The 57,671-nt window shown below is 61.5% G+C and carries 50 protein-coding genes and 7 tRNA genes (2 of these 57 running past the window's edge); 46 read left to right on the top strand and 11 right to left on the bottom strand.

Annotated elements, in window-relative coordinates; all coding sequences use genetic code 11:
* Positions 1-709: the 3' portion of an endolytic transglycosylase MltG gene (mltG, locus tag DF200_RS00730; RefSeq protein ID WP_109136383.1), read on the top strand. Its footprint begins 485 nt before the window's first position; 709 of the gene's 1,194 nt are visible here — the last part of the coding sequence; its start codon lies beyond the left edge, outside the window; its stop codon occupies positions 707-709.
* Between the two features lie 19 nt (positions 710-728).
* Here the strand turns inward: mltG and DF200_RS00725 are convergent, their stop codons facing one another.
* Positions 729-1,091, bottom strand: a complete 363-nt coding sequence (locus DF200_RS00725; protein WP_241520062.1) for a peptidase A24 — start codon at positions 1,089-1,091, stop codon at positions 729-731.
* A 177-nt stretch (positions 1,092-1,268) separates the two neighbouring features.
* Here DF200_RS00725 and aroC point away from each other — a divergent pair, with 177 nt between their 5' ends.
* The 5 genes from aroC to DF200_RS00700 all read left to right on the top strand — a co-directional run bounded on the left by aroC (position 1,269) and on the right by DF200_RS00700 (position 11,847).
* Positions 1,269-2,456, top strand: coding sequence for a chorismate synthase (gene aroC / locus DF200_RS00720; RefSeq protein ID WP_109136381.1), 1,188 nt, complete (start codon positions 1,269-1,271; stop codon positions 2,454-2,456).
* Between the two features lie 11 nt (positions 2,457-2,467).
* Complete coding sequence (locus tag DF200_RS00715) at positions 2,468-4,084, top strand: bifunctional shikimate kinase/3-dehydroquinate synthase (protein WP_109136380.1); 1,617 nt, start codon at positions 2,468-2,470, stop codon at positions 4,082-4,084.
* A gap of 12 nt (positions 4,085-4,096) precedes the next feature.
* Complete coding sequence (locus DF200_RS00710; protein ID WP_109136379.1) at positions 4,097-4,546, top strand: type II 3-dehydroquinate dehydratase; 450 nt, start codon at positions 4,097-4,099, stop codon at positions 4,544-4,546.
* Positions 4,547-4,814: 268 nt separating this feature from the next.
* The gene (locus DF200_RS00705; RefSeq protein WP_109136378.1) at positions 4,815-8,387 is read left to right on the top strand and encodes an SNF2-related protein; all 3,573 of its coding nucleotides are present in this window, start codon (positions 4,815-4,817) and stop codon (positions 8,385-8,387) included.
* Between the two features lie 52 nt (positions 8,388-8,439).
* On the top strand, positions 8,440-11,847 hold the full coding sequence (locus DF200_RS00700) for an Eco57I restriction-modification methylase domain-containing protein (RefSeq protein ID WP_158275734.1): 3,408 nt from the start codon (positions 8,440-8,442) through the stop codon (positions 11,845-11,847).
* A 4-nt stretch (positions 11,848-11,851) separates the two neighbouring features.
* Here the strand turns inward: DF200_RS00700 and DF200_RS00695 are convergent, their stop codons facing one another.
* Positions 11,852-12,289 carry a TaqI-like C-terminal specificity domain-containing protein gene (locus DF200_RS00695; protein WP_500676575.1) on the bottom strand — a complete coding sequence of 146 codons (438 nt, stop codon included), beginning with the start codon at positions 12,287-12,289 and terminating at the stop codon, positions 11,852-11,854.
* On the opposite strand from DF200_RS00695, the gene DF200_RS00690 reads away from it, so the two are divergent.
* Positions 12,277-12,906, top strand: a complete 630-nt coding sequence (locus tag DF200_RS00690) for a master DNA invertase Mpi family serine-type recombinase (protein ID WP_109136375.1) — start codon at positions 12,277-12,279, stop codon at positions 12,904-12,906. The genes DF200_RS00695 and DF200_RS00690 overlap by 13 nt on opposite strands.
* Before the next feature lie 69 nt (positions 12,907-12,975).
* Positions 12,976-14,037, top strand: a complete 1,062-nt coding sequence (locus DF200_RS00685) for a hypothetical protein (RefSeq protein WP_109136374.1) — start codon at positions 12,976-12,978, stop codon at positions 14,035-14,037.
* Here the strand turns inward: DF200_RS00685 and DF200_RS10745 are convergent.
* Positions 14,009-14,317 carry a hypothetical protein gene (locus DF200_RS10745; protein ID WP_158275733.1) on the bottom strand — a complete coding sequence of 103 codons (309 nt, stop codon included), beginning with the start codon at positions 14,315-14,317 and terminating at the stop codon, positions 14,009-14,011. The two genes, DF200_RS00685 and DF200_RS10745, sit on opposite strands and share 29 nt — an antisense overlap.
* A 64-nt stretch (positions 14,318-14,381) precedes the next feature.
* Between DF200_RS10745 and pyrG the strand changes: the two genes are divergently transcribed.
* From pyrG to DF200_RS00645, 7 genes are all read left to right on the top strand, one after another.
* Positions 14,382-16,043: a CTP synthase gene (pyrG, locus tag DF200_RS00675; RefSeq protein ID WP_109136373.1), complete on the top strand. Its 1,662-nt coding sequence runs from the start codon at positions 14,382-14,384 to the stop codon at positions 16,041-16,043.
* A 295-nt stretch (positions 16,044-16,338) separates the two neighbouring features.
* On the top strand, positions 16,339-17,856 hold the full coding sequence (sufB, locus tag DF200_RS00670; RefSeq protein ID WP_109136372.1) for a Fe-S cluster assembly protein SufB: 1,518 nt from the start codon (positions 16,339-16,341) through the stop codon (positions 17,854-17,856).
* 1 nt (position 17,857) lies between these two features.
* Positions 17,858-19,129, top strand: coding sequence for a Fe-S cluster assembly protein SufD (sufD, locus tag DF200_RS00665; RefSeq protein WP_109136371.1), 1,272 nt, complete (start codon positions 17,858-17,860; stop codon positions 19,127-19,129).
* A gap of 35 nt (positions 19,130-19,164) precedes the next feature.
* The gene (gene sufC / locus DF200_RS00660) at positions 19,165-19,944 is read left to right on the top strand and encodes a Fe-S cluster assembly ATPase SufC (RefSeq protein WP_109136370.1); all 780 of its coding nucleotides are present in this window, start codon (positions 19,165-19,167) and stop codon (positions 19,942-19,944) included.
* 14 nt (positions 19,945-19,958) lie between these two features.
* Entirely contained in the window at positions 19,959-21,233 is a 1,275-nt protein-coding gene (locus DF200_RS00655) for a cysteine desulfurase (RefSeq protein WP_109136369.1), read from the top strand.
* Between the two features lie 110 nt (positions 21,234-21,343).
* A complete protein-coding gene (gene sufU / locus DF200_RS00650) occupies positions 21,344-21,940 on the top strand; it encodes a Fe-S cluster assembly sulfur transfer protein SufU (RefSeq protein ID WP_109136368.1) in 597 nt (198 codons plus the stop codon).
* A gap of 46 nt (positions 21,941-21,986) precedes the next feature.
* Positions 21,987-22,580: a metal-sulfur cluster assembly factor gene (locus tag DF200_RS00645; protein ID WP_109136367.1), complete on the top strand. Its 594-nt coding sequence runs from the start codon at positions 21,987-21,989 to the stop codon at positions 22,578-22,580.
* A gap of 143 nt (positions 22,581-22,723) precedes the next feature.
* Here the strand turns inward: DF200_RS00645 and glgC are convergent, their stop codons facing one another.
* The 4 genes from glgC to DF200_RS00625 all read right to left on the bottom strand — a co-directional run bounded on the left by glgC (position 22,724) and on the right by DF200_RS00625 (position 25,491).
* Positions 22,724-23,968: a glucose-1-phosphate adenylyltransferase gene (glgC, locus tag DF200_RS00640; protein WP_109136366.1), complete on the bottom strand. Its 1,245-nt coding sequence runs from the start codon at positions 23,966-23,968 to the stop codon at positions 22,724-22,726.
* A gap of 183 nt (positions 23,969-24,151) precedes the next feature.
* Positions 24,152-25,015, bottom strand: a complete 864-nt coding sequence (locus DF200_RS00635; RefSeq protein WP_109136365.1) for a TrmH family RNA methyltransferase — start codon at positions 25,013-25,015, stop codon at positions 24,152-24,154.
* An 80-nt stretch (positions 25,016-25,095) separates the two neighbouring features.
* Positions 25,096-25,183, bottom strand: a tRNA-Leu gene (locus tag DF200_RS00630).
* A gap of 220 nt (positions 25,184-25,403) precedes the next feature.
* Positions 25,404-25,491, bottom strand: a tRNA-Leu gene (locus DF200_RS00625).
* Between the two features lie 96 nt (positions 25,492-25,587).
* Between DF200_RS00625 and DF200_RS00620 the strand changes: the two genes are divergently transcribed.
* The 7 genes from DF200_RS00620 to DF200_RS00590 all read left to right on the top strand — a co-directional run bounded on the left by DF200_RS00620 (position 25,588) and on the right by DF200_RS00590 (position 32,077).
* The gene (locus tag DF200_RS00620) at positions 25,588-26,397 is read left to right on the top strand and encodes a 16S rRNA (uracil(1498)-N(3))-methyltransferase (RefSeq protein ID WP_109136364.1); all 810 of its coding nucleotides are present in this window, start codon (positions 25,588-25,590) and stop codon (positions 26,395-26,397) included.
* Positions 26,398-26,514: 117 nt separating this feature from the next.
* Complete coding sequence (locus DF200_RS00615) at positions 26,515-26,853, top strand: histidine triad nucleotide-binding protein (protein ID WP_109136363.1); 339 nt, start codon at positions 26,515-26,517, stop codon at positions 26,851-26,853.
* 86 nt (positions 26,854-26,939) lie between these two features.
* A complete protein-coding gene (locus tag DF200_RS00610; RefSeq protein ID WP_109136362.1) occupies positions 26,940-28,070 on the top strand; it encodes a PhoH family protein in 1,131 nt (376 codons plus the stop codon).
* A complete protein-coding gene (gene ybeY / locus DF200_RS00605) occupies positions 28,067-28,609 on the top strand; it encodes an rRNA maturation RNase YbeY (RefSeq protein ID WP_109136361.1) in 543 nt (180 codons plus the stop codon). Before DF200_RS00610 ends, ybeY begins: the two co-directional genes overlap by 4 nt.
* Positions 28,606-29,967 carry a hemolysin family protein gene (locus tag DF200_RS00600; protein WP_109136360.1) on the top strand — a complete coding sequence of 454 codons (1,362 nt, stop codon included), beginning with the start codon at positions 28,606-28,608 and terminating at the stop codon, positions 29,965-29,967. The genes ybeY and DF200_RS00600 overlap by 4 nt, the downstream gene beginning before the upstream one ends.
* Before the next feature lie 40 nt (positions 29,968-30,007).
* The gene (era, locus tag DF200_RS00595; RefSeq protein WP_109136359.1) at positions 30,008-30,973 is read left to right on the top strand and encodes a GTPase Era; all 966 of its coding nucleotides are present in this window, start codon (positions 30,008-30,010) and stop codon (positions 30,971-30,973) included.
* Positions 30,974-31,045: 72 nt separating this feature from the next.
* On the top strand, positions 31,046-32,077 hold the full coding sequence (locus tag DF200_RS00590; protein WP_109136358.1) for a Gfo/Idh/MocA family protein: 1,032 nt from the start codon (positions 31,046-31,048) through the stop codon (positions 32,075-32,077).
* Positions 32,078-32,176: 99 nt separating this feature from the next.
* Here the strand turns inward: DF200_RS00590 and DF200_RS00585 are convergent, their stop codons facing one another.
* Positions 32,177-34,213, bottom strand: a complete 2,037-nt coding sequence (locus DF200_RS00585; protein ID WP_241520060.1) for an AMP-dependent synthetase/ligase — start codon at positions 34,211-34,213, stop codon at positions 32,177-32,179.
* Positions 34,214-34,420: 207 nt separating this feature from the next.
* Here DF200_RS00585 and DF200_RS00580 point away from each other — a divergent pair, with 207 nt between their 5' ends.
* The 6 genes from DF200_RS00580 to DF200_RS00555 all read left to right on the top strand — a co-directional run bounded on the left by DF200_RS00580 (position 34,421) and on the right by DF200_RS00555 (position 40,795).
* On the top strand, positions 34,421-35,581 hold the full coding sequence (locus DF200_RS00580; RefSeq protein WP_109136471.1) for an NAD(P) transhydrogenase subunit alpha: 1,161 nt from the start codon (positions 34,421-34,423) through the stop codon (positions 35,579-35,581).
* A 2-nt stretch (positions 35,582-35,583) separates the two neighbouring features.
* Positions 35,584-35,898, top strand: coding sequence for an NAD(P) transhydrogenase subunit alpha part 2 (locus tag DF200_RS00575; protein ID WP_109136356.1), 315 nt, complete (start codon positions 35,584-35,586; stop codon positions 35,896-35,898).
* Entirely contained in the window at positions 35,898-37,310 is a 1,413-nt protein-coding gene (locus tag DF200_RS00570; protein ID WP_109136355.1) for an NAD(P)(+) transhydrogenase (Re/Si-specific) subunit beta, read from the top strand. The genes DF200_RS00575 and DF200_RS00570 overlap by 1 nt, the downstream gene beginning before the upstream one ends.
* 335 nt (positions 37,311-37,645) lie before the next feature.
* Entirely contained in the window at positions 37,646-38,629 is a 984-nt protein-coding gene (locus DF200_RS00565; protein WP_241520059.1) for an EamA family transporter, read from the top strand.
* A 164-nt stretch (positions 38,630-38,793) separates the two neighbouring features.
* Positions 38,794-39,414, top strand: a complete 621-nt coding sequence (locus DF200_RS00560) for a 50S ribosomal protein L25/general stress protein Ctc (protein WP_109136353.1) — start codon at positions 38,794-38,796, stop codon at positions 39,412-39,414.
* A 253-nt stretch (positions 39,415-39,667) separates the two neighbouring features.
* Positions 39,668-40,795, top strand: a complete 1,128-nt coding sequence (locus DF200_RS00555; protein ID WP_109136352.1) for a branched-chain amino acid aminotransferase — start codon at positions 39,668-39,670, stop codon at positions 40,793-40,795.
* Between the two features lie 138 nt (positions 40,796-40,933).
* Here DF200_RS00555 and DF200_RS00550 read toward each other — a convergent pair whose 3' ends face one another.
* A complete protein-coding gene (locus DF200_RS00550; RefSeq protein WP_109136351.1) occupies positions 40,934-41,725 on the bottom strand; it encodes a fructosamine kinase family protein in 792 nt (263 codons plus the stop codon).
* A 178-nt stretch (positions 41,726-41,903) separates the two neighbouring features.
* Between DF200_RS00550 and DF200_RS00545 the strand changes: the two genes are divergently transcribed.
* On the top strand, positions 41,904-42,830 hold the full coding sequence (locus tag DF200_RS00545; protein WP_109136350.1) for an undecaprenyl-diphosphate phosphatase: 927 nt from the start codon (positions 41,904-41,906) through the stop codon (positions 42,828-42,830).
* Positions 42,831-42,915: 85 nt separating this feature from the next.
* On the opposite strand, the gene DF200_RS00540 is transcribed toward DF200_RS00545, so the two are convergent.
* Complete coding sequence (locus DF200_RS00540; RefSeq protein ID WP_241520058.1) at positions 42,916-43,749, bottom strand: PAC2 family protein; 834 nt, start codon at positions 43,747-43,749, stop codon at positions 42,916-42,918.
* Between the two features lie 157 nt (positions 43,750-43,906).
* Here DF200_RS00540 and DF200_RS00535 point away from each other — a divergent pair.
* The 17 genes from DF200_RS00535 to DF200_RS00455 all read left to right on the top strand — a co-directional run bounded on the left by DF200_RS00535 (position 43,907) and on the right by DF200_RS00455 (position 56,650).
* Positions 43,907-43,979, top strand: a tRNA-Gly gene (locus tag DF200_RS00535).
* 23 nt (positions 43,980-44,002) lie between these two features.
* Positions 44,003-44,073, top strand: a tRNA-Cys gene (locus tag DF200_RS00530).
* A 9-nt stretch (positions 44,074-44,082) separates the two neighbouring features.
* A tRNA-Val gene (locus tag DF200_RS00525) sits at positions 44,083-44,154 on the top strand.
* Between the two features lie 39 nt (positions 44,155-44,193).
* A tRNA-Val gene (locus DF200_RS00520) sits at positions 44,194-44,269 on the top strand.
* A 25-nt stretch (positions 44,270-44,294) separates the two neighbouring features.
* A tRNA-Gly gene (locus tag DF200_RS00515) sits at positions 44,295-44,370 on the top strand.
* Positions 44,371-44,605: 235 nt separating this feature from the next.
* Positions 44,606-46,639, top strand: coding sequence for a threonine--tRNA ligase (thrS, locus tag DF200_RS00510; RefSeq protein ID WP_109136349.1), 2,034 nt, complete (start codon positions 44,606-44,608; stop codon positions 46,637-46,639).
* Between the two features lie 114 nt (positions 46,640-46,753).
* The gene (locus tag DF200_RS00505) at positions 46,754-47,512 is read left to right on the top strand and encodes a YebC/PmpR family DNA-binding transcriptional regulator (RefSeq protein ID WP_109136348.1); all 759 of its coding nucleotides are present in this window, start codon (positions 46,754-46,756) and stop codon (positions 47,510-47,512) included.
* A gap of 9 nt (positions 47,513-47,521) precedes the next feature.
* Positions 47,522-48,100 carry a crossover junction endodeoxyribonuclease RuvC gene (gene ruvC, locus DF200_RS00500; RefSeq protein WP_109136347.1) on the top strand — a complete coding sequence of 193 codons (579 nt, stop codon included), beginning with the start codon at positions 47,522-47,524 and terminating at the stop codon, positions 48,098-48,100.
* A 61-nt stretch (positions 48,101-48,161) separates the two neighbouring features.
* Positions 48,162-48,776, top strand: coding sequence for a Holliday junction branch migration protein RuvA (ruvA, locus tag DF200_RS00495; RefSeq protein WP_109136346.1), 615 nt, complete (start codon positions 48,162-48,164; stop codon positions 48,774-48,776).
* Positions 48,777-48,778: 2 nt separating this feature from the next.
* Complete coding sequence (gene ruvB, locus DF200_RS00490; protein WP_241520057.1) at positions 48,779-49,855, top strand: Holliday junction branch migration DNA helicase RuvB; 1,077 nt, start codon at positions 48,779-48,781, stop codon at positions 49,853-49,855.
* A 77-nt stretch (positions 49,856-49,932) separates the two neighbouring features.
* The gene (locus DF200_RS00485) at positions 49,933-50,424 is read left to right on the top strand and encodes a preprotein translocase subunit YajC (protein ID WP_109136345.1); all 492 of its coding nucleotides are present in this window, start codon (positions 49,933-49,935) and stop codon (positions 50,422-50,424) included.
* Positions 50,425-50,526: 102 nt separating this feature from the next.
* Entirely contained in the window at positions 50,527-51,105 is a 579-nt protein-coding gene (locus DF200_RS00480) for an adenine phosphoribosyltransferase (protein ID WP_109136344.1), read from the top strand.
* Positions 51,106-51,161: 56 nt separating this feature from the next.
* Positions 51,162-52,361: an ADP-forming succinate--CoA ligase subunit beta gene (gene sucC / locus DF200_RS00475; RefSeq protein WP_109136343.1), complete on the top strand. Its 1,200-nt coding sequence runs from the start codon at positions 51,162-51,164 to the stop codon at positions 52,359-52,361.
* Positions 52,358-53,281 (top strand): succinate--CoA ligase subunit alpha, encoded by a 924-nt coding sequence (gene sucD, locus DF200_RS00470; protein WP_109136342.1) that lies wholly within the window; start codon positions 52,358-52,360, stop codon positions 53,279-53,281. The genes sucC and sucD overlap by 4 nt, the downstream gene beginning before the upstream one ends.
* A complete protein-coding gene (locus DF200_RS00465; protein ID WP_109136341.1) occupies positions 53,278-54,684 on the top strand; it encodes a cell division protein PerM in 1,407 nt (468 codons plus the stop codon). The genes sucD and DF200_RS00465 overlap by 4 nt, the downstream gene beginning before the upstream one ends.
* On the top strand, positions 54,684-56,324 hold the full coding sequence (gene purH, locus DF200_RS00460) for a bifunctional phosphoribosylaminoimidazolecarboxamide formyltransferase/IMP cyclohydrolase (RefSeq protein WP_109136340.1): 1,641 nt from the start codon (positions 54,684-54,686) through the stop codon (positions 56,322-56,324). Before DF200_RS00465 ends, purH begins: the two co-directional genes overlap by 1 nt.
* Before the next feature lie 8 nt (positions 56,325-56,332).
* Entirely contained in the window at positions 56,333-56,650 is a 318-nt protein-coding gene (locus DF200_RS00455; RefSeq protein ID WP_241520056.1) for a DUF3017 domain-containing protein, read from the top strand.
* A gap of 110 nt (positions 56,651-56,760) precedes the next feature.
* Here the strand turns inward: DF200_RS00455 and DF200_RS00450 are convergent, their stop codons facing one another.
* A protein-coding gene (locus DF200_RS00450) for an MIP/aquaporin family protein (RefSeq protein WP_109136339.1) crosses the window boundary here: on the bottom strand, positions 56,761-57,671 show its 3' portion. The gene runs 169 nt beyond the window's last position; the window shows 911 of its 1,080 coding nt (coding positions 170-1,080); the start codon falls outside the window, past its right edge; the stop codon is at positions 56,761-56,763.

The raw sequence follows: 57,671 nt of genomic DNA, 5'->3' as shown, positions 1-57,671 counted from the left end.
GATCCTCACCGACTCCACCAAGGCCACGGGATTCCTCGTGGTCAATCCGGGCGAACGGTCCTCGGCCGTCATCGAACAGGCCGCGAAGCTCTCCGGCATCGACAAATCCGAATTCGACAAGATCGTCAAGGCCAAGGGCAAGGGCATCCTGCCGTCAGAGGCCAAAGGCAGTTTCGAAGGCTGGCTGCAGCCGGGCAACTACAACGTCAAGGGCAAGAAGTCGGCTTCGGCCATCCTCAAGGAGATGGTCGACAAGCGCATCGAGCACCTTGATTCGCTTGAAGTGCCCACGGGATCGAAGCGCGAGGAGATCCTCATCATCTCGTCGATCATCGAAGGCGAGGTGAACCAGAGCTCCTACTATGGCAAGGTCTCGCGCGTCATCCAGAACCGACTCGCGAGGAACATGCCGCTGGGCATGGACTCCGTGGTCGCCTACGGCAACAACGTGGCTCCGCGAGCCCTGACCCGCGCGATGCTCAACGACGGGAAGAACCCCTACAATTCGCGCATCCAAAAGGGGCTGCCGCCGACTCCCATCAGCCAGGCTGGGGACACGGCCATCAACGCGGCCATGCACCCCGAAGACGGCGACTGGCTGTACTTCGTCACCGTGAACCTCGACACCGGCGAGACCAAGTTCACCGCCGATCAGGCCGAATTCCAGAAGTACGCCAAGGAGTACGAGGCCTGGGAGGCCAAGAACTAGGAGGCGTAGGAGGCGAGCGTCACAGCGCGTTGAGTGCCGCCGCCGTGAACGCGGCGGCCACGATGGCCGGGGCGAAGGGGATGGAGTCCCCGCCCCGGCCTCGCTGTATTCCCAACATGGCAAGACCGAACAGGCCCATGAACAGCCACCATACGGCCACGGCCTCGACCCCGAGGCATCCGACGGCCAATCCCATCAGCAGCGTGCATGTCACGTCGCCGAAGCCGAGCGCCCCGGGCCGGACCAGCGCCAGTGCCAGCTGCACGAGCGTGCACGCCAGCGCGAATCCCATGGACCATGCCAACGGCGCCCACGATCCCGACCATATGCACCATGCGACGATGCATGCCAGCTGCGCGGCCGACCCCGCGGCGACGACCATGCGGGGCACTCGTCGTGTCCGAATATCGGTACAAGCGATCATGATTCCGGCGATTGCGCTAGGAATAAGGAAAAGGTATGCCATTGAACGTAAGATATACCGAGGTTAACGACAAGTAACCGGATGCGCGGGGATCGAGGTCCCGCGGCATTCGGCATCGATAGAAGGAGAAGGGCGATGTTGCGCTGGCAGACGGCAGGGGAGTCACATGGCGAGGCCCTGGTGGCCATGATCGAGGGATTGCCCGCAGGCGTCGAGGTCACCTCGCAGGATATCAAGGACGCGTTGGCCCGTCGCCGGCTGGGCTATGGCCGTGGTGCGCGGATGAAGTTCGAGGAGGACAAGGTGCGTCTGCTCACCGGTGTGCGGCACGGCTCCACGCTCGGCTCGCCCATCGCCATCGAGATCGCCAACACCGAATGGCCGAAGTGGACCGAGGTCATGAGCGCCGACCCTCTCGACCATGATCTGCCGCAGACCGGCCGCAACGCGGCTCTGAGCCGACCGCGTCCCGGCCACGCGGACCTTACGGGCATGCGCAAGTATGGTTTCGACGACGCCCGCCCGGTGCTGGAACGCTCCAGCGCGCGAGAGACCGCGTCCCGTGTGGCGCTCGGCGCCGTGGCCGCCAAATTCCTTGAGCAGACGCTCGGCATCCGCACCGTCGCCCACGTGATCTCCATTGGCGGCGCAGGTGTGGACGAGGGGGCGCCACTGCCCACGCCGGACGATCTTGAGGCCTTGGACGCATCCCCCGTGCGCACGCTCGACAAGGAGGGCGAGCGTCGCATGATGGCGCGTATCGACGAGATCAAGAAGTCCGGGGACACCGTCGGCGGCGTGGTCGAGGTGCTTGCCTACGGCGTGCCCGCCGGTCTTGGCACCCATGTGGAGTCCGATCGTCGTCTCGACGCCGCCCTCGCCTCGGCGATCATGGGCATCCAGGCCATCAAGGGCGTGGAGATCGGCGACGGCTTCCTTGAGGCGCGGCGTCCCGGCTCCCAGGCCCATGACGAGATCGTGACCGACGAGAACGGCCGCATCACGCGCCTGTCCAACCATGCGGGAGGAATCGAAGGCGGCACCTCCAACGGCGAGGTCATCCGCGTGCGCGCCGCCATGAAGCCCATCCCCTCCATCCCGCGCGCCCTGCGCACGGTGGATGTGCTCACCGGCGAGGCCGCACAGGCCATCAACCAGCGTTCCGACACCACCGCCGTCCCCGCGGCATCCGTCGTGGCCGAGGCCATGATGCGTCTGACGCTCGCCAGGTTCGCGTTGGAGAAGTTCGGCGGCGACAGCGTCACCGAGACGCGCAGGAACGCCGAGAACTATCTGGCCTCGTGGCCCGAGCACATGCGCTGATGGGGGTGGGGATGCCGAACGTGATTCCCAAGGCCGTGCTCATCGGCATGCCCGGGGCCGGCAAGACGCGCATCGGGCAGGATGTAGCCACGGTGCTGAACGTGGAGTTCAGGGATTCCGATGTCGAGATCGAGTCCCGTGAACGAATGCGGATTCCACGGATCTTCGAGGAGCGTGGGGAACGGGAGTTCCGGGCCATCGAAAGCGATGTGATCCTGGGGTTCCTGCATGGGTTCGACGGCGTGTTGTCGCTCGGAGGCGGCGCGCCCATGACGGAAAGCGTCTGCGACGCGCTTGAACGGTACATCGATGAGGGCGGCGTCGTCGCCTATCTCGATGCGGATCCGAACGAGGCCATCGCCCGCGCCTCGCGTTCCGGCAACAGGCCTCTGCTCGCGGACGGCGCCGCCAGGAAATGGCGGAGGCTGTATGCCGAGCGCAGGCCGGTCTTCGAACATCTGGCGAATCTCATCGTGCATACGAAAGGAAAGACCCCCATGCAGGCAGCGAAGAACATCGCCGACACCGTCAACGAGCATGTCGTCCATGTCGACGGCGCCGACCCGTACGACGTGCGCATCGGCGCCCATGTGGTCAATCATCTCGCCGAAGTGCTCGGCAGCGGGCCGGTTAAGGTCGCGATGATCCACACCACGCCGGTGCAGCGTCATTCCGACCGTGTGCGCACGCTGCTGCGTCGCTCCGGCTACGACGTGTCCGATATCACCATCCCCGACGCCGAGGCCGGCAAGACCATCGAGGTGGCCAACGGCATCTGGAAGAGACTGGGCGAGGAGGGGTTCACCCGCTCCGACGCCGTCGTGGGCATCGGCGGCGGTGCCGCGACCGATCTTGCGGGCTTCGTGGCCGCCACGTGGATGCGCGGCATCCGCTACGTGAACTGTCCGACGTCGCTGCTCGCCATGGTGGACGCCTCCACGGGCGGCAAGACCGGAATCAACACGGAGGCCGGCAAGAACCTCGTCGGCAGTTTCTACACGCCGGCCGGCGTGCTCGCCGATCTGACCACGCTTGGTTCGCTGCCGAACGACATCTTCACCGAGGGCCTCGGCGAGGTGGCCAAATCCGGCTTCATCATGGACACCGAGATCCTGCGGGTCCTGGAGGACAACGCCGAGGCGCTGCGAACCTTCGATCCGACGGACATCACGCCGGACCTCGAAGCGGTGATCGCCGAACTCGTGGAACGCACCGTGCGCGTCAAGGCGCATCACGTCTCCGCGGACCTCAAGGAGAAGGGCCTGCGCGAGTTCCTCAACTACGGCCACACCATGGGTCACGCCATCGAGAAGCTTGAGCATTTCCGCTGGCGCCACGGCAACGCCGTCGCCGTCGGCATGGTGTATGCGGCCGAACTGTCGAACATCCTCGGATACATAGACCGAGACCTCGTCGACTACCATCGGTCGCTGCTCACGTCGCTCGGCCTGCCCACCAGCTGGAACGGCGGCGGATTCGACGACGTGCTTGCACTCATGCACAAGGACAAGAAGGCCCGCGGCAGGATGCTGCGCTTCGTCGTGCTCGACCGCCCCGGCCACGTCATCCATCTCGATAATCCGCCGGCCGACGCCGTCGAAGAAGCCTTCCGCCGCATCCAGAAGTAAGGAGACAACACCATGGCCACCAAAGTCATCGTCGTCAACGGCCCCAACCTCGGCCGCCTCGGCGTGCGCGAACCCGACGTCTACGGTCATCAGGACCTGGAGACGCTGCGACGCGACTGCACCGCATGGGGGAAGGAGCTCGGCCTCGATGTCGAGGTGCGGCAGACCGACGACGAGGCCGAGATCATCGGCTGGATGCATCGCGCCGTCGACGAAAAGACCCCTGTCGTCATGAACCCGGCCGCGTTCACCCACTACAGCTATGGGCTGTCCGACGCCGCGCACATGGTCACCGATGCCGGACTGCCGCTCATGGAGGTGCACATATCCAATCCGGCCGCACGCGACGCCTTCCGCCGCTACAGCGTGATCTCCCCGGTCGCCACCGGCACCATCACCGGCATGGGCTTCTACGGCTACAGGCTCGCTCTGGAGGCCGTTGCCCACCTGCTCGCCGAGTGACGGTGTTCTTCCCGGCCCCGTCCGCCACGCCACGAGACGGGGCCGAACTTGTCGTTACCGACGTATGACCAGTATTGGGATGGCGGGGCCAGAGCCGTCGGGACAATGCGAAGCGGTATATTCCTGAGTGGATTGAGTCAGAATCCACCATGCTTTCGCCGAGCCAGATTCCTGTAATGTATGTCAGGCTGCACATTGGGTGCGTGCCGCCCTCGATTCGCGTATCATCGTATGCACGATTGTCGGGATAATCATATAGGGGGCATGTATGTCGGACTACATCCAGTTCGTGGATAACAGAAAACAGTCCTTGGGCGACATCCTGAGGCAAATAGCAGGTAGCGGCAAGTATCAGGATCTGTCCATTGTCACCGGATATTGGGATATGGCCGGCACCACGAAACTCATAGACCTGATCCAGGACTATCGCTCCGTCAGAATACTTATTGGAGCTGAGCCCTACTCGAACCGCAGATTGAATCTCACCAACATATACAAGGACTTCCCAGATGCCGACATCGCCGCAGACCTGAAGGATTTGGAAAACCTCCCTGAAGACCGAATCGCCCTCTACCGACGCACGGCGCGCATCCTTGCCATGATGATACGCGAACGTCGGTTGGAGGTGCGTATCTGCCGCCGCCCATTCATCCATGCAAAGGAATACGTATTCGGATCCTACGATACCAGCGGAGCGATCGGCATCATCGGGTCATCGAATTTTACAGGACGGGGCCTGTCCGATATCGAAACGGGAGGGAACGCCGAACTTAACTACTTGGAAGACAATGAGCCCATTGTGCTCTACCAGCCGCGTAATGAACAACAGCAATATGGTCATCTTTCATGGTTCGACGACATGTGGAATCTGCCTGAAGTCCAGCCATGGACCGGTGATTTCCAGGAGATTCTCAGCAACTCGCCCGTAGGAAACCGTGCCTACGGGCCGTATGACGTATACATCAAGGCACTCACGTGCCTGTTTCCCGACGAGCTGGCTCCATCACTGGATATCGAACAGAGCAACGACGATGTGCTTTACACGTATCAGAAACGAAATGCCGGACTCCTGATAAGCAAACTGCATAAGAACAGAACGGCGATATTGGCGGACTCCGTCGGTCTGGGAAAAACCGTGACCGCGGGAGCGGTCATCCGCCACTACCACGACAACGGCAAACGGAATATCGTCATCCTTCCGCCGGCCAAACTCAAAGGGCAATGGCGTCAGGACCTCAAGGAATTCTTCAATCTTGATGACCACGACTACAGCCTCATATCCCAACAAGACATTCCCGCAATCCAGCAGCTCACCGAACTCTACAAGAAGTCGTATCCGGCAGATCTCATCGTTATCGACGAAGCCCACAACCTCCGCAACGAGCGGTCGGAACGATTCAAGACCGTGCTCAATCTTGTTTCCAGCAATCCCGAGGCCAAAGTATTGCTCCTTACCGCCACTCCAATCAACAACGGGTTCAAGGACCTCGTCAGTCAATTGGAGCTCGGCCTTGGTGGACGTCTCCAATCCGGAATCATGGTGACATACCAAAACTCCACCGACAACACCTCTACGCAGACCCAGGACTTCTTTGACTTCCTCAAGGAACTGGACACGCGACGAAAAACCGCCGAACGCAAAGGAACCCAATTCGACTGGGAGACCTACCGACAGCCATTGTCGCAAGGCATCAGCCATTTCATCGTCCGCTCCACAAGACAAGGCGTCCAAGAGGAATCGGCACTGCAGAGTGCGGGAAACAAGGTTGGATTCCCCAACAATGTCTTCCACACCATCGAGTACGCATTCCCGCAAACGGCTGACGAACAGGTCAGAACCGTTCTCGCCAAGCACCGGGATGTATTCGAAGGAATAGATCCCCTTGCGGTGGATGAGGACGCGCTCGCGGACGAGACCCAAAGGATTCTCCATCCGATTGACATCGTGCATCAGAATCCCGGCAAATACCTCGCGGGTGGGCCTACGGAGAATTCACTGGTCAGGGACGTCGTATCCCTGATATCCCTGATGGGATTTCCCGCGTATCGGTCGATACTATACCGGTGGGAATACCGTACCATGTCGGCGGAGCAACTCGGTCTGGTCGATATCTCCGAGGATGCCCTGACGGAGCTGCGTTCCGCGATGACCATCCATAATATCTTGCAGACTATCTGGATGAAACGTCTCGAATCCTCCCTTTCGGCGTTTGTCGAATCGGTGAAGCGATATCGGAAACGTCTGGAGAAGTTCTCTTCCTGTCTGGATCGTGGATATGTGGTGGAGACGACCGCGCTATCCATACTCGATGACGACGACGAAGAGCAATCGCGGCTTCCGTTCTGGGATGATTCCGAACAGTACACCGACAGCAATTTCGACGCCTTGGGCGTCTCCTACGAGAAAATCGATGGCGGGTCGTTCGACGTGGACGCTCTTCGCAAGGACATTCGGCGCGATTATGCGATTGCCGATGTTCTTATCGAAGGACTGACCGCTTGCATCGATGAAGGAATGGATGCCAAGATCGATGCTTTCGCCTCACAGTTCATGCAGACCTTGCGTGATGGGAGATTCGGCGGGAAGGTGCTCGTCTTCAGCGCATATGCGGACACCATTGATTACCTGCGTGAAAGGCTGCCGAGAACACTTGGGCATGGCATCCCCGATTTTCGGGAGAAGTCAGCGTTCCTTACCGCCCAGGCATCCGATTTGGAAGGGGTCGTTGGCCGGTTCTCTCCGCAATCAAAGAAGCGCATACTCGACAGTGATGAACGGGAACTCGACTATCTGTTTACCACCGATGTGCTTTCGGAAGGGCAGAATCTGCAGGATGCGGCGATTCTCATCAACTATGACCTGCATTGGAACCCCGTGCGCATGGTGCAGCGCAATGGCCGTATCAATCGTCTTGGTTCGAAATTCAAGCAGGTGCTTATCGGCAACATGGCCCCGACGGACGATCTGGAATACTATCTGGGTCTGCTTTCCCGTCTTCAGGGAAAGATAGACACCATCAAGAACTCCATCGGTACCGATCAGGGCATTCTTACTTCCGCGGATGAGAATCCCATCGAGTATATACAGGACTTGTATAGCGGGGATGACGATAAAATCCAAAGCGTAATGGACAGCGTGGATGCCGACAACGATCTGCTGTCCTGGCGGGACAAGCATGTCTACGCGCTTAGGGAGTTCATGCAGAACGGTTCTGAGAATGATGTCGCGCGTGTCGTCTCCATGCCTCGTGGCAAATGGAATTTTCTTCCTGAGTCCGTGAGCGCACCCCATACGGTATTGACCTTGTGCGAGCAGCAAGGCGGTGTCGGCAACGGATTGAATTATCGTTTCGTGCGTGTCGATACCACCGATGCCCGCCCCGCGGCGGTCCTGACCAACGAGCAGGCGTTGGAACTATTGCGAACCGCACCGGATGACAATGCGAGGAGAATCGACAACGTCGATATTGACCGTAAAGCGGTAGAGGAGCGGGTCATGATCATGGCCGGCGCCCGGAAACAGCGAAATCCCGCCGGCAGGTTCCGGCCGAAGCACGATTCTCGATATCTGGCAGTGTTGCAACAGCAGTTGGGTAGAAACTCCCTGCTGACTGACCTTGGCAAGGTCCAAGGGCTGGTCCAGGCTCGTCAGCAATATGACAAGCTTATGAAACGACTGAAAAACGAAGCGAAAAAGGTTGCCCAACTGGACGATCTCATCATTAGCGACCAGCTGCTGAATGACTGGCGTGCATTGCTTGATGACGATATTCAGGATAAGCCCTCGCCACAGGGCCGGTGGTGTTGCGTGTTCAGCAGCATGTCGGCCACGTTCCGATGATTCTGCAGGGTATACAATCCATATGATGTCCACAGGAAGGAACGGCACGGCCATGATTTCATTCACCAATCTCCAGCAGGCGCTTGACGACTACCGGGATTGCGTCGACACCTGCGCCGAAAACGATGCTGAACGAAAGTATGCCGCGGCGCAGGTGGCTCTGCAGATCATGGCCATTCTTCAAGGAGAGGCCGATGCCAGGCCGGACGTCAAATCGGCATTGAACAATTTCGCGGAAGTGGATTGGAATGGTTTCCGGCACGAGGAATGGTTCACCATCCATCCAAGATTTGAAATGCCCATGGTCTGTGAATTGGCCGATGGGGAGACTCTCGATGCCATGTTCATAGGGCTCAAGGGATCCGCCACCAAATCCCGTATCAGCGCTTGCGGTACGTTGACGGACCATTGGGAGGACGGTCTCGGTCTCGTATCCAACATCTATGAGTTCGCTCCCGTGGGACTGTATTTCTTCGCCCCCTCTAACTCCGCATCGATTATCATCGCGGTTTCGAGGTCGCAATCACACAGCTTGCGCACAATGGAGTTGTGTGGACATCTATCGAATACGCAGAAGCGGATTCTTAACGGTCTGTATGGGCTGCTGTCCGGCGCAGGCTCCGGCAGTCATGGAGCTTCCGAACTGGACAAGGGGAAGATTCATACCGCCTTGTGGGAGGCGTTCAACGTCTCCGGGGTCAACAAGCGGTTCTATGCAGGCATAGTCACGCGATTCAACGAATTGGTACAGGCCCTTGTCTCCTCCGGCCATGACGAAGGTGAGGCCAAGATGTTTGCCAGTCGTCTGATAGGCCGTATTCTATTCGTCTGGTTCCTGAATCAGAAGGGGTTCCTCAACCCTCGTGAACGATATCTGGAAATAGGTTCGTTGGAATCCGGTGAATATTACGAGCGCAAGTTGAAGCGTCTGTTCTTCGGTACGTTGAACACCCCGAAAGATAAGCGGGCCGGAGACGGCGATGCCGCCACGCCTTTCCTCAATGGAGGTTTGTTCGAGGAACGGGCCACTGATTTCCCCGAAGAGCGTCTGGTTTTCCCCGATGGATTCTTTAACGGCCTTTATGACCATTTCCATCAGTTTGATTTCACGACTGATGAATCCACGTCGGACTATGAGCAGGTGGCCATCGATCCGGAAATGCTCGGCCGTATTTTCGAATCGCTGCTTGCCGAGCAGATGGATGATACCGGCAAGACCGCACGCAAGGAGAAGGGCGCGTTCTATACGCCGCGTGAGATCGTGGCTTACATGTGCCGTGAATCGTTGAGACAGTATCTGTATCGTGCACTCGGTCACGAGGACACCGTGCGTGGGGGAGTGGACCGGTTGCTGGATACGCCGGAGAACGAATGGGAGACCGCCTCCGATTCCCGGGGCTCTCTTTGGAACGCGAACAACAGGACGATGCTTCCTCTGGCCATCAAAGCGTTGGATGATGTCCGTGTATTGGATCCTGCCTGTGGTTCCGGGGCGTTTCCCATGGGCATGTTGCAGCTGCTGATGCGTTGTCGGACCCGTCTGCTGGGGAAGCGCGCGGTCGCCGATGCCTACCAGCAGAAGCTGAATATTCTGCAAAAGAACATTTTCGGCGTCGACATCGAGCCCATGGCCGTGGAGATCGCGCGTCTCCGTGTGTGGCTGTCCATGATCGTGGAGCGTGAGAACATCGCTCAAGTGGAGCCGTTGCCCAACCTCGACTTCAAATTCGTGTGCGCCGATTCGCTGATTCCCCTGGCTGATGATGCCGTTGACGGTGCCGAGCAGTCACATGGCCGCACCATCGGCGACGTGGCTCTTACCAGTGGTTCTCTTGGACAGGGAGCCTTCGATTTGACTGATGAAAGGGACGGTTTGAACCGTCTCAAGGAGATTCGCACCCAGTACTTCACCACCACCGATCCTGATGCGAAGGGACGGCTGATGAAGGAATTCGAGCATACGACGCAACGAATCGGCGGAGACGACATGTCCACGGACCGAGCCGTACAGATAGCCAGTTTCCACCCTCATGCGTCCATCAGCTCCGAATCGGGGCATGCCCCGTTCTTCGACCCTGAACTCATGTTCGGAGTCGAAGCCTTCGACGTAGTCATCGGCAATCCGCCTTATGTGCAGTTGCAGAAGATGTCCAACAAGGCGGTGTATGCCGCGTTGGATTACCGCTCATACAACAGGACCGGCGACCTGTATGAGCTGTTCTACGAGCGTGGCGCTCGGCTCCTGTCCGAACATGGTGTACTCGACTACATCACTTCCAACAAGTGGATGCGTAATCGGTACGGCAAGGAGCTGCGCGGATATCTGACCGACAACACCGAGGTGATCTCCCTGATCGACTTGGGTGCCGGACGATTCAGTAGCGCCACTGTGGATACCAACATCATGTTGCTGGGACGTGGCAAAACCAAGGCGGTGCCATCGGCGGTCAGATATGAGGATACGTCTCTTGACGGCATCGCCGACTACGTCAAGGCTAATGCCACGACCATCCCCTTCGGATACAACGATAGGGGGAGCGAGAAGAGGGGTTCTGGACCTTGGGTCATCCTCACGGACGTGGAGCGGTCCATCAAAGGCAAGATGGAAGAGGCTGGTACCCCGCTCGGCGAGATGGATGTGCGCATTTATCGAGGAATTGTGACCGGATTGAATGACGCCTTCATCATCACCAAGGAGAAGCGCGACGAACTGATTGCAGCAGACCCGAAAAGCGCCGAAATCATCCGTCCCGTTCTTCGGGGCCGTGACATCAAACGTTACTCCTACGAGTTCGCCGATCTATACATATTGGCATTGTTCCCCTCGCTCAAGAAGAACATTGACGACTACGCAGCGGTCAAGGATTGGCTTATCAACGGCGATTGGGTATTGAAAGGACGAGCCCATAGCCCGATTGGCTCCGGCATGCTCCGGCTTGAGCAGACGGGTGCGAAACATACTTTTGAAGGTGTGACGTTCAAAGCAAGAAAAGCTACCAGCAACCAGTGGTTTGAGACCCAGGACGCGATCTCGTATTATGGCGATTTCGCGCAACCGAAAATCGTATGGGGAGAAATATCCGACCAAGCAAAGTTTGCCTTGGACAGCACAGGAATATGCATCCCAGAAGCAACTGCTTTCCTTATGACGGGACAAAAGCTGAAGATTATTCTTGGATTCCTGAACTCGTCATTATCGGAATACTATTTCTCCACTTTGGGTACGACGACGGGCATGGGAACAGTTCGCTGGAAGAAGTACACCATAGAGCAACTGCCGATTACCCAAATGTCGGATAATGATGCACACGACTTCGAGAAACTCGTTGATTCCCGGATTGGCGCAAAGCTTCCCCTAGCGGCTGACATCGACAGGGAAATCAACGAGTGCATCAGCAAACTTCTTGGATTGGACGCCGGAGAGTTTCGCTTTATAGAAGACTTCCGTTCTTCACGATGAAGATTTACAGTCGGCGAATCTCTTCTGGAGACAAATCGTAGCAGTTTGCGACTAAATCGTCGATTTCATGTTCCGAATCCTCTGACGACAAACCCTGCATACGCTTATTCTGTGCGGATTCAGCAAGCCGTCTTATGCGCTCGCGGATAGAATCATTGACATCCTTCGGCAGGGGAATCTGCTCTACGAACATGGGCTTGTACTCCATGTATCCACCGCTGCGAGTGACTCCTAGTTGATGCACATACCAGTCCGCCGCTGAGGAATTCAACACGCCGAGGATGAACCAATCATCAGTAGCGATAAAAGGCGAAGGTGCGCTGATGATTGCGTCGTCCTTCACCATTGCATATTGTGCGCGCATACACAGGTTGCCCCAAGTGATTTTCGGTTGCGCGAAATCGCCCCTTAGTCTGCGACACTGTCCATATGATTTACGGATACATCAGAGTAAGCAGCGACAAGCAGACCGTCGAGAACCAGCGGTTCGAGATTCGACGGTTCGCCAAGGTGCAGGGGCTGGCAATAGACCAGTGGATATCGGAGACCATCAGCGGGACCAAATCCGTGGACAAACGCAAGCTTGGCATACTGCTTGAAGACGTTTCCAAAGGTGACCTCATCATCTGTTCGGAACTATCCCGATTGGGGCGCAGCCTGTTCATGATCATGGATGTATTGAGTCTGTGCATGAGCAAGGGAGTACGCATCTGGACCATAAAAGACAACTACCGCTTGGGCGATGACATCCAAAGCAAGGTATTGGCGTTCGCGTTTGGGCTATCCGCGGAGATTGAGAGAAATCTCATTAGCCAGCGCACCAAGGAGGCGCTGGCGCGGAGAAGGGCCGAGGGCGTTGTGCTGGGGCGGCCGGTCGGTAGCAGTCCGGCCAAGGTCAAACTCACCGGCCACGAGGACGACATACGTGCCATGCTCTCCGAAGGCCGCACCAAAGCCTATATCGCCAGAAGATACGGTGTTCATCGTGCAACGGTCGGGCGATTCATCAATTCGAGAATGGGAGAGGTCGACAAATCGGATTCGTGCACCAATGAATGATATGCATCGGGCTTTGTCCTGTTATCTATTGCGTCGGAGAGCCCGACATGATGAAGACAAGGAAGCAGAATGAAGAGCCTTACGAAGATTATCGGCCTGATGGCCGCATGCGTCATGATTGCGCCGCTGTCCGGATGCGGTGCTCTGGACGGAGCCCAAAGCTCCGCTCGCGAAATCATGAACGCCGTTGAGAAGGGGGACGTGAACGGGGTCGTATCCCGCAGCGTCAGTGACGTGAACGAAAACACTCCGCTGTTCGACGGGAAGCCCGAGGAACCCATCGCCGACGTCAAGGTCGGGCAATCGCAGAAGAACGCGGACGGAACGCGTACCGTGCCGGTCTCCTATACCGTGGCGGGCAATCAGCAGACGACCAATCTGACCATGGAGAAGAACAGCTCGGGTAAGGGGTGGGTCGCAATCGATCCCGACCTGTTCAGGAACGTGTCCTCGTATGATGATTCGCTGACCATAGGCGGAAAAAACGGTTCCGACCACTATCTGATGGTGCCGGGGGTGTATCGGGTCGCCGCCAAGGGCGACTGGTACAAGGGATCATGGAAGCTTCCCGTCACGGCCAATCCCAATCCCGTGGAAGCGTTGTCGGTCGAGATCAACGGTGATGACATGAAAAACATCGAGGTCACCGACGCCGTCAAGACGAGCACGAAGATTCAGCGGTCCCTAGTGGACAATATCGTTGATCTGCCCATGTGCGACAAGCTGCAGGAGCTCTATCTCAACGGCGAGGATTCCGCGTTGGTCGTGGGAGACAGCATCTCCCATGCATGCGTGTACCAGGTGTCCGACGTCACGCCGACCATCACGAAATATGAGAGAAACGCCGGCGGCACCGTAGACCTTACCTATGATGTGAGCATCACGGGAACCATGCCTGAATTCAAGAACGTCGGTCAGGATGCGAAAAGCGATGACGAATGGACGTGCCAGAATGTGTCCGGCACCAATGCTCCTGTGCAGTGCGCACGGTTCGTGGAGCAGACGAAGACGGTGGAGAACCTGAAATCATCCTGCGGATTTGACTCGGCATGCTACTTTGTCTCCGGCGACCAGACCGCCACCGAATCGGCGATAGCTGACGTCATCTATGCCGGCCACGGCACCGACTGACGTGCTGCTCGATAACGGTGACATCGATTTCTTCGATGTCAGACAGTGCCGGCTGCTTGCGGGATGGTTGGAGGCGCGACTTGATCAGCCGGTCGATTCCCGGTTGGCTGATCTGTACCACTAACTCGACGATTTCGCTCGCCGCGCCATCGAATACGGTACCGGCGTGGTCATTGAATTCTGCGGCGGCGTGCAATGAAAAGTTCCTTTTCGTGCCGTTGACCGGAGGTGCGGTGGGCGCCGCCAATGCGCCGACCGATAACAGCGTGTTCCATCTCAAGGGATGAAACCAAGTAAAACACGCCCACACGCCGCGTCACGCACGGATGATAAAGTGAAATTCCATGGTTAGAAGAAAACATGGCATCGCGCAAGAGCACATCACCAAGCACATCTTCGTCACCGGCGGAGTCGTGTCCTCGCTCGGCAAGGGACTCACGGCCTCGTCCCTTGGCCGTCTTCTTCGCAGCCGTGGCATCCACGTTCTGCAGCAGAAGCTCGATCCCTACATCAACGTCGATCCGGGTACCATGAACCCGTTCCAGCACGGCGAGGTCTACGTGACCGAGGACGGCGCCGAGACGGATCTCGACATCGGCCACTACGAGCGCTTCCTCGACGTCTTCCTCTCCCAGAAGGCCAACGTCACCACCGGTCAGGTGTATCAGGAGGTGCTGCGCAAGGAGCGCGCCGGTGAATACCTCGGCCAGTGCGTGCAGGTCATCCCGCACATCACCAACGAGATCAAGTCCCGCATGCGCGCCCAGGCGTCCGACGACGTCGACGTGATCATCACCGAGATCGGCGGCACCGTCGGCGACATCGAATCCCAGCCGTTCCTTGAGGCCGCCCGCGAGGTGCGCCGCGACATCGGCTCCGACAACTGCATGTTCGTGCACGTCTCCCTCGTGCCGTACATCGCCGCCGCCCATGAGCTCAAGACCAAGCCCACGCAGCATTCCGTCATGATGCTGCGTCAGCTCGGCATCGCCCCCGACGCGCTCGTGCTGCGCTCCGACCGTCCGCTCAACCAGGGCATCAAGGACAAGATCTCCCTGATGTGCGACGTGGACGAGGAGGGCGTGGTCAACTGCGTGGACGCGCCTAGCATCTACGATGTGCCGAAGACCCTGTTCAATGAGGGCCTCGACGCCTATGTGGTGCGCGAGCTCGGTCTGCCGTTCCACGACGTCAACTGGGCCGAATGGTCCGACCTGCTCGACCGCGTGCATCATCCGAAGCATGAGGTCAACGTCGCCATCGTCGGCAAGTACATCGACCTGCCCGACGCCTACCTGTCCGTCACCGAGGCCATCAAGGCCGGCGGCTTCGCCAACTGGGCCAAGGTCAACGTCAAGTGGATCGCCGCCGACGAGTGCGAGACCGAGTCCGGCGCCGCCAAGGCGCTGGCCGACGTCGACGGCATCGTCATCCCCGGCGGTTTCGGCATCCGCGGCATCGACGGCAAGATCGGCGCGCTCAAGTACGCCCGCGAGCACAAGCTGCCCGCCCTCGGCCTGTGTCTGGGACTTCAGTCCATGGTCATCGAATACGCCCGTCACGTCCTCGGACTTGAGGACGCCAACTCCTCCGAGTTCGAGCCCGACTGCGAGAACCCGGTCATCGCCACCATGGAGGAGCAGAAGGACATCGTCGCCGGCAAGGGCGACATGGGCCACACCATGCGACTGGGCAGCTACCCGGCCGAGCTTGAGGAAGGCTCCCTCGTCGCCCAGCTGTACGGCACCACGCACGTCACCGAACGCCACCGCCACCGCTACGAGGTGAACGTGGCCTACAAGGACCGCCTACGCGAGGCCGGTCTGCGCATCTCCGGGCAGAGCCCCGACGGCGAACTCACCGAGTTCGTGGAGCTGCCGCAGGACGTGCACCCGTTCTATGTGGCCACGCAGGCCCACCCGGAGTTCAAGAGCCGTCCGACCAAGCCGCATCCGCTGTTCGCCGGACTGGTCAAGGCCGCGCTCGACCACCAGTCCGCCCGCTGAGCTGGCAGACGGCTGTTCGACGGCCGTGACCATCGTCGAAACAGCAGATAAAACATGATGAAACCCGCCGAATACGAAGTTCGGCGGGTTTCCTCGTATCGGAATGCGTTGCGTTCCGTATGGGCATGACGCCCATACGGAACGATGTAATCTTTCTCACGTTCATTGATGGATAATATTCGGAATGGCGACTAGCGTTGTTCGTGGCATTCTGTTAGCTTTGCTACGGACAACAGCACTGTACTTTCGTCAAGAGTTCGGTCCTGTGTGGCCGGACGAATGGAGGCAGCTCAAGGTGACGGATGAGAACACGCCGCAGGAGGCCCCGAACAAGGGGGCCGCGGCGGCCGACGTGGAGATGAGCCAGTATGTGGCCGACCGTTCCCGCGTCAACGAGGACAAGATCAAACAGGACGACGAGATCATATCCCAGTTCGGCGAATACAGCTACGGCTGGCATGATTCCGACGCCGCGGGCGAGGCGGCGAAGCGAGGCATCGACGAGAACGTCGTGCGCGCCATCTCCGCCGACAAGAACGAGCCCGAATGGATGCTCGACATGCGTTTGCGCGGATTCAAGGCGTTCCTTGACAAGCCCATGCCCGACTGGGGCGTGGACCTCTCCGGATTCAACGCCGACGACTTCAAGTACTATGTGAAGCCGATCGACAAGCAGGCCAAGACCTGGGACGAACTGCCCGACGACATCCGCAACACGTATGATCGTCTCGGCATCCCCGAAGCCGAAAAGAACCGTCTGGTCTCCGGCGTCGCCGCCCAGTACGAGTCCGAGGTCATCTACAACTCCATTCAGGAGGACCTGAAGAAGCAGGGCGTCATCTTCGTCGACACCGACACCGCCGTGCGCGAATACCCTGACCTGGTGCGCAAGTACTTCGGCACCGTCGTCTCCCCGGAGGACAACAAGTTCGGCGCGCTCAACACCGCCGCATGGTCCGGCGGATCGTTCGTCTACGTGCCGAAGGGCGTGCACGTGGAGATTCCGCTGCAGGCGTACTTCCGCATCAACACGCCGGCCATGGGCCAGTTCGAACGCACGCTGATCATCGCCGACGAAGGCTCCTACGTGCACTATGTGGAAGGCTGCACCGCCCCGATCTGGTCCGAGGACTCGCTGCACGCCGCCATCGTGGAGATCGTCGTCGAGAAGCACGCGCGCGTGCGCTACACCACCGTGCAGAACTGGTCGAACAACGTGTACAACCTCGTCACCCAGCGCGCCTACGTGCGCGAAGGCGGCACGATGGAATGGGTCGACGGCAACATCGGCTCCAAGGCCACCATGAAATACCCCGCCTGCATCCTCGCCGAACCGTACGCCAAGGCCAGCACCATGTCGCTCGGCTTCGCAGGCAAGGGCCAGTATCAGGACACGGGCGCCAAGATGATCCACCTCGCCCCGCACACCTCATCCACCATCGTGGCGAAGTCCATCTCCCGCGGCGGCGGCCGATCCGCATACCGCGGCCTGGTCAAGATCGTCAAGGGGGCCGAGGGATCCTCCAACTCCACCGTATGCGACGCCCTGCTCGTGGACGACTACAGCCGTTCCGACACGTATCCGCACGTGGACGTGCGCGAGGACGACGTCTCCATGGCCCATGAGGCCACGGTGTCGAAGGTATCCGAAGACCAGCTCTTCTACCTGATGAGCCGTGGACTCTCCGAAGAGGAGGCCATGGGCATGATCGTACGAGGATTCGTGGAGCCGATCAGCCGCGAGCTGCCGATGGAGTACGCGCTTGAACTGAACCGACTCGTTGAACTGCAGATGGAAGGATCGGTGGGCTGATATGACCGACGCAACGAACAGCGAAACCACGAACGAGCAGACCGCTGCGGAGGTCGCGGCCGAGCTCAACATTCCCGTCGCCGACCTCAACGATCCCTACGCCGTCCCCGCGCTCATGCCTTCAAGCGCCGACAAGGCGCCGCGCTCCTTCAGCCCGGATGATTTCGCCGAGCCCACGCGCAAGCAGGATGATTGGCGATACACGCCGATCGACCGCATCGAGGAGTTCTTCGACGTGTTCAAGCCCAGCGGCGAGACCATTGTGGAGGTCGGCGCCATCGACGGAACCGAACTCGACGCCGACAACGTGCGGCTCTACCAGACACGCATCGACGAAGCCCCGTCCGGCACCGTGTCCAAGCCGACCGACCGTGCGGCAGCCGTCGAATGGACGTCCGGCACCACCGCCACCGTCGTGGAGCTCACCGGCGAACTGCGCTCCCCGGTGCTGGTGAAGGTGAAGGGGGCGGGGCTCGGCCTCGACGCCTTCCATCTGGTCATCAAGGCCGACGACAGGGCGCACGGTGACGTGATCGTGGAGCATGAGGGCAAGGCGCGCCTTGCCGAAGGCGTCGAGATCACCACCGGCAAGGACTCCCATATCTCCACCACCTTCGTGCAGGAGTGGGATCCGGAATCCAAGCATGTGGGCAACCATCGCATCCACGTGGGCGAGGGCGCGTCCCTGCGTCATTCGGTCGTCACGCTCGGCGGCGACGTGGTTCGTCTGCGCATGGACCAGGATTTCGGCGGCCCGCAGAGCGAGCTCAACATGCTCGGCATCTACTTCGTCGACCCCGGCCAGCACATCGAGAACCGCACGATGGTGGTGCACAACCATCCCGAATGCAAGTCCCGCGTGGTCTACAAGGGCGCGCTCGACGGCAAGGGCGCGCACTCCACCTGGGTGGGCAACGCGCTCATCCAGCCCACCGCCCCGGGAACCGACTCGTACGAGCTCAACCGCAACCTCGTGCTCACCCCGGGCGCCATTGCCGACTCCGAACCGAACCTTGAGATCGAGAACGGCAACATCATCGGCGCCGGCCACGCCAGCTCCGTCGGGCGCTTCGACGATGAGGAGCTGTTCTACCTGCAGTCCCGCGGCATCCCGGAGACCGAGGCCCGCAAGCTCGTGGTCCGTGGCTTCTTCGCCGAGCTGATCGAGGAGATCGGCATCCCGTCCATCTCCGAGCACCTCATGAACGTCATCGACCGCCGACTCGCCCGCGGCGAAAGCGCGGCCATGGCCGCGGTCCTTGAGGAAAAGTAACGACGACAAGCACGACAGATTTTAGGAGAACAACAATGTCAACATTGGAAATCAAGGACCTGTACGCCTCCGTGGAGACCAAGGACGGCCGCAAGCAGATTCTCAAGGGCGTCAACCTCACCGTCAACTCCGGCGAGACCCACGCCATCATGGGCCCCAACGGCTCCGGCAAGTCCACACTCGCCTACACTCTGGCAGGCCACCCCAAGTACGAGGTCGATTCCGGCCAGGCCCTGCTCGACGGTGAGGACCTGCTCAAGATGACCCCGGACGAGCGCGCCAAGGCGGGCCTGTTCCTCGCCATGCAGTACCCGGTCGAGGTCCCCGGCGTCTCCATGACGAACTTCCTGCGCACCGCCAAGACCGAGGTCGACGGCAAGGCCCCCGCCATCCGCACGTGGGCCAAGGAGCTCGGCGAAGCCATGAAGCGTCTGCGCATGGACCCGAAGTTCGCCTCCCGTTCCGTGAACGAAGGCTTCTCCGGCGGTGAGAAGAAGCGTGCCGAAGTGCTTCAGCTCGAACTGCTCAAGCCCAAGTTCGCCATCCTCGACGAGACCGACTCCGGCCTCGACGTCGACGCGCTGCGCATCGTCTCCGAAGGCGTGAACCGCGCCAAGGACGCCAACGACTTCGGCATCCTCATGGTGACGCACTACACGCGCATCCTCAAATACATCAAGCCCGACATCGTGCACGTGTTCGCCGACGGCCACTTCGTGAAGACCGGAGGCCCCGAGCTGGCCGACGAGCTTGAGGAGAACGGCTACGACCAGTACCTGCCCGAGGGCGCCGACTCCGAATCGGCGTTGGCCTGAGACGGGAGAACACCATGGTGGATTTCAAGGCAATTCGGGAGCAGTTCCCGATTCTCGATCAGCGTGTCCACGGGCATCCGCTCGTCTATCTGGACTCGGCGGCCACGTCTCAGAAGCCACAGTGCGTCATCGATGCGGAGTCCGAGTTCTACCGCACCATCAATGCCGGAGTGCACCGCGGTGCCCATGAACTCGCCGCATTGAGCACCGAGGCCTTCGAACAGGCCCGTGCCAAGGTCGCCCGCCTCGTTGGCGCCGCCTCGGACGAAGGCGAGGAGGAGATCGTCGTCACCGGTGGCGCCACCGCGGGACTCAACCTGCTTGCCACCGCCATCGGCAACGCGTCACTAGGCCGTGGGGGAGAGGCTGCCAAGCGTTTCGCCCTCAAGCCCGGCGATGAGATCGTGGTCTCCGAGGCGGAGCACCATTCCGTGTTGCTACCGTTCCAGGAGCTTGCCGCCCGAACCGGCGCCACGTTCAAATGGCTTGGACTCACCGAAGACGGCCGCGTACGCACCGACAACCTCGACGAGGTCATCACCGAACGCACCAAGGTCGTCGCCGTCACGCATGTGGGCAACACCACCGGTGCCATCACCGACATCGCGCCCATCGTCCGTCGTGCGCATGAGGTCGGCGCCGTGTTCATCCTTGACGCCTGCCAGTCCGTTCCGCATCTCAGGGTCGACTTCCATGCCCTCGACGTGGACTTCGCCGCATGGAGCGCCCACAAGATGTACGGCCCCACCGGCGTGGGATTCCTCTACGGTCGCCGTGAACTGCTTGAGGCATTGCCCCCGGCCAACTTCGGCGGCTCCATGGTCGAGCTGGCCTGGATGGATAAGCCTGCCCAGTACATGGAGCCTCCGGCGCGCTTCGAAGCCGGCACGCAGCCCGTCGCCCAGGTCGTCGCGGCCGGGGTCGCCGCCGAGTGGCTCATGAACATCGGCATGGAGAACCTCGAAGCCCATGAGAAGTCCATCGCCGCCGAACTGCTCAAACTTGGCGATATTGACGGCATCCGCATCCTTGGGCCGCGCGAGAACGTGGACCGCATCGGCACCGTGGCCTTCGACGTCAAGGGCGTGCATCCGCACGACGTGGGCCAGTTCATCGACGCCCAGGGCATCGCCATCCGCGTCGGCCATCACTGCGCACAGCCCGTGCACCGTCATTTCGGCCTGTTTGCCTCGAACCGCGCTTCAAGCGGCATCTACAATTCCGTTGACGACGCCAAGGCGCTCATCGAAGCCGCAGGCAGGGTCCGCTCCTTCTTCCGCGCCGAATAAGACACGGGTCGGGGTCGAATCCCGCGCGACGTCGATGGTGGCCCGTCATGCCGGTACGCCTACGGCATGACGGGCCACCGACGTCATAGCACATCGCTAGGTTAGAGGGCATGGCAGATTACGGAATGAGCTCCGAAGAACTTGAGCAGATGTACCAGGAAGTCATCCTGGAGGCTTCGAAGAATCCCCATGGCAAAGTCCGGTTCGCCTCCGCTGAGGCTGCGAACACCATAGGCATCGACAGTCTCAGCACCGGGGAAAGCACGTTGCAGGCCAGCCACGAATACTGTGTGCCGGCCCAGTCGCACCAGTTCAATCCCACCTGCGGAGACGAAGTCACCGTCCGCGTCGAAATCTCCGATGGCAGCGACGGCAGGCCGCAGCACATCGAACAATTGGTATGGGACGGCCAAGGCTGCTCCATCTCGCAGGCGAGCCTGTCCATCATGGTCGATCTCGTCGACGGCAAGACCGTGGACGAGGCCATGGAGCTGTTCCACACGTTCCACAGGCTCATGGAATCGCGAGGCAACGGCCTCAACGACGAACGACTGGAGGAATCACTCGGCGACGCCGTAGTGTTCCAGGGCGTTTCACGATACCCCATGCGCATCAAGTGTGCTTTACTGGGATGGGAGGGCCTGAAGGACTCCATGGCGCAGGCGTTGGCCCATATGACCGGCGATGCAGACGGCAAGCAGGCATAGCACGACGAACCTGTATACTCATAGATTTTCGACGAAGGAGGCGTACATGGCAGACGACAATCTTGTGCCCGAACCACAGGATTCGGTCTATCAGTCCGTACAGCGAGCCCTCGGCAACGAGGAGGACGCCAAGAAGGTCATGATGAACCCGAATCTCGCAGGTTCCATCGGCAGGAACAATACCGGCACCGGCAGCGACAAGCAGTCGGCAGATGCCTGCGGCTGTGGCAACGACCATGGCTCATGCGGCTGCCCGGATTCCGACGGAGAGCCGGACATCCCCCTGAAGGCCATCGACGACATCGGCCGCGCCACCGCGCGCGACGTGCAGGAGGCCCTGCATCAGGTCATCGACCCCGAACTCGGCATAGACGTGGTGGACCTCGGCCTTGTCTACGGCATCGAGATCGATGAGCTCGGCCGCGCCATCATCACGATGACGCTTACCACGCCGGCATGTCCGCTCACCGATCTCATCGAGGACGAGACCGCCAGCGTGCTCGCCGGGCTGGTCGAGGAGTTCCGCATCGACTGGACGTGGACCCCGCCGTGGAGCATCGAGAAGATCACGCCGGAGGGACAGGCCCAGCTCGCCGCCCTCGGCTTCAACTTCGACAATCTGCCCACCTACGGCGCGTAGACCCGCCACGCGTGCGCCCGCGTAATCGTGGGCAGTGCGTGACACATCAATACCAACGAATCAGGCTCCCATCCCCGGCAGGGGAGGGAGCCTGATTCATATCGGATGCATCGACCGACGGTCTGACCATCAATCGAGGATGATCAGTCCGTGACGATGGTGCCCTTCGGCACGACGGTGATGCCTTCGGCCGTCACCGTGAAGCCACGTTCGAGGTCACGCTCGGTGTCGATGCCGACGGTCGCGTTCTCGGTGAGCACGACGTTCTTGTCGAGAATCGCCTTGTATACGCGTGCGCGGCGGTTGATGACGACGTTGTTGAACAGAATCGAATCGACGATCTGCGACCACGAGTGGATGCGCACATTCGGGGAGATGACCGAATGATGCACCTCGCCGCCGGATACGATGACGCCGGGGGAGACGATCGAGTCGGTGGCGTGTCCGAGGCGGTCACGGCCGGCATGCACGAACTTGGCGGGCGGCAGCGAGCCGGAATAGGTGTAGATCGGCCATTCGGTGTTGTACAGGTTGAATTCCGGCACATAGGCGATGAGGTCCATGTGCGCATCATAGAACTGCTTGATCGTACCGACGTCACGCCAGTAGGCGTGGTCCTTCTCCGTGGATCCGGGGATGTCGTTGGTGGTGAAGTCGTAGACGCCGGCCTCTCCTCGGGAGGCGAAGTACGGGGCGATGTCGCCGCCCATGTCGTGCTTGGTGTCCTTGGCCTTCTCATCCTTGCGCAGCGCGTCGAACAGGGCGTCCGTGTTGGCCACGTAGTTGCCCATGGAGGCGAGCATCATCGAAGGGTCGTCGGGCAGTCCGGTGGTGGTGGCCGGCTTCTCCTCGAAATGCGTGATCACGCCGGGGTGGTTTGGATCGGTGTTGATGACGCCGAACTGGTTGGACTGGCTGATCGGCTGGCGGATGCCGGCCACCGTGAACTCTGCGCCGGAGTCGATGTGCGACTGCACCATCTGCTGGAAGTCCATGCGGTACACATGGTCGGCGCCGACGATCACGACGATGTCGGGCTTGACGTCCTCGATGATGTTGATCGTCTGGTAGATCGCGTCGGCGGAACCGAGGTACCAGTGCTTGCCGAGACGCTGCTGTGCCGGCACGGGGGATACGTAGTTGCCCAGAAGCGAGGAGAATCGCCAGACCTGCGAGATGTGGCGGTCAAGCGAATGCGACTTGTACTGCGTCAATACGATGATGTGCTGGAAATCCGAATTTACCAGATTGCTCAGCGGAAAGTCGATGAGACGGAACACGCCTCCGAACGGGACCGCCGGCTTCGCCCTGTCACGGGTGAGCGGCATCAGGCGTGTGCCTTCGCCGCCAGCCAGAACGATCGAGAGTACTTTCGGGCTTCTCTTCATGGGTATCCCCTGCCTTTTTACTCGTCGGTGAGTGAAACAATAACTCTATATTGTCACAAAAACCATGATGTTGGGGGCAGGTGTCGTCCGATATTCGCTTTTTTATCAATCGTTTGCCATGGGGTAGCGTGGTGGCCATCCCGTGTTAGCATTCCGTGGCCGTCCCGTTCACGCCCGCGTTCGTCATCGTCGTCGTGTCGCCCAGAAGGTCACGGCGCTTGACGCCGCTACATTGAGACTGTCCACGCCGTTGCTCATCGGGATCTTCACGGTCAGGTCGGCCTTGGCGATGGTATGCCGGCTCAGTCCGTCGCCTTCGGTGCCGAAGATCATGGCGAGCCGGTCGATGTGCTCTGGCGTGTCGGGCGTGTTGAGCCGTTCGACCAGATCATCCAGCCCGATGGAATCGTCGCTCAGGGCGAGCGCTGCCGTGGTCAGTCCGCATGCGTGGAGTTCGTCCATGCCCTTCCACGGCCAGTAACGGCGGTCGTCTCCGCCGATGCGTGTCCACGGCACCTGGAACACGGTTCCCATGGACACGCGTGCGGCGCGACGGTACAGCGGGTCCCCGCACGACGGCGTGACGAGGACGGCGTCCACGTCCAATGCCGCGGCGGACCGCATGAGCGCGCCGATGTTGGTCGGGTCCACGATGTTCTCCATGACCGCCACACGCGAGGCGCCGCGGCAGATGTCCTCGACGGAGGGAAGCGTCCATCGTCTCATCGTCGCCAGGGCGCCGCGATGCAGACGGTATCCGGTGATCTTCTTCAGCTCCTCGGGGGTGGCGATGTAGACGGGGACGTCCTTGCCCCAGCGGTCGTCGACGAAATCGAATTCCTTGGACATGCCGTCGAGCCATGGTTCCTCGACGAGGAACGACACCGGTTCCACGTTCGCCGCCAGGGCCCGATCGATGACCTTGGGGGATTCGGCGATGAACATGCCCATGGACGGCTCCAGCCGGTTGCGCAGCTGTGGCTCCGTCAGATGGGTGAAGGATTTCAGACGTTCGTCGTCGATGGATTCGATATGTTCCAGTCGCATGTCGGCGTTCCTTGGATTGTCGGTGGCTCGGATTGTCGGTGAATACAAGAAAACCCCTTGGATTCCAAGGGGTTCGTCTGTGTCCGGAGCGGGACTTGAACCCGCACGGTTGTATAAAATAACCACTAGCACCTCAAGCTAGCGCGTCTACCATTCCGCCACCCGGACAGGTGCCGTGTTTGGCAACGAGATGGAACTATAGCATCACAGCAGGGGTATCTGTCAAATCAGAACAATATCCGGCGTGTCGTGACGACGGGGAGGTGTCGCGGACCGCGGTGCGGCCTGTGGGATATGACCCATACCCGCCTGTGCCCCGGCTCTGGTCCGTCGTATGAAAGAGTCGGTGAATACAAGAAAACCCCTTGGATTCCAAGGGGTTCGTCTGTGTCCGGAGCGGGACTTGAACCCGCACGGTTGTATAAAATAACCACTAGCACCTCAAGCTAGCGCGTCTACCATTCCGCCACCCGGACAGGTGCCGTGTTTGGCAACGAGATGGAACTATAGCATCACAGCAGGGGTGTCTGTCAAATCAGAACAATATCCGGCGTGTCGTGTACGTTTGAGCCATGACTTTTCCGCTTTTCCTCATCGACCCCAGCAAGGACGAGACCCCGGTCAACAGCGACGAACGGCTGCATGACGGATGGGTGATCACCGTACCGGAGTATGTCGCGCGTCATGCATTCAAGGCGATGCGCCTGGGGCCGGGGGAGAGGCTCTATCTTTCCGACGGGCGCGGCCTGCGTGTCCTCGCCACGGTGCGCGACCCCGCCAGCCGCCAGGTCATGGTCGAGGAGGTGGGCCGCGATCCCGCTCCGGTGACGCGTCTGCGCCTGATACAGGCCCTCGCCAAATCAGGCCGCGACGAGCAGGCCATCGAAACCGCCACCGAGGTGGGCGTGGATCTGGTCATGCCGTGGCAGGCCAACCGCTCCATCGTGCAATGGAAGGGCAATAAAGAGGCCAAGGCCGCCGGCAAATGGAGGCAGATCCTCAACGCGGCCACCGAACAGTCCCGGCGCACATGGGCTCCGGAGCTGGAGTCCAAGGCGACCAGCCGCAATATCGTGGAGATGTGCCTGCGCTCCGGCGTGCACGGCGATATGGTCATCGTGCTGCATCAGGACGCGACCGATACGTGGGACTCCATCGAAGACAGGGTCCGCGACATCTCGGAGCGTTGCCTCGACGACGGCAGGCCGCGGACGATCAGTGTGGTCGTGGGGCCTGAAGGCGGCATAAGCGAGGAGGAGGTCTCATCGTTCGTCGAGGCCGGCGCCAGCGCGGTGGTTCTCGGCGGCAACATCATGCGGGCGTCGAGTGCCGGGCCGGTGGCCCTGGCGTTGCTGTCGCGAGTTCTCGGGCGGTTCGCGTAGGACAGTCGGAATGAACGTTGGGTGAACCGTGTTCTCTAAGCGCGTGGTGATGTCGGGGATTATCCCAAGTGCGCAATAGCATGAAAACGTAATCCACATCATACAAGGAGCGGCTCCATGAGCAAGGACAACGACTGCCTGTTCTGCAGGATCATCGCCGGGGAGATCCCCAGCGAGAAGGTGTACGAGGACGACACCACCTATGCATTCAAGGACATCAATCCCAAGGCGAAGGTGCATGTGCTCGTCGTTCCGAAGAAGCATCATCCGAACGTCGCCGCCCTCGCCAAGGAGGATGCCGGGCAGCTCGCGCACATGGTCCAGGTGGCCCAGTCCATCGCCGACGAAGCGTTCCACGGCGAGTACCGTCTTGTGTTCAACACCGGCAAGGACGCGGGGCAGACGGTCTTCCACGTGCACGCCCACGTGCTCACCGGCGAGGTGCTTGACGAGTAGCGCGGACGCGGCCGGTGGACGACGTCCGGCCGCCGACAGAACCGACGTGTTTCCTGCAATCGAACGGAAAGAGAAAACAATCTAACGTGGCCACAACAACACGTACCATCACCATCCCCTCGGAACTCAATCCCGTGACGGTCCTCGGACCGGCCGATCAGGTGATACGCGAGGTGGAGAGGGCTTTCCCCGAACTGACGATCATCGTCCGCGGCAACCGGGTGGCGGTCATGTCGCGTTCACGGCAGACGGAGGCGCAGGCCAACGAGGCGGAGGAGATCATCGACACGATCATCCAGGCCGCATACACGGCGCCGATGGATGCGGACACCGTGCGCAGGCTGCTGAGCACGTCCCATTCCCGGGAGGGGTGGCAGAGCCGGATCCGGGAGCATGCCGCAGGGAGAAGGCCCGCCGGGCGTCCGGCATCCTCCCCGAGGAAGGACGTCGTCCCGGCCAAGGACGAACGCAAGCGCGTGCACATCCCCGGGGTCATAACCTTCGCGCTCGGCGTGCCGGTGCGTCCGAAGACGGCCGGCCAGATCGACTACGTCAACGCCATCGAAAAACACACGATCACGTTCGCGATCGGCCCCGCGGGCACCGGAAAGACCTATCTGGCGGTGGCCAAGGCGGTACGGGCCTTCGAGGACGGACGCGTGCGCAAGATCATCCTCACCAGACCGGCGGTGGAGGCGGGCGAGAACCTCGGATTCCTCCCCGGAACGCTGAGCGAGAAGGTGGACCCGTATCTGCGCCCCCTGTACGACGCGTTGTCCGATATGCTGGGTGCCGACCAGCTACACCGTTATCTCGGGGACGGCACCATCGAGGTGGCCCCGCTCGCCTATATGCGCGGGCGTACGCTCAACGACGCCTACGTGATTCTCGACGAGGCCCAGAACACCACCGAACAGCAGATGAAGATGTTCCTCACCCGTCTTGGCTTCAACACGCGCATGATTATCACCGGCGACATCACCCAAGTGGACCTGACCGTGCCCAGATCCGGACTCGCCACCATCGAGCGCGTGCTCGACGGCATCGACGACATCGCGTTCGTCCATCTTAGGGCGACCGACGTGGTGCGTCATGAGCTCGTTGGCCGCATCGTCGAGGCGTACGGACGCTATGATGAACTGCGCAAGGAACATGCGGACCGCCGGCACCGCGGACCGTCGGACGGACACCGTCATCAGGAGGATGAACGCGCATGAGCGTCGAAGTGACCAACGAAACCCCGTGGACCATCGAACCGAAGACCTTCTCCGACCTCGGGGTCTGGGTCCTCGACCAGATGAGGGTCAGCACGCAGTCCGACCTGACGGTGCTGTTCAACGATCCGGCGTCCATGGCCCGCCTGCATGAACGCTGGATGAACCTTGACGGCCCCACCGACGTCATGAGCTTCCCGATGGACGAGCTGCGCCCCGGCAACGGCAAGACCGTGCCGGAAGGCGTGTTGGGAGACATCGTCATCTGCCCGTACGTGGCCGCCGAACAGGCCCGCGCCGCAGGCCACTCCACCATCCAGGAGATGATGCTGCTCACCATCCACGGCATCCTGCATCTACTCGGATACGATCACACCACGCCGGCGGAGGAACGCCAGATGTTCGGCCTGCAGCGCCAGCTCCTGCTGACCTTCCTGGCATTGCGGCCCGGAATCCTCGACGATGTGCGACTGCCGGAAGGCGCGCCGGACCTGCTGGCCCGGTACGAGGCCGAACACCGTGGGGACGGCGACCGGTCATGAACGAGAGACTCATCCCGATAATCGTCGCGATGGCGGCCGTCGCACTGCTGCTGGTGTGGCTCTCACTGGTTATGGCCTCGACCGAGGGGGCCATCACCCGGGTCACCCGTTCCAGTCTCAACAATCTGATCCTTGAAGTGCAGACGGGCGACGAGAGCCAGTTCACCAAGATGAAGCAGCTCGACCGCATCCACCGCGTGCAGCGGCTCGTCTCCGACCGTTTCGCCACATCCGGGTCGTGCGCGTTCTTCCGCATCGTGTGCAACATCCTCGACGGCGTGCTCGTCGCATGCATCTCGGACGCGCTCGGAGCACCCATCTGGGTGACGCTGCTGTGCGGCATCACGTTCGCCCTCATCGTCGGCGTGGTGTCGATCCTTGTGCGACCCCGCAGCACGAGGGCTTCCATGCCCATCCAGATCATGCTCAAGCATTCCCGCTCGATATCCGTCGCCGTGGCTCTGACGCCGTTCGCGAAGGTCAAGGGCATCAGCTCCTCCCGATCGGGGAAGACCGAGCTTTCCGACGACGAGGAGCTGGATAAGATCCACCTGGAACAGCGTCGCGCGATGATCGACCGTCTGGTCGAGACCGACGACTTCGATCCCGAGATCTCCGAGATGCTGCGCAATGTGCTGATGCTGTCCGAAACGCTGACCCGCGAGATCATGGTGCCAAGAACCGACATGATCTGCATCGGCAAGGACGAGCCCCTCGGCAGCGTACTGAAGATGTTCTCCCGCTCGGGTTTCTCCCGGGTGCCCATCATCGGGGACTCCGTCGACGACCTTGTGGGCATCGCCTATCTCAAGGACGCGGTGCGCGCCGTCGCCTTCAACCCCGCCGCCGCCGACCGGCCGGTGTCCTCGATCAAGCGCGACCCGCTGCTGGTGCCGGAATCGAAGCCGGTCGACGACCTGTTCCATCAGATGCAGCGCCAGCGCCAGCATGTGGCCATCGTCGTGGACGAATACGGCGGCATCGCCGGCCTCGTCACCATCGAAGACACCATCGAACAGATAGTGGGCGAGCTGGAGGACGAGCACGACCGGACCCAGAAGGCCGAGCCCGAGGAGGTGGCGCCGGGCAAGTGGAGGTTCCCCGCTCGTTCGTCCATCGCCGATGTGGAGGAGATATTCGAGATCAGCCTCGACGAGGATGACGTCGACACCGTCTACGGGCTGCTCACCAAGGTGCTGGGCAAGGTCCCCCTGGTCGGGTCCCACGCCGTCACCCACGGACTGCGTCTCACCGCCGTGGATTCGGCGGGCCGCCGCAAGAAGGTCTCCACCATCCTCGTGGAACTCGAATCGTCCGTCGACGACGGGGGACTGCCCGACGCGTCCACCGACGACTAGGCGTCCGATTTCGCCAGCCCTCACGGTACAGTGGTGTGTTATGCAAGATGCTCAAGACGCCTACAGATCCGGGTTCATCGCCGTCGTCGGACGGCCCAACGTCGGCAAATCGACATTGATCAACGCGTTGATCGGCTCACACGTCGCCATCACGTCGTCGCGTCCGGAGACGACGCGAAAGGCCATCCGAGGCGTGCTCACCACCGACCATGCGCAGATCGTACTGGTCGACACCCCCGGCATCCATCGGCCCCGTACGCTGCTTGGACAGCGTCTGAACGACATCGTCGACGAGTCGTTGTCCGAAGTGGACGCCATCGCCTTCCTTCTTCCGGCCGATCAGGAGATCGGCCCGGGCGACAGACGCATCCTCAGCCGTCTTCGCAGCCAGTTCGCCACGAAGGGGGACGACGGCGCCTTCACGTGGAAGGTTCCCCTCATCGCAGTGGTCACCAAGATCGACGAGCTCAGCCGTTCGCAGCTCGTCGACAAGCTCATCGAAATCAACGAATTCGCCGGCTTCACCGACATCGTTCCCGTGTCCGCGCTGAAACACGACAATCTTGACGAGGTCCGCCGGATGTTCATCGACGTCATGCCGGAAGGCCCTCAGATGTATCCGGAGGACCAGATCAGCGAGGAAAGGCCCGAAGAGGCCATCGCGGAACTCATCCGGGGCGCGTTCCTCGAAGAGCTCGACGACGAGCTCCCGCATTCGCTCGCCGTCGTGGTCGACGATATCATCCGCCCGGACGATGAGCCGTCCGAGGGGAATCCGGAGGAACCCAGACCCAAGGTGCAGGTTCTGGTGTCGGTCTATGTGGAACGTGATTCGCAGAAACCGATCATCATCGGTCGCAAGGCCGAGCATCTGGTGCGGGTGAAGAAGAAGCTTCGCACGCCCGTCAACCGAATCGTGGGGGCCAAGGCCAAACTCGACATGCACGTCAAGGTGGCCCGCGAATGGCAGTCCGATCCCAAGAAGCTCGATCGTCTGGGATTCTGATCCATCCCGCCGGACGACATGCCCGGGCGATTCGATTTTCGTCGCCGCCGAACATAACAGAAAGGGACAATCATGAGCAGACGCAACGGCATCCATGACGGCACGGTGAACGTCGCGATACTGGGATGCGGCAGAATAGCGCATCATATGGCGCAGACGCTGCACGACATGGCCGGCGATGAGCGATACTCCACGCTCATCAGGCCCTATGCGGTGGCGACGAGGGATGATGACCCGCGTGCGGAACGGTTCGCGGACCGATATGGATTCGACAGGGCCTACGGCAGCTACGAGTCCATGCTCGCCGATCCGGAGATCGATCTGGTGTATGTCGCCACGCCGCATGCGATGCACGCCCGTCACGCCATCGCATGCATGATGGCAGGCAAGAACGTGCTGGTTGAGAAATCGTTCACCGCGAACGAGGAGCAGGCGCGGAAGGTGCTGGACGTCGCCTCGCAGACCCGTCTGCTGTGCACCGAGGCTATATGGACACGGTACATGCCCAGCCGCCGGATCATCCTCGACACGTTGCGATCCGGTGTGGTCGGCACGCCAAGGCAGGTCTACGCCAACCTCTCATATCCCGTGTCCGACAAGGCGCGCATGACCGACCCCGCCATGGCGGGCGGCGCATTGCTCGATGTCGGCGTATATCCGATCAATTTCGTCGCCATGGCGTTCCCCGAGGCGACACCCCGGAGTGTGACCAGCAGCTGTGTATTCACCGACAGAGGCGTGGACGAACAGTTCTCCGCCACCTTCTGGCTGGACAACGGCGTGGCGGCGACCATCGACTCGTCCATGGTGTCGGTCGGCAGCAGACAGGGCGTCATCCAGGGCGACAAGGGCTATCTCATCGTGGAGAACATCAACAATCCGGAGCGTATCTCCGTGTTCGACGCGGACCACCGGCAGATCGACAAGATCTTGTTCCCCGACCAGATCACCGGGTACGAATACCAGGTCGTCAGCGCAGCCAAGGCCATCCTCGAAGGTGCGACGCAATGCGAGGAGATGCCTCATGAGGAAACGCTGCGCATCATGCGCATAATGGATTCCCTGCGCGCACAGTGGGGCGAGGTCTATCCGTTCGAACACTGAACCGGATCGCGCTCATCCATGAGAATGCGATGACGAAAAAATAATCCCCTCCGCGCTCATACGGAGGGGATTTTTCATGTTTGTGGCGCAGTGACGAAATCAGGATTTCCTGCGCGGCGTGTACATCTGCGTGTTCAACAGCGTGGCGTATCTTGCGATGACCTTCGGCCTGATCACCTTCATCGAAGCGGTCATCAGACCATTCTCCTGGGTGAACTCCTCGGGCAGCACGATGAACTTGCGCACCGATTCGGCGCGTGAGACACCCTCGTTCGCCAGATCGACGAACTTCTGGATCTCCGCGCGCACCGCGGCGTTCCCGGCGGCGTCCTCCAACGACATCTCACGGTCAAGGCCCTTGGTCTCCAGCCATGGGCGCAGTGCCTCCTCGTCCAACGTGATCAGCGCCGAGATGAACGGGCGCTTGTCTCCGAGCACAAGGGCCTGCGAAACGATCTCACAGCGCTGGATGGCCTCCTCGATCGGACCGGGGGAGACATTCTTGCCGCCCGCGGTGATGATGAGATCCTTCTTGCGCCCGGTGATGTACAGGAATCCGTTGGCATCGAGACGTCCCAGATCTCCGGTGGCGAACCACCCGTCCTCGGTGAACGACGTGGCCGTGGCCTCCTCGTTCTTGTGATACCGGTGGAACACCGACACACCCTTGATCTGAATCTCGCCATCCTCGGCGATGCGTAGCGTGAAACCCGGGAAGGGGATGCCGACCGAGCCTTGACGGAACGGCACGCCCAACGGGTTGAACGCGCAGGGTGCGGTCGTTTCCGTGGCGCCGTACCCCTCGTAGACCGGCACCTTGGCACCGCGGAAGAACGACAGCAGCTCCGGGTCGAGCGGGGCGCCGCCGGACACGATCCACTGGGCGCGCCCACCCAGCACGTCACGCAACGACTTGTACACGATCGGGTCGAAGGATGCCCGCCGGGCGCTGACCAGGGCACCGGCCCTGCCTTTCTCGGACACCTCCTTCATATAGTCCTGCGCAGCGGAGACGGCGGCGGCGAAAACCAGCCCCTTGGCACCATGCCCGGCCTTCTGCGAAGCCGCGTTGTACACCTTCTCCAGCACGCGCGGCACGACGATCATCACCGAAGGCCTTGCCGCCTGCAAGTCGGAGATCAGCGTTTTGATCCCCTGTGCGATGTAGGCGTGCAGCTGGCTCGCCACCATGATGTAGTTGATGGCGCGAGCGAAGGAATGCGCCTGGGGGAGGAACAGCAGGATGGTATTCCTGTCATCGTGAAGCAGGTCGGGCATGTAGTCGTGCAGGTTGAACGCATCGGCGCAATAGTGTTCGTGCGTCATCTCCACGCCCTTCGGGGCCGCCGTGGAGCCGGACGTGTATACGATGGAGCAAAGATCGGTCTTCTTCACCGAATCGATGCGTTCGTCGAGTGTCGCGTCCGAGACCGAGGCTCCGTACGCCTGGATCTCGTCGAGGCCGCCGGTCTCCAGACAGACGATGTTCTCGACGGTGGGGCACTGCGGCAGTACGTTCTCGGCCTCGGCGCGCATGCCCGTGGTCTCCACGATCAGCAGCCGGGCGTCGGAATTGTTCGCGATGTTGCGGATCTGCTCGCCCGAATCGGTGTCGTAGATGGTAGCGAGCACGCCGCCGCAGGCCATGATCGCCGCGTCCACGATGTTCCATTCATAGCTCGTTCGGCACATGAACGCCACGGCGTCGCCCTTGCGCAGCCCGTAATGCAGCAGCCCCTTGGCGGTGATGCGAATGTCGGCGAGCGTCTCATCGGCCGTCTTCGTCACCCATTCGCCGTCCTTTTTGAACGTGTACAGGGGCTTGTCTCCCATGCGCCGAGCTCGGTCGGCGTAGATGTCGTAGATGCTGGTCCCCTCATCGAGAGGAGGATTTCCGTCGGTGCGCGACGTCAGCAGACCGTCGTCCATATACGTCGTGGTCGGATAGTCGGGCCCCCAGTAGTCCACATGGGGAAGATCGTCCGGCGAGACGGCGTCCTGCGCCGGAGGGGTGTCGGGAAGACCGTCGTCGTTCAGATCGTCGCTGCCGGGGTAGTCCAGATAGTTGCGTCCGAGATTGGAAGCGCGATGCGCCGCCGTGGCCACTGCGTTTTTTACGGAACCGATAAGACCCACGAGTTCTCCTTCATTCATTAGTCCTATCGCACTCTAGTAGCAGGGCCGGCCGTTACGCTACCGTAGGCGTTGGCGGAGATGTCGCATCATGCCCCGCATATGCTGAATCCAGGGCGATTGTTGCCATTTGTTGGCTTTGATATAGACTGTACGGGGTGCCACGAGCTGATGTGGCGCCGTTACGGAAAGATCACGAGGGAGGACCAGGTGGGGGAAGATACGCAATCGACCATCACTTATGGAATTTTCAATGAGACCGCCGAGCATGAGTCTCGCGTGGCGCTCACCCCGGACATCGTCAAACGACTCAAGCGTTCCGCCGTCGATTGCGTCATCGAGCGCAATGCCGGACAAGCCGCCGGATTCAGTGACGAAGACTACATCAAGGCGGGAGCGGGGGTCGTCGGCAGGGACGAGGTCATTGCTCGGTCGCAGGCCTTCGGATTCGTCGATCGCCCGGACGACGAACTCGTCGCCCGTCTGCCGGAGGGATCATGGGTCATCGGTATGCTCGGGTCGTTCACCGATCAGGAGTACGTGGACCGACTCGACAGGGCCGGGCTGGTCGGCGTGGGCATCGAGAAGCTCCCGCGCCAGCTCAGTTCCGCGCAGTCCATGGACGAGATGACCAGCCAGAACTCCGTCATGGGATACAAGGCCGTGCTCAGGGCCGCCGACGCATACGGCTCGTTCTTCCCTATGATGACCACCGCGGCCGGCACCATCCGCCCGGCCAAGGTGCTCATCCTGGGCGCCGGCATCGCGGGACTCCAGGCCATAGGCACGGCGCGCCGTCTCGGCGCCGTCGTCACCGCATACGACGTCCGCCCCGCAGCCAAGGGCGAGGTCGAATCCCTCGGCGCCAAATTCCTCGAACTCGGTCTCGACTTCTCCAAAGGCCAGGGCGAAGGCGGATACGCCCGGCAGCTCACCGCCGAGGAGCAGGCCGCCCAGCAGGCCGCCGTGGACACGAAAGCCGCCGAATTCGACGTGGTCATCACCACGGCAAAGGTGCCGGGACGCAAGCCCCCCATGCTGCTCACCAAGGCCGGCGTGGACGGGCTGCACCGCGGCGCCGTGATCGTCGACTGCGCCGCCAGCGAACTCGGCGGCAACGTCGAAGGCTCCGAACCGAACCGGACCATCGTCACCGACAACGGCGTGCGGCTCATCGGCGCCCCCGACCTCGCCAGCGGCGTCGCCACCACGGCCTCCAACCTGCTGGCCCGCAACGTGGCCGACGTGCTCGCCCACTTCGTGCGGGATGGCAGGCTCGCCATGGACCTCAACGAAGAACTCGACAACGCGCTCATCGTCGCCGGACGCGTCGATGCGTCCGCATCCGACAATACAGAAGAGGAGAAGTGATCATGCCCGATCTCGTCGTCTCGATCACCCTGTTCGTCCTCGCCCTGCTCATCGGCATCGAGGTCATCGGCAAAGTGCCGGCGACCCTGCATACCCCGCTGATGTCGGGCGCCAACTCCATCCACGGCATCGTCATCGTCGGCGTCGTCATCGTCGCCGCCGAGGCGCAGACCCCGCTCGCCTACGTGTTCATCTTCCTCGCCGCCGTGCTGGGAACCATGAACGTCGTCGGCGGCTACGTGGTCACCGACCGCATGCTGGAGATGTTCAAGAGCTCGAAGCCCTCCAGGAAGGACGAGAAGGAAGGCGATAAGTAATGACCGCAACACCCATCGATATCATCGCATGGTTCGTGTACCTGCTGGCCGCCGTCATGTTCGTGATGGGCCTGCACTTCATGAACTCCCCGAAGACCGCCCGCAAAGGCAACCAGATCTCCGCCACAGGCATGGTGTTCGCCGTCGTCATGGCGTTCGTGCATCTCTTCGTCAAGGGCTTCATCTCCGTCACGGCCGTCGTCGTGCTCGTCGCCGGCATCCTCATCGGCGCCGTCGCGGGCGTCGTTTCCGCCAAGAAGGTCAAGATGACCGACATGCCGCAGCTCGTCTCCGTGTTCAACACGGTCGGCGGCGGCGCGGCCGCCCTCGTCGCCCTCAACGACATCCTCACCAACGAGGCGCTTCCCACCCTCGTCGTGCTCATCACCGCCGGACTCGGCATCATGATCGGCTCCGTCACCTTCACCGGATCTCTCATCGCCGCCGGCAAGCTCCAGGGCGTAAAGTTCGTCAAGAACCTCAGACTGCCCGGCAAGAGCTTCTGGAACGTGCTGTTCATCGTGCTCACCATCGCGGCCTTCGTCATGCTGTGCATCCAGCCCGAGCAGCGTCTCCTGTGGTCCGTCCTCACCACCGTGTTCGCCCTGTGCTACGGTCTGGTGTTCGTCATCCCGATTGGCGGCGCCGACATGCCCGTCGTCATCTCCGTGCTCAACGCCTGCACCGGCACCGCCGTCGCCATGTCCGGCCTCGCCATCGACAATGTGGCCCTCATCGTCGCCGGCGCCCTCGTCGGCGCGGCCGGCGTCACCCTCTCCATCCTCATGGCGCAGGCCATGAACCGTCCGCTGCTGTCCGTCCTCGCCGGCGGATTCGGCGGCGACAACGCCGCAGGAGGAGACGACGGCGTCACCGGCACCATGAAGGAGACCTCCGCCGACGACGTCGCCGTCCAGCTCGTCTACGCGCAGAAGGTCATCTTCGTCCCCGGCTTCGGCCTCGCCATGGCGCAGGCCCAGCGCGAGCTCGCCGACCTCGGCGAGCTCCTCAAGAGCCGCGGCGTCGAAGTCGCCTACGCCATCCACCCCGTCGCAGGCCGCATGCCCGGGCACATGAACGTGCTCCTCGCCGAAGCCAACGTGCCCTACGAGGAGCTCGTCGACCTCGACGACATCAACCCGCAGTTCCCCACGGCGACCATCTCCCTTGTCGTCGGCGCCAACGACGTGACCAACCCCGCCGCCCGCCGACCCGGCACCCCGGTCTCCGGCATGCCCATCCTCGACGTCGACAAATCCGAAAACGTCGTCGTCATCAAGCGCGGACGCGGCAAGGGCTACGCCGGCATCGAGAACGAGCTCTACTTCAACGACAACACGCAGATGCTGTTCGGCGATGCGAAGAAGGAGTTGCAGGCCATCATCGCCGCCGTCAAGGAATTGATTGCGTGACGGAGTGTCATCCACGTTGCGGGAGATTCGACGTACCCTCGTACGCCTTCATCTCCCGCGCCTTGATGCCACACGCGTCACGCGATCAATTGCTCATCGCGTAGCGGAGTGTTTTCTGCGTTGCGGAGCACTCGACGTACCCATGTACCCTTCGTGCTCTGCGCATTGAAGCCACACGCCCGTGATTCGCTCGGAATCGACTGCGCCGTGGAATCCGCATTCATGGATTCCACGGCGCTTCCCATATGCGAATGTGACCGCATTACATACAAATCATGGAACAACGACGTCTCCTGGTTTACATGCCGGAAACATGGCGATACGCTTACGTATCTGTGAGGAAGATAGCGTATCGCATTTTGGAGAAGACCCCGGCCGTCGTCATCGTCGCCGTCGAAGGCGCACTCATGTATTTCGCCACCGGCATGGCGAAGACCGTGTTCACCCAGATCGACCCGTTGTGTGCGGCCTGGTACCGGTTCGGATTTCTGGCGATCATGATGCTGGCGTGGCGTCGTCCCTGGCGCGCCGCCGTACGACGCACGCTTCCCCATACCCGACGGGAGTGGGCCGTCACCGCCGGCTGTGGCCTCGCCATCGTGGCCATGAACACCATGTTCTATCTGGCGATCAGCGAGCTGAACATGGGAATGGCCGTGGCCATGGAATTCGTCGGGCCACTCGGCGTGGCCCTGATCACCGGCAGAAACTGGCGTGAGCGCATCGGCGTGGGCATCGCGGCTGCGGGAGTGGCGCTTCTGGCAGGCATGTCCCTGACCTCACCGGATGGGGGACGTCCTGCCATCGGCATCGTCGCCATCCTCATCGGCGGTACGATGTGGGGCGTATACATTGTCATGGGACGCAAGGTGGCGCATACGGGAAGCCCTCTGGACAGGTTGTCGGTCGCCTTGTGCATCGGCTTCGCGGCCCAGTCGCTGTTCCTCGCCATACCCGCCGTAAAAGGGCTGTTCGTTCCCTCGAAGACCGCGACATGGCTGGCCTCCGAAGGCGGATGGGGCATCGTTCATCTGCTGTTGCTCATGCTGGTCGTATCGGTGTGCAGTTCGTTCTTCCCCTACGTCATCGATCAGGTGGTGATGCGCAAGACCACCTCCGGGACGTTCTCAGTCATGCAGTCCATGTATCCCGCCGTCGCCGTGGCGGTCGGTCTTGCGTTCGGCGAGATTCCGGGAATCTGGGAATTGGCGGGCGTGGCATGCGTCATGGCCGCCGTGGTGATCACGTTCTCCGACGATGAGCGGGCCCCCAGACATGGGCGTGCCGAGCTGCGGCCGTCCTTGGACACGGCGGCATGACAAATCGTCGAGGGTATGGTATGCTTACAGATTGTTGTCTTGGCGAGGGAAGGCGTGTGATGCGCGCTTCCGTTATCGACTCGACGTTCGGGCTTCCATCCATGGTGCTCCGCGGCGCGTCGACGCGCCGGGACGAAGGCAATTCGTGATTTAAGGAGAACATCATGGCAGATATCACCCTCGAAGGCGCAGTCCGTACCGAGTTCGGCAAGGGCGCTGCACGTCGTATGCGCGTCGCCAAGCTGGTTCCCGCCACCGTGTACGCCGGCGGCGAGCAGCCCACCTTCCTGCAGCTCCCGATGAAGGAGACCACCAACGCCCTGCGTCGTACGAACGCCCTCTTCGAGCTGAAGTTCGGCGAGGACTCCAAGCTCGCCGTCGTCAAGGACGTGCAGCGCAACCCCGTCAAGCAGCAGGTCGAGCATGTCGACTTCTACGAGGTGCGCGCCGGCGAGAAGATCGAGGTCGAGGTCCCGGTCTTCGTCGAGGGCACCCCGAAGGGCGCTGCCGTCGCGTTCGTCGACGTTCAGGAGCTCAAGGTCCGCGCCGACGTCGCCAACCTGCCTGAGCGAATCACCGTCAGCGTCGAAGGCCTCGTCGACGGCACCAAGGTGCTCGCCAAGGACGTCGTCCTGCCCGAGGGCGTCGAGCTCATCCACGACGATCCGGAAGAGTCCGTCGTCACCGTCGAGGTTCCGGAGGACTCCTCCGAGACCACCGCTCCGGCAGCCGCTCCGGCCGCTGACGCCGCAGCCGCTCCGGCCGCTGACGCCAAGGCCGAGTGAACCGGTCCCATGTCGGCGGGGCGTTGAGCCCCGACGCGTCCGATTGATGTATAACGAGCCCACCCCGTGTGGGCTCTTTGCATTGTCGCCGCGACCGACGGATTCGACGACCATACGTTTTCATAATGTGAACTTTCTCCGTGCCGGATAATCCCCATGTGAGAGAGTGTTACTCAGTCCGGTGCCAGAAGCACCGACCTCATACCCGCAGCCGGTCGGATTCCGGCCGGCAATGGAATAAAAGAAGCTAAGAATGACAGAAAATACTCATCACGATCCGGCGGCGCTGTCCAAGCTGGCAGACGCCTTCACTGTGCTGCCCAACGAAAACCCGGCGTCCGACGCCAAGCGTCAGGAGCTCATCGACAAGCCGGCGTTCGGGCAGGTCTTCTCCGATAACATGACCCACATGACCTGGACCAAGGGCGAAGGATGGTCGGATCGTCGCGTCGAGCCGTATGCCCCGCTCAAGATGGATCCGGGTGCATCCGTGCTGCATTACGCTCAGGAGTGCTTCGAGGGTCTGAAGGCATACCATCATGCCGATGGTTCCGTGTGGCTGTTCCGCCCGGACGCCAACGCCGAACGCTTCCAGAACTCCGCCAAGCGCCTGTATCTGCCGGAGCTGTCCATCGACGACTTCCTCGGCTCCGTGGCCGCTCTGGTCAAGCGGGATGCGGCTTGGGTTCCTTCCCGTCGTGAATACACGCTGTACATGCGCCCGTTCATGTTCGCATCCGAGCCCTTCCTCGGTGTGCGTGCTCCGCAGGAGGTCGACTACTGCGTGATCGCCTCCCCGTCCGGCCCCTACTTCCCGGGTGGCGTGAAGCCCGTGAGCATCTGGGTGGAGGACAAGTGGTTCCGTACCGGCCCTGGCGGCACCGGATTCGCCAAGTGCGGCGGCAACTACGCCGCCTCCCTGCTCGGCGAATACAAGGGCATCGAGAACGGCTGCCAGCAGGTGTGCTTCGTCGACGCCGCCACCAAGACGTACCTTGAGGAGCTCGGCGGCATGAACATGATGGCCGTGCACAAGGATGGCCACGTGGAGACCCCGTCGCTCACAGGCAACATCCTCCCGGGTGTCACCCGTCGCTCGCTCATCCAGCTGCTTCAGGACAAGGGCCATGATGTCGTCGAGACCATGATCGCGATCGACCAGCTGCTTGAGGACATCAAGTCCGGCGAGGTAACCGAGGTGTTCGCCTGCGGCACCGCCGCCATCATCACCCCGATTGGGCGCTTCAAGTCCGAGAAGTTCGACGTCACCGTGGCGGACGGTAACTCCGGCAAGCTTACCGTCGACCTGCGTAACGAGCTGCTCGGCATCCAGCTCGGCGAGATCGAGGATCCGCACAACTGGATGTGGAAGGTCTGCTGAGTCAATCTCATCCACTATGGGAAAGGGGCTTCTGATTCTTGGGTATCGAGAATCAGAAGCCCCTTTCATTTCCCGGCGACCGTTCGGCGTTCCGCTCACGACAAACCACTGAACATCATGTTGAATGGTGATTGTCGGTCAACGCAACAGGGAGCGGCACATGGCGCGGAACTGGCCGACGTAGCCGCCGCCGAAGAACACGCAATGACCGGCGATGGGATACAGCTGCCATAGGGTGCAGCGGGCCTCGAACCCCTTTTTCAGAGGATGCACGGACTGGTAGCCCTCCATGATTCGCTCAAGATACGACATGCCGAACAGGTGCAGCATCGCCAGATCCTCTTCACGGTGTCCGCCGTGCGCGGCGGGATCGATGAGCACGGCTTCGGCGCCGTCACCATCGTCGGTCCACATCACGTTGCCTCCCCATAGGTCCCCGTGGATGCGCGCCGGTTTGTCGGAGGCCGCCGGTCCCATGATTCGTGGCAGGGCATCCACGATCTCCTGCGTCATGTCGAGGTCGCTTTGGTCCAGTTCATGCCTTTGCACGCCGAGGCGAACCATGGGCAGAAGCCTTCCCTGGCCGTAGTATGTGGCCGCGTCGGACCAATCGCCGGTATCCATCGGAACGGGGTCCTGAAGCGGGCCGAAGTAGCAGGTTCCCGTATAGCCCGCCGGAGGCGCACCGAAACAGGGGGCGCCGACGTCATGCATGCGGGCGAGCGCGGCACCGAATTCGTAGGCCGCCTTCGGTGTGGGGGAGGCGGCGTCCACGCGTTCGATGTCGAGATGGTCATCGCCCCAGTCGTACACCTCCACCACGCGGGGGCCTCCGTGCTCCATGGCCTCGCCGAGCCATTTGAGGCCACGGCCTTCGCATTCGAAGAACCCTTCCGGGGCCCAACGTCTACTTTTCCGATATGTGGGCATCCATGTGCTCCTTTCCATAGCCAGGCCCATCGTAATGTGACCATTGAACGAAATATGATGCGTTCTTGATGATTTCTTAGACGGATGAGGCTAAGGTGTTGCATCGTACCGATATGAAAACGACGGCCATTCCTCATGCCGTTATCGACAACCTAACTTCAAGGGACAGCAAAGGGTTATGAATTTCTTCCAGGCGATCTTCCTTGGTCTGGTGCAGGCACTGACCGAGTACCTGCCCGTATCTTCCAGCGCCCACATCCGTATCATCGGCGACCTGACCATCGGTTCGGATCCCGGCGCCGCGTTCACCGCCATCATCCAGATCGGCACCGAGCTCGCCGTCCTGTTGTATTTCAGACGGGACATCATCCGTATCCTGGGCGCGTGGTTCGGTTCGCTGTTCGGCAGGGACGGCAAGGATTTGAGGAGCCGGTTCGGCGCGCACAACAAGGACACCCAGATGGGCTGGTACATCATCATCGGGACCCTGCCCATCATGGTCGCCGGCCTGCTGTTCAAGAACGCGATCGAGACCACGTTCCGCAACCTGTGGATCACCGTGACCGTGCTCGCACTGTTCGGCGTGCTGCTGTGGTTCTTCGACGCGCGGTCACGCCAGGTCAAGACCATGGGGCGTATGACGGTGAAGGACGCCATCATCTTCGGCATCGGCCAGATGCTCGCCCTGATTCCCGGTGTCTCGCGCTCCGGCGGCACCATCACCTTCGGCCGCGCCATGGGCTACACTCGTGAGGCCGCCGTGCGCGTGGCGTTCCTCATGGCCATTCCCGCGGTGTTCGGCGCGGGAATCCTCGAAGCCGTCTCCGCGGTCAAGGACGTGAGCGCATGCAATGCGGGAGGCAGCGGAGCCGCCGAGGCGTGCAAGGCCATCGGAATGTTCCCCGGCTGGGGTCCCACGATCGCCGCTACCGTCGTCTCGTTCCTCGTCGGGTACATCGTCATCATCGGTTTCCTCAAGTTCGTCTCGACGTTCTCCTACAAGGCGTTCGCGGTCTACCGCATCGTTCTTGCGGTTATCGTGGCGATTCTGCTCATCACCGGCGTGCTTCCCGCAATCGATCCCTCCGTGGCGGCGGCCGCATAGGAATCCGGGAAATTGTTTGGGGGCTTCCACCATGCCTTGGTGGAAGCCCCCAAACAATTTTTACGCATCCATCGATGCCGTTGCGCTATTCCGTCGCCGGATGGTCGAACGACCGCAGGAACTCCTCGGTCTCCTCTACCAGCTGCCTTGCATGGGGGGTGGAGACGTCATGCCCGGGGGAGTGCTCGTCCATATGGCGTTCGAGATGATGGACGTAGTCCGAAAGGTCGTCGTTGCAGCGCACGAGCATGTCGGCCTTGGCGCGCCATTTCTCCGCCTGCGAGGGGAGGTCGCCCTCTTCGAGGGACAGGTCCATGATGGCGCTGACTTCCTCCAGAAGCCGCATCGTCGCGGCGGGGCATTCGTCCCCTCCGAGGTACTGCGGCACCGACACCCAGAGTGAGCGCGCCTCGAATCCGTCCTCGGCCGCCGCGTAATGCAGCACGGTGGGAATGCCGACGGGGCCGGAATATGTGTCGTCGTCGCCGGTGTCGTCGTCGCCGTCGGAGTTGCTTACCGGCAAGGCGCGGGTGTGCGCGCATTCGGCGAACATGGACCCGATGGTGATCATGTCGGTCACCTCGTATTCGTCCGCGAACCGAAGTGAGCGCTGGCAGAAGTCCGACCAATGGAAATTCGGTTCGGGTCCCATCTCCACATACAGCTTCGTGTGTTCGTCTATTTCGATTTCATAGAATGTGGTCTCTGGCCATACGATGCGTTTCCGCCCTTGAATGGTGCACATCATGGGGCGTGATGATTGATAGTCGTAATACGAATCACAGCAGATGTGCCCGATCTCCCGGGATTCGTATACATTCAGCAGGTGGCGGATGACGTCGGTCGCCGCCTGACACGCATCGTTCCAGCCTCCGAATGCGGCGATCATGAACCGCCGTTTGCTCATGCTCTCACTCATGTTTTCCACACTAACGGATATTCGGGCATGGGGCCGCGGAGTAAGCCATGAGAGTAGGGATGGCGTCGTCGAAAGGTTCCGACACGCCGATTTGCGTGATAGTGGAGTGCTCGTTATAGTAATTACTCGTGCTTGCGACTGAAGTCGTGAGAACTATGCGGACATAGCTTAGTTGGTAAAGCGCGACCTTGCCAAGGTCGAGACCGCGGGTTCGAGTCCCGTTGTCCGCTCGTGTCCATAGCAAGGACCGTGTGGTGGGTTAGCCAAGCGGTTAGGCAGCGGCCTGCAAAGCCGTATAGACGAGTTCGACTCTCGTACCCACCTCTTTTCATCGGGCGGTTGGCGCAGAGGTAGCGCACTTCCCTGACACGGAAGGGGTCACAAGTTCGAATCTTGTATCGCCCACTCTGTCCTCTTTATCGAGGATGACCGATGAATGTATTCGGGTGATTGGCGCAGCGGCTAGCGCACTTCCTTCACACGGAAGGGGTCGCAGGTTCGATTCCTGCATCACCCACCATGCCGGTTCTCACGCCGGCAGTCGTGCGGACATAGCTTAGTTGGTAAAGCGCGACCTTGCCAAGGTCGAGACCGCGGGTTCGAGTCCCGTTGTCCGCTCCATTGCCGTTCTTCGGAGCGGCTTTTGTTATTTCCGCCACGTTTCGGCCCCTGAACCCGTTTTGCATTGCCTCGTGGTTTCCCGTATCGCAACGGCGTTCCGATCGTCGGAATACGGCCGTCCGATTCGTCGCCCTTTCATTTGACCTTGTCGTCGTCAGCGCTTACGCTTGCATCGTCAAGTTCAGTCCAGGCCTGCACATTAGTAACGCGGACCCCCGATAGCAAAGGACATACCATGGCGCAAGCTACCATCTCCATTACAGTCAACGATGAGGCGAAGGAGGTGGAAGCGACGACCACGGGAGTCGAACTGTTCTCCGACGACAAGAACATCATCGCCGTTCGTCTCAACGGCGAGCCCCGTGATCTGTACACCCCGTTGCACGACGGCGACAAGGTCGATCCCATCGCCCTCGACAGCGAGGACGGACTGGCCATCATGCGCCACTCCGCCACCCATGTGATGGCGCAGGCGGTGCAGCAGATTCGTCCCGATGCCAAGCTCGGCATCGGACCGGTGATCAAGAACGGCTTCTACTATGATTTCGACGTGGACGAGCCGTTCACCCCCGCCGACCTCAAGGACATCGAGAAGCGCATGCAGCGCATCATCAAGTCCTCGCAGACCTTCCGCCGCCGCGTGGTGACCGAGGACGAGGCCCTCGAAGAGGAGAAGGACCAGCCCTACAAGATCGAGCTGATCAAGGACAAGGAGGCGCACCTCGACCCGGAGGCGGCCACCGAGGTGGGCGAATCCGAGCTGAGCTTCTACGACAACGTGGACCGTGACGGCAACGTGGTGTGGAAGGACCTGTGCCGTGGGCCGCATCTGCCCAACACCCGCTTCATCAAGGCGTTCAAGCTCGAACGCAGCGCCGCCGCCTACTGGCGTGGCAGCGAGAAGAACCCCATGCTGCAGCGCATCTACGGCGTGGCGTTCTTCACCAAGGAGGATCTCAAGGACTATCAGGCGAAGCTTGAGGAGGCCGCCAAGCGCGATCACCGCAAGCTCGGACAGGAGATGGACCTGTTCTCCTTCCCGGATGAGATCGGGCCCGGTCTTGCCGTGTTCCATCCCAAGGGTGCCGCCATCATCAACGCCATGGAGGACTACTCCCGCGAACAGCACCGCAGGCATCACTACAGCTTCGTGCAGACCCCGCACATCACCAAGGGAGGGCTGTATGAGACCTCCGGCCATCTGCAGTGGTACAAGGACGGCATGTACCCGCCGATGCGCCTCGACGAGGAGCGCGACGAGGACGGCAACATCACCAAGCAGGGCTTCGACTACTACCTCAAGCCGATGAACTGCCCGATGCACAACCTCATCTTCAAGTCCCGTCAGCGCAGCTACAAGGAGCTTCCGCTGCGGCTCTTCGAGTTCGGCACCGTTTACCGCTACGAGAAGTCCGGCGAGGTCCATGGCCTGACCCGCGTCCGCGGCCTCACGCAGGACGACTCCCACATCTACTGCACCCGTGAGCAGATGAAGGACGAGCTCAAGAGCCTGCTGAACTTCGTGCTCGGCCTGCTCAAGGACTTCGGACTCAACGACTTCTATCTGGAGCTGTCCACCAAGGACGAGCACAAGTTCGTCGGTTCCGACGAAATCTGGGAGGAGGCGACGAACACGCTCGCCGAGGTGGCCAAGGAATCCGGTCTCGAACTCGTGGCCGATCCGGGCGGCGCCGCGTTCTACGGACCGAAGATCTCCGTGCAGGCCCGCGACGCCATCGGCCGTACCTGGCAGGTCTCCACGATTCAGCTGGACTTCAACCTGCCCGAGCGGTTCAAGCTCGAATACATCGCGAAGGACGGCACGCACCAGCGTCCGGTGATGATCCACCGCGCGCTGTTCGGCTCCATCGAACGCTTCTTTGCCATCCTGCTTGAGCATTACGCCGGAGCCTTCCCGGCATGGCTCGCCCCCGTGCAGGTGACGGGAATTCCCGTGGCCGACGAGTTCGCCCCCCATCTGGAGCAGTTCATCCATGAGCTGGAGGACAACATGGTGCGCTGCGAGATCGACTTCTCCGACGACCGTTTCGGCAAGAAGATCCGCAACGCCTCCAAGTCCAAGGTTCCGTTCACCCTCATCGTGGGCGAGGACGACATGAACAAGGACGCGGTGAGCTTCCGCTTCCGGGACGGCAGCCAGCTCAACGGCGTGCCGGTGGATGAGGCCAAGGACAAGATCCTCAAGGTCATCGCCAAGCGGGTCCAGGTCAACAGCGTCGACGACTTCAACGCCGCCACCGAGGCCTGAGACCGGCTTTGCGCGGCCGTCCCGAGGCCGCGCCGCCATGGAGGTCACACCGCAAATGTCGGTGTGACCTCATAAAATCAACCTGTTTAACGCAATCGAACATCTAGGAGAGTCATGTCAGGACATTCCAAGTGGGCCACCACTAAGCACAAGAAGGCGGCAATCGACGCCAAGCGTGGCAAGCTCTTCGCCAAGCTCGGCAAGAACATCGAAATCGCGGCGCGTCTCGGAGGCGGGGACCCCGACGGCAACCCGGCTCTGTACGATGCCATCACCAAGGCACGCAAGAACTCCATGCCGGCCGATAACATCAAGCGCGCCATCAACCGTGGATCCGGTGCCGAAGCCGGTGGCGCCAACTACGAGGACATCGTGTACGAGGGCTACGCCCCCGGCGGCGTCGGCCTCATCATCGAATGCCTGACCGACAATCGCAACCGCGCCGCGGCCGACGTGCGCTCCACTCTGACCAAGGGCGGCGGCTCCCTCGCCGAGAACGGTTCCGTGAGCTTCAACTTCGAGCGCAAGGGCATCATCGAGGTCCCCTCCGAAGGAGTCGACTACGACAAGGTCTTCGAAGTGGCCGCCGAGGCCGGTGCCGAGGACGTGACCGAGGACGGCGACATCTACACCGTCACCACGAACCCGAGCGATCTGGTCGCGGTCCGCACCGCGCTGCAGGATGCCGGAATCGACTACGATTCCGCGGAGAACGCCATGGTCGCCATGAACGAGGTCGAACTCGACATCGACGGCGCCCGCAAGGTCTCCAGACTCATCGACAACCTCGACGACCTCGACGACGTGCAGAACGTCTACAGCACGTGGAAGGCCACCGATGAGATCATGGCGCAGCTGGAAGCCGAGGACTGACAGCGGTTCATGATCATTCTTGGAGTCGACCCCGGACTGACGCGGTGCGGAGTCGGCGTAGTGGAAGCCGGCGCATATCGCCGGCTTTCCTTTATCCACGTCGATGTCGTACGCTCCGATCCGCATGAATCGCAGGACCTGCGCCTGCTGAGGATATACAACGGACTTTGCGCGAAGCTCGACGAGTTCTCGCCGGACGCCGTTTCCATCGAACGTGTGTTCGCCCAGTCCAACCGCAACACGGTGCTGGGCACGGCCCAGGCGGCCGGTGTCGCCATGCTGGCCGCGGCCCAACGGACCATCCCCGTGGCCCTGCATACGCCGACCGAGGCAAAGCTCGCCATCACGGGAAACGGGCAGGCGCAGAAGATTCAGGTGGAACGCATGGTCACCCGCATCCTCAATCTCAATACGATGCCGACCCCCGCCGATGCCGCCGACGCGCTGGCACTGGCCATATGCCATGCGCTCCGGCCGTCCGGGGCGTTGCAGGGCGGGGAACGCGAACAGCATCTTACGAAGGCGCAGCGCCAATGGGCGCAGGCCGCCCATCAGGCGCATGGCCGCGGGCTGCGTCGCGGCATGTAGAAGTCTTCGGCTACAATATCGAACAGATGTTCGACATCATGTGTGATGATGGAGGTGCTACATGATTGCCAGCCTGAACGGCATGGTCGCCGCCGTGGCGAAGGACGCGGCGATTATCGAGGTGTCCGGAGTGGGATATGAGGTACGAATGCCGTCGTCGGATCTGGCCGCCATGCATATCGGCCAGCAGGTGACGGTGCTCACCACAATGAACGTGTCCCAGGACGCCATCGCCCTGTATGGATTCCTGTCATCCACGGCAAAGGACCTGTTCCTCAGTCTGCAGAAGGTGAGTGGCATCGGCCCGAAGGTGGCGTTGTCCATAGTGTCGACGTTGGGGCCGAAGCGCCTGCTGACGGCGGTCGCCAACGGCGACGTCACGGCCCTCGCCAAATCCCCGGGATTGGGCAAGAAGGGCGCCCAGAAGATCATCCTCGAACTCAAGGGGTCCATCGACTTCGACGAGCTTGATGCCGACGTCGGCGTCGAGGAACAGGGCGACGCCGGCACCGAGCAGATCGTGGAGGCGCTCGTCTCCCTCGGCTGGCAGCAACGAGATGCGGTGCAGGCGGTACGGAGGGAACTGAAGAAGGACCATCATGAGGGTCCGGTCTCCGAGGCCGATGTCCCTCGTCTGCTCAAGGCCACGCTCGCATCCATGGATAGGGGAAGGTGACGATGACAGTGCAGGATATCGATGACGCCATGCCGCCACAGCCGAACGAGGGCGCCAGGGAGGAGTCCCTACGCATGGTCTCCGCGTCCCCCATAGGTTCGGAACAGGTCAGCGACGAGGAGCTGAGGCCCTCCGGGCTGGACGAGTTCATTGGCCAGCCGCGGCTCAAGGCCCAGATGAAGCTGTTTCTCGATGCCGCGCAGAAGCGCGGGGTGCCGCCGGACCATATCCTTCTTGCAGGGCCTCCGGGCCTTGGCAAGACCACGTTGGCGATGATCGTCGCCAACGAACTGGAATCGCCGATTCGCATCACCTCCGGACCGGCGATTCAGCACGCCGGCGATCTTGCTTCCATCCTCAGCTCCCTTGAGGAGGGAGAGGTGCTGTTCATCGACGAAATCCACCGGCTTCCGCGCGCCGCCGAGGAACTGCTGTATATAGCCATGGAGGATTTCCGCGTCGATGTGGTGGTGGGCAAGGGGCCGGGCGCCTCCTCCATCCCGCTGACGCTTCCACGGTTCACCGTGGTCGGCGCGACCACGCGCGAGGGAATGCTTCCTTCGCCGCTGCGGGCCCGCTTCGGCTTCACCGCGCACCTTGATTTCTATCCGCGGGACGAGATGCGCAAGCTCATCCTCAGATCGTCGGTGGTGCTGAACGTGCATATCGACGAGGACGCCGCCGACCAGCTCGCGCGCAGGTCCCGCGGGACGCCGCGAATCGCGAACCGGCTGCTTCGCCGTGTGCGGGACTGGGCGGTCGTCCATGATCTCGACCATGTGGATGTGGAGGCCGTCGAACAGGCCCTCGACCTCTACCAAATCGACGTCGAAGGCCTTGACCGCCTCGACATCGCCGTGCTTCGCGCCATCTGCGGCAGCTTCAACGGCGGCCCCGTGGGGCTGAACAACCTGGCCGCCATGGTGGGGGAGGAGTCAGAGACCGTCGAGACCGTATGCGAACCATACCTCGTCCGTGAGGGCTTCCTCGTGCGCACCCCCAAGGGTCGTGTGGCGACGTCACGCGCATGGGAGCATCTGGGCATGAATCCCCCGGATGATGTCAACATGCTGTTTTAGCCTGATTAGGTTGGTTCCACAAGGTCTCGCACCATGGGGGAACGTCAAGACTAACCTGCAAAGGAGATCAAAACATTATGGGTGGTAACAGCAACACCATGATGCTCATCGCCATCATCGTCGTAATCGGTGGCATGATGTGGTACCAGTCCCGCCAGTCCAAGAAGCAGAAGGGCAAGGTCGAGGACTTCCGCTCCAATCTGAAGAAGGGCGATAGCGTGGCCACCTACTCCGGTCTGATCGGCACCATCGAGGAGGTCGATCTGGACATCGATCAGGTGGTCGTCAATTCCGAGGGGTCGCTGAGCCGCTGGCGCATCCAGGCCATCACCGAACCCCCGGTGGTGCCGAACTACGTCTCCGACGAGGAGTTCGAGAAGGAACAGGCCGTAGAAGCCGAATCCAAGGCCGACGAGACGTCCTCCCCGGACGCCGACGCCAAGGCCTCCGAGCAGTCGGGCGAAACCGAGACCGCCGCAGAAGCCGCGGATCAGAATGAAGAGGCCCAGACCGGCGAAGAGTCCGACGCAGGCAAGAACGAGAACAAGACAGACGAGCCGACCAAGTAACCAATCGGCAAAACGCCGCGTATCGGCCGTGGCTAGGCACCGATACGCGGCGTCCGGCATTGTCATCGATGCCGGACGCACATACCATCAGAGGTGGGGCAAATGACATCGGACATCACCATCAAACAGCTGTCGGTCGTCGGACAGGACAATGCGAATTACCTGCTTTCCCTTATTCGCACCATCCCGGGATTCCCCAAAGAGGGCATCAACTTCAGGGATTTCATGCCGGTCCTCGCGGACGCCAAGGGCCTTTCCATCCTCATCGACGCACTCGCCAAAGCACTGCCGGTGTCCGTGGACGATTTCGACGCGATCGCCGGTCTGGAATCCAGGGGCTTCCTGATCGGCGCCCCCCTTGCGGTGCGTCTGGGCAAGGGCTTCGTCGCCATTCGCAAGGCGGGCAAGCTGCCCCCTCCCACGAAACGTATGGAGTACTCCCTCGAATACGGGACCGCGGCGATTGAAATCGAGGACGAGGCCATCAGACCGGGGGAACGCGTTCTCGTCGTCGACGACCTCATCGCCACCGGGGGAACGGCGGTCGCCGCACAGAAGCTCATCGAAGGGCATGGGGCCGTCGTGGCGGGATTCAGCTTCGTGATGGAGCTCACCGGCATCCCGACTCCGGATGCCATCGAACGGTGCAGGCGGTCCTCGCTGCTGACCATGCCCGCCTGAACGGATAAGATTTGTCGTCGTATTCACAATGAAAGGAAACAAGGGGAACAGTTCTGATGGATCTGTATGAACATCAAGCCCGCGAACTGCTCGAAGAGGCCGATATCCCGACTCCTCGCGCAATCTACGCGCAGAATTCTCACGACGTGGCCGAGGCCGCAAAACAAATCGGCTTCCCCTGCGTCATCAAGGCGCAGGTGAAGATCGGCCACCGCGGACAGGCGGGCGGCGTCAAGTTGGCTCATGACCTCGATGAGGCGATTCTTTTCTCCGAACAGCTGTTCCCTATGACCATCCATGGTCATAAGGTCAATGGCGTCCTGGTGGCCGAGGCGAAGAACATCATCCACGAATACTATGTCTCCATCTCCGTCGACCGTACGTCACGCGACTACGATGTGCTGGCGACCGCCAACGGGGGAACGGAGGTCGAGGAGATCGCCAAGGCGCATCCCGAGTCCGTCAAGCGCCTGCATATCGACCCTCTTGAGGATTTCGATTTCGCCGCGGCCAAGCATATGGCCGGGCAGATCGGCTTCTATCATGCAGACGGCGATCAGGCCGCCGAGATTCTGCTGAAGATGTGGCGGGCGTTCCACAACACCGACGCCACGCTTGTGGAGATCAACCCCCTTGCCAAGATAGGCGATCCCGACGATGAATCCTCGAAGTCGCTGTGCGCCCTTGACGCCAAGATCTCCCTCGACGACAACGCCGCATACCGCCATGACGGCTGGAAACGTTTCGCCGACCCCACCGAGGGCGATCCTCTGGAGAACAAGGCCCGTGCCCTCGGCCTGCATTACGTGCACCTCGACGGGCAGGTGGGCATCATCGGCAACGGCGCAGGCCTCGTCATGAGCTCCCTGGACGCGGTCGCCGGTGCTGGCGAAGCCCAGGGAAGCGGTGTGAAGCCGGCGAACTTCCTCGACATCGGCGGCGGCGCCTCTGCGGCGGTCATGGCGGAAAGCCTTGAGATCGTGCTGTCCGACGACAAGGTCCGCTCGGTGTTCATCAATGTATATGGCGGCATCACCTCCTGCGAGGACGTGGCCAACGGCATCCTTGAGGCGATCGCCTCGATGAACAACATCCGCCCCATCGTGGTGCGTTTCGACGGCAACAAGGCGAAGGAGGGTCTGCGGATCCTCGCCGAGGCGGACAACCCGCATATCCAGGTCGCGCAGACCATGGAGGGTGCCGCATCCACGGCGGCGAAGCTGGCGGCCAACGCCATGAAGGGAGAAGCACGATGACGCTATTCATCGAAGACGGCGCTCCGGTCATCGTCCAGGGCATGACGGGCCATCAGGGAATGACGCACACGGCGCGCATGCTCAATGCGGGCACCAACATCGTCGGCGGCGTGAACCCCCGCAAGGCGGGGACCTCGGTACCGTTCAAGCTGTCCGACGGAACCACTGCCGACATCACCGTATACGGGACGTGCCTGGAGGCCAGGGAGGCCACCGGCGCCACGGCAAGCGTGGTGTTCGTTCCGCCGCGTTTCGCCAAATCCGCCGTCGTCGAGGCCATCGAGGCGGGCATCACACTGATCGTCGTCATCACCGAAGGCATACCGGTGGCCGATTCCGCGTATTTCGTTGCCCTCGCCAGGAAGCACGGGGCACGAATCATCGGCCCGAATTGCCCCGGTCTTGTCACGTTTGGCTCCGCGCCTGACAGGAAGGGCGTCAATCTGGGCATCATCCCCGACGGCATCGTTCCCCGGGGACCGCTGGGACTGGTTTCCAAGTCCGGAACCCTGACCTACCAGCTGATGGGAGAACTCGCGGACTTCGGCTTCACCGCGGCGCTCGGGGCAGGAGGGGACCCCATCGTCGGCACCACCCTGCTGGAAGCCGTGCAGGCGTTCAACGACGATGATGCGACCAAGGCCGTCGTCATGATCGGCGAGATCGGTGGCAGCGCCGAACAGGAGGTCGCCGAATGGGCCAAGGACCATATGAAGAAGCCGCTGGTGGCGTATATCGCCGGCTTCACCGCCCCCGAAGGCAAGCAGATGGGCCATGCCGGTGCCATCGTGTCCGGAGGCAAAGGCACGGCGAAGGAGAAGAAGGAGGCCTTGGAGGCCGTCGGCATCCGCGTGGGACGAACCCCGGGGCAGACCGCCGACATCATGCGTGAGATCATGGCGGCGCGCGGCATCCGATGAGTCCCCATCTGAGGAACCTGCGCCGGGGGCTGGGCGCATCGGCCCTGTCCCTGGCGCTATACACCATCGCGTTGATGTGTTTCAACGCCCTGATGCTCCTGATCATCTCAATGGAGGAGGGTGGTCAGGGCCTCACCGATTACACGATGGAAATCACCAAATCGGTCATACTGCTTTCCGAAGGCACCGGCGTCGATTTCCAGACGATTCATCTCACACTCATCCCGCTCGGACTCAGTCTGCTGCTCATCATCCTCGTAAGGGCCGTTTCCTCGCGCTTCGGTTGCTCGCTCATCGGATACTGTTCCGGGGCCGTGCTGTGGGCCGCGTTGCATCTGTGGATGTTGTCCACGCTTTCCGTCACCGTTGTTGGCACGTCGACCGCCGCGGTCCTCAGATCCCTGCTTGTGTTCAGCATAGGATACCTGCTTGCATGGCTGCCCGACACCGAGCTGGCCGACCGCACCGGACTGCGCAACTGGACGTTCGTCAGTCCCGAATGGCGCCGGGCGATCGGAACCGGATTGTTCGTCGGGGCGCTTATGGTCCTTGGCCTGCTGCTCGTCGGGTTGCTCGTCACCGTGGTCTGGTGCGTGGTCAACGCCGGTACGGTGAACGATATGTTCCCACTCGTCGGCATGGACACCGGTTCCGCCGTCATGACCACGATCGCATGCCTCATATGGCTGCCGAACTGTGCGTTATGGGCGCTTTCATGGGTCTGCGGGGGAGGATTCGCTGTGGGGGGGACGGCGACGTTCTCGCTTTGGGCGGATCAGAGTCAGGCGATGCCCCCGGTGCCTGTGTTCGGCATATTCCCCGAAGCGGTGCAGGACGGTCCGATTCGCGTCACGCTCATGCTGCTGCCCTGCCTGATCGCGATGATCGCATCCATATGGCCGATGATGTCACCCGGCAGATTCGACATGCTCGGCATCGGGTCCGGAGGAAGGCTCCTGTCATGGGATACCGTCCGACGGTTCGGTTTCCCCGCCGTGTCCCTCTGCATATCCTGCATCGTCATCAGCCTGGTGGTACCGGTGATGTTCCTGTTGTCGAACGGATCCCTGGGACGGGAGCGGCTCGCCCATGTGGGAGTGGCCGTGGCCTCGTCCACGCAGGCCGTCGTTCGTCCGTCCGCCATCGGATTCCTCGCCGCATGGCTTCTGACGGCGGTCATCTCGTGCCTGCGCTTCGCGGTCCTGCAGCTGCGCAGGAACGGCAAGGACGACGGAGTCACTGACCGCGATGGGGCGGCGGACGCCAGGCCGCGCCGCATGGCATCGGGCGAATCCTCCCGCCGGGAGTCGCAGGAATCCGGCGGTGCCTCTACAGTAAAACCAAGAACTTCCCGTAGCATCGCTTCGGAAAGCCATCATCCGACAACCAAGGAGGACAGGTAATGTCAAGCACCACACGACCCATTAAGCGTGCACTGGTGTCAGTGTTCCACAAGGAGGGCATCGAGGTTCTGGCCAAGGCGTTCGTCGAGGCCGGAACCGAGGTCGTGTCCACCGGCTCCACCGCGGTGAAGCTTGCGGAGCTGGGAGTGGACGTCACCCCCGTGGAAAAGGTCACCGGATTCCCCGAGAGCCTTGACGGACGTGTGAAGACGCTTGACCCGCACATTCACGCCGGCATTCTCGCCGACATGACGAACCCGGAGCACGAGGCCCAGCTCAAGGAGCTGGGCATCAAGCCGTTCGACCTTGTCGTCGTCAATCTCTATCCGTTTGCCGACACCGTCCGTTCCGGGGCGAACGAGGCCGACACCATCGAGAAGATCGACATCGGCGGCCCCTCCATGGTCCGTGGCGCGGCAAAGAACAGCGCCACGGTCGCCGTCGTCACCGATCCCACGGACTACGTCCTCGTCGCGCGGCGCATCGAGAACGGCACCGGTTTCACGCTGGAGGAGCGACGTTATCTTGCGGCCAAGGCCTTCGCGCATACCGCCGCCTATGACGCCACCATCATCGAATGGGCCCGTCGCCAGTGGCCGAAGCCGGAGAGTTTCTCCGCCGACGTCGCGGATTCGGCGGAGAACGAGGACGCGAACATCGATGAGAAGCTCTTCCCCGTGACGTTCACGGAGACCTGGGACCGTACACATGTGCTTCGCTACGGCGAGAACCCGCACCAGCAGGCGGCCCTGTATCTCGATCCGCTGAACCAGCACGGCTTCGCCCATGCCGAACAGCTCGGCGGCAAGCCGATGAGCTACAACAACTATGTCGATGCGGACGCCGCGTGGCGCGCCGTCTGGGATTTCGCACCCGAAATCGCCGTCGCCGTGGTCAAGCACAACAACCCGTGCGGCCTTGCCATCGGCGCCACTGTGGCCGAAGCGCACAAGAAGGCCCATGCCTGCGATCCGATGAGCGCCTACGGCGGCGTCATCGCCGCGAACTCCACCGTGACGCTGGAGATGGCGCAGAACGTCCGTCCCATCTTCACCGAGGTCATCGTCGCCCCCGACTATGAGCCCGAGGCGCTCGAACTGCTACAGACCAAGAAGAAGAACCTGCGCATCCTCAAGGTCAGCGAGCCGCCGCGCAGCAAGCGTCAGATCCGCCAGATCGACGGAGGCCTGCTCGTGCAGTCCACCGACCTCATCAACGCCGTGGGCGACGATCCGAACGCATGGAAGCTGGTCTCCGGGGAGCCTGCCGATGCCGCCACGCTCAAGGACCTCGTGTTCGCATGGCGTGCCATCCGCTGCGTGAAGTCCAACGCCATCCTGGTCGCCCATGACGAGGCCACGGTCGGCATTGGCATGGGGCAGGTCAATCGAGTGGACTCCTGCCACCTCGCCGTCGACCGCGCGAACACGCTGGCCGACGGAGCGAACCGCACCAATGGGGCCGTGGCCGCATCCGACGCGTTCTTCCCGTTCGCCGATGGCGCCGAGATTCTCATCAACGCCGGCGTCAAGGCCATCGTGCAGCCCGGCGGGTCCATCCGTGACGAGGAAGTGTTCGAGGCGGCCCGCAAGGCCGATGTGACCATGTACGTCACCGGCACCCGTCATTTCTTCCACTGATCGGACGCATGTCGATGCGTGTACGGAAACGCGTCAGGCCGCAGGAGCCGAAACCGCCGCATGTCTCGGAGGCGCATGAAGGCAAGCCCGTATATGAATGGGGCGTCGCCGCATGTGTGGGATTGTCGGCGGTTTTGGCCGTCTGCGGCCAGATATTCTGGGCGACGTCGGTCCTGGCCGCCGCCGCCATCGTCTCCGCCGCGGTCCGGTTGGTGCTGCGCGAGAAAAGCCCGTGGAAGGTTCGTTCCATAGGGTTCGACTGTTTCTTCGGCTTTGCGCTCGGCATCGGCCTGCTGGCCACATATGCGAGCATCATGCTGCTGTAGTTTTGTCTCGACGTTCTCGTTGCGACGGGAAGAAACGCAAACGAGGGGGGTCGGTTAAATAAATCAGGATGAAATACCCGACCCCCCCCTCGTTGTTTCCCTGAGTCCGTCTATCGTTTGTCCGATGTCGGTTCGGCGTCGGAGGCTTCCGAAACGCCGTCTTCGGTCGAAGAGGGCTCGTTGACGGTATCGTCATCGGTCGGTGCCGCGGCGTCCTCCGGCTGTCGTTCTTCGGAAGAACGCTGCTCCTGATCGGATTCGATTCCGGTGTTGTCATCGTTCTTGTCATCGAGGTCAACGGTCTGCAATCCGCCTGTGGTGTCTTGCGTACCGGATTCCGCGATGGATTCCGTATCGGATTCCGTGGTCGCATTCCCGGCTTTCCCGATCATCGCACGGTTCAATGCGGGGAACGCAAGGGACGCCAACGCCACGATGGCTCCGGCCAGCAGCGGACATGCCCAGAACAGCCACAGCTGGCTGAACGGGTCGACCGTCAGATTCTGGCCATGGGCGAACAGGGCGATGCCGGTGGAACGAACGGGGTTGAGCCCCGCACCCGTGATCGGATAGGCGACCGCGGTGGCCGCCCCGTAGGAGATCGCCACGGCAGATGTATGGGAATGCATGGGGGATCCGTCGTCGCGAAGCGTGACGAACGTGGCGGCCACCACCAGAAGCGACATCGCGACCTCCACGATCAGGGCGGTATTGAAGCCGAACGTCACGCCGGCCTGGCTCAGGACGCTGTTCGACGGGGATCCCTCGCCGTATCCGTTGACCGCCGGTCCCAGCCAGATCGACAGCGCGACGTTCTTGGCGGTGGGCAGCATGTTCACTGCGAGGAAGCCTGCCGCCGTCGCGCCCAGGAGCTGGGCCACAAGATAGAGGATGCCGTCAAGCCAGGAGGTCTTCGACGTCAGCACCGCGGCCAGCGTGACCGCGGGGTTGAAGTGCCCTCCGGAGAATCTCGCGAACACCACGGTGACGGCCGCATACGCCAGCCCCGCGACGAAGGCGA

It is taken from the genome of Bifidobacterium catulorum (assembly GCF_003129925.1).
Taxonomy (GTDB): Bacteria; Actinomycetota; Actinomycetes; order Actinomycetales; family Bifidobacteriaceae; genus Galliscardovia; species Galliscardovia catulorum.
This window is presented reverse-complemented; position numbering and strand designations above follow the sequence as displayed.

Bases quoted from the DNA above. Each gene is read 5' to 3' on its own strand.
- DF200_RS00645 (WP_109136367.1), top strand. From the start codon at position 21,987: ATGGCAGACGACAATCTTGTGCCCGAACCACAGGATTCGGTCTATCAG.
- DF200_RS00705 (WP_109136378.1), top strand. From the start codon at position 4,815: ATGTCGGACTACATCCAGTTCGTGGATAACAGAAAACAGTCCTTGGGC.
- DF200_RS00700 (WP_158275734.1), top strand. From the start codon at position 8,440: ATGATTTCATTCACCAATCTCCAGCAGGCGCTTGACGACTACCGGGAT.
- DF200_RS00455 (WP_241520056.1), top strand. From the start codon at position 56,333: ATGTCGATGCGTGTACGGAAACGCGTCAGGCCGCAGGAGCCGAAACCG.
- DF200_RS00590 (WP_109136358.1), top strand. From the start codon at position 31,046: ATGAGCAGACGCAACGGCATCCATGACGGCACGGTGAACGTCGCGATA.
- sucD (WP_109136342.1), top strand. From the start codon at position 52,358: ATGACGCTATTCATCGAAGACGGCGCTCCGGTCATCGTCCAGGGCATG.
- DF200_RS00560 (WP_109136353.1), top strand. From the start codon at position 38,794: ATGGCAGATATCACCCTCGAAGGCGCAGTCCGTACCGAGTTCGGCAAG.
- ruvB (WP_241520057.1), top strand. From the start codon at position 48,779: ATGACAGTGCAGGATATCGATGACGCCATGCCGCCACAGCCGAACGAG.
- DF200_RS00690 (WP_109136375.1), top strand. From the start codon at position 12,277: ATGATTTACGGATACATCAGAGTAAGCAGCGACAAGCAGACCGTCGAG.
- DF200_RS00465 (WP_109136341.1), top strand. From the start codon at position 53,278: ATGAGTCCCCATCTGAGGAACCTGCGCCGGGGGCTGGGCGCATCGGCC.
- sufD (WP_109136371.1), top strand. From the start codon at position 17,858: ATGACCGACGCAACGAACAGCGAAACCACGAACGAGCAGACCGCTGCG.
- sufC (WP_109136370.1), top strand. From the start codon at position 19,165: ATGTCAACATTGGAAATCAAGGACCTGTACGCCTCCGTGGAGACCAAG.
- DF200_RS00550 (WP_109136351.1), bottom strand. From the start codon at position 41,725: ATGCCCACATATCGGAAAAGTAGACGTTGGGCCCCGGAAGGGTTCTTC.
- DF200_RS00620 (WP_109136364.1), top strand. From the start codon at position 25,588: ATGACTTTTCCGCTTTTCCTCATCGACCCCAGCAAGGACGAGACCCCG.
- purH (WP_109136340.1), top strand. From the start codon at position 54,684: ATGTCAAGCACCACACGACCCATTAAGCGTGCACTGGTGTCAGTGTTC.
- ruvC (WP_109136347.1), top strand. From the start codon at position 47,522: ATGATCATTCTTGGAGTCGACCCCGGACTGACGCGGTGCGGAGTCGGC.
- DF200_RS00570 (WP_109136355.1), top strand. From the start codon at position 35,898: ATGACCGCAACACCCATCGATATCATCGCATGGTTCGTGTACCTGCTG.
- glgC (WP_109136366.1), bottom strand. From the start codon at position 23,968: ATGAAGAGAAGCCCGAAAGTACTCTCGATCGTTCTGGCTGGCGGCGAA.
- DF200_RS00480 (WP_109136344.1), top strand. From the start codon at position 50,527: ATGACATCGGACATCACCATCAAACAGCTGTCGGTCGTCGGACAGGAC.
- sufU (WP_109136368.1), top strand. From the start codon at position 21,344: ATGGCAGATTACGGAATGAGCTCCGAAGAACTTGAGCAGATGTACCAG.
- ruvA (WP_109136346.1), top strand. From the start codon at position 48,162: ATGATTGCCAGCCTGAACGGCATGGTCGCCGCCGTGGCGAAGGACGCG.
- DF200_RS00655 (WP_109136369.1), top strand. From the start codon at position 19,959: ATGGTGGATTTCAAGGCAATTCGGGAGCAGTTCCCGATTCTCGATCAG.
- DF200_RS00710 (WP_109136379.1), top strand. From the start codon at position 4,097: ATGGCCACCAAAGTCATCGTCGTCAACGGCCCCAACCTCGGCCGCCTC.
- pyrG (WP_109136373.1), top strand. From the start codon at position 14,382: ATGGTTAGAAGAAAACATGGCATCGCGCAAGAGCACATCACCAAGCAC.
- era (WP_109136359.1), top strand. From the start codon at position 30,008: ATGCAAGATGCTCAAGACGCCTACAGATCCGGGTTCATCGCCGTCGTC.
- DF200_RS00505 (WP_109136348.1), top strand. From the start codon at position 46,754: ATGTCAGGACATTCCAAGTGGGCCACCACTAAGCACAAGAAGGCGGCA.
- DF200_RS00545 (WP_109136350.1), top strand. From the start codon at position 41,904: ATGAATTTCTTCCAGGCGATCTTCCTTGGTCTGGTGCAGGCACTGACC.
- DF200_RS00555 (WP_109136352.1), top strand. From the start codon at position 39,668: ATGACAGAAAATACTCATCACGATCCGGCGGCGCTGTCCAAGCTGGCA.
- DF200_RS00600 (WP_109136360.1), top strand. From the start codon at position 28,606: ATGAACGAGAGACTCATCCCGATAATCGTCGCGATGGCGGCCGTCGCA.
- sucC (WP_109136343.1), top strand. From the start codon at position 51,162: ATGGATCTGTATGAACATCAAGCCCGCGAACTGCTCGAAGAGGCCGAT.
- DF200_RS00685 (WP_109136374.1), top strand. From the start codon at position 12,976: ATGAAGAGCCTTACGAAGATTATCGGCCTGATGGCCGCATGCGTCATG.
- aroC (WP_109136381.1), top strand. From the start codon at position 1,269: ATGTTGCGCTGGCAGACGGCAGGGGAGTCACATGGCGAGGCCCTGGTG.
- DF200_RS00615 (WP_109136363.1), top strand. From the start codon at position 26,515: ATGAGCAAGGACAACGACTGCCTGTTCTGCAGGATCATCGCCGGGGAG.
- DF200_RS00715 (WP_109136380.1), top strand. From the start codon at position 2,468: ATGCCGAACGTGATTCCCAAGGCCGTGCTCATCGGCATGCCCGGGGCC.
- thrS (WP_109136349.1), top strand. From the start codon at position 44,606: ATGGCGCAAGCTACCATCTCCATTACAGTCAACGATGAGGCGAAGGAG.
- DF200_RS00485 (WP_109136345.1), top strand. From the start codon at position 49,933: ATGGGTGGTAACAGCAACACCATGATGCTCATCGCCATCATCGTCGTA.
- ybeY (WP_109136361.1), top strand. From the start codon at position 28,067: ATGAGCGTCGAAGTGACCAACGAAACCCCGTGGACCATCGAACCGAAG.
- DF200_RS00725 (WP_241520062.1), bottom strand. From the start codon at position 1,091: ATGGTCGTCGCCGCGGGGTCGGCCGCGCAGCTGGCATGCATCGTCGCA.
- DF200_RS00575 (WP_109136356.1), top strand. From the start codon at position 35,584: ATGCCCGATCTCGTCGTCTCGATCACCCTGTTCGTCCTCGCCCTGCTC.
- DF200_RS00635 (WP_109136365.1), bottom strand. From the start codon at position 25,015: ATGCGACTGGAACATATCGAATCCATCGACGACGAACGTCTGAAATCC.
- DF200_RS00540 (WP_241520058.1), bottom strand. From the start codon at position 43,749: ATGAGTGAGAGCATGAGCAAACGGCGGTTCATGATCGCCGCATTCGGA.